The organism is Streptomyces sp. HSS9-12 (assembly GCF_054963655.1).
Window position 1 is genome coordinate 1 of the sequence record NZ_JBUEGC010000012.1, and the last position, 55,085, is coordinate 55,085.

62 protein-coding genes and 1 tRNA gene (1 of these 63 running past the window's edge) are annotated in these 55,085 nt (G+C 68.5%); 58 read left to right on the top strand and 5 right to left on the bottom strand.

What is annotated here, in order from left to right; translation table 11 throughout:
- The first annotated feature begins 22 nt into the window (after positions 1 to 22).
- Both ACY34J_RS08655 and ACY34J_RS08660 read left to right on the top strand, forming a co-directional pair.
- A complete protein-coding gene (locus ACY34J_RS08655; protein WP_462726069.1) occupies positions 23 to 1,078 on the top strand; it encodes a UDP-N-acetylmuramate dehydrogenase in 1,056 nt (351 codons plus the stop codon).
- Between the two features lie 100 nt (positions 1,079 to 1,178).
- A complete protein-coding gene (locus ACY34J_RS08660) occupies positions 1,179 to 1,346 on the top strand; it encodes a hypothetical protein (protein WP_462726064.1) in 168 nt (55 codons plus the stop codon).
- Here the strand turns inward: ACY34J_RS08660 and ACY34J_RS08665 are convergent.
- Together ACY34J_RS08665 and ACY34J_RS08670 are read right to left on the bottom strand one after the other, a co-directional pair.
- The gene (locus tag ACY34J_RS08665) at positions 1,343 to 2,374 is read right to left on the bottom strand and encodes an adenosine deaminase (protein WP_462726063.1); all 1,032 of its coding nucleotides are present in this window, start codon (positions 2,372 to 2,374) and stop codon (positions 1,343 to 1,345) included. The genes ACY34J_RS08660 and ACY34J_RS08665 overlap by 4 nt on opposite strands.
- Before the next feature lie 124 nt (positions 2,375 to 2,498).
- Positions 2,499 to 3,761: a pyridoxal phosphate-dependent aminotransferase gene (locus ACY34J_RS08670; RefSeq protein WP_462726062.1), complete on the bottom strand. Its 1,263-nt coding sequence runs from the start codon at positions 3,759 to 3,761 to the stop codon at positions 2,499 to 2,501.
- Between the two features lie 217 nt (positions 3,762 to 3,978).
- Here ACY34J_RS08670 and ACY34J_RS08675 point away from each other — a divergent pair.
- From ACY34J_RS08675 to truA, 45 genes are all read left to right on the top strand, one after another.
- Positions 3,979 to 4,051 (top strand) — tRNA-Trp (locus ACY34J_RS08675).
- A 108-nt stretch (positions 4,052 to 4,159) separates the two neighbouring features.
- Positions 4,160 to 4,450: a preprotein translocase subunit SecE gene (secE, locus tag ACY34J_RS08680; RefSeq protein ID WP_462726061.1), complete on the top strand. Its 291-nt coding sequence runs from the start codon at positions 4,160 to 4,162 to the stop codon at positions 4,448 to 4,450.
- A gap of 80 nt (positions 4,451 to 4,530) precedes the next feature.
- The gene (gene nusG / locus ACY34J_RS08685; RefSeq protein ID WP_462726060.1) at positions 4,531 to 5,388 is read left to right on the top strand and encodes a transcription termination/antitermination protein NusG; all 858 of its coding nucleotides are present in this window, start codon (positions 4,531 to 4,533) and stop codon (positions 5,386 to 5,388) included.
- Positions 5,389 to 5,548: 160 nt separating this feature from the next.
- Positions 5,549 to 5,986 (top strand): 50S ribosomal protein L11, encoded by a 438-nt coding sequence (gene rplK / locus ACY34J_RS08690; RefSeq protein WP_462726059.1) that lies wholly within the window; start codon positions 5,549 to 5,551, stop codon positions 5,984 to 5,986.
- Between the two features lie 77 nt (positions 5,987 to 6,063).
- Positions 6,064 to 6,789 carry a 50S ribosomal protein L1 gene (gene rplA, locus ACY34J_RS08695; RefSeq protein ID WP_462726058.1) on the top strand — a complete coding sequence of 242 codons (726 nt, stop codon included), beginning with the start codon at positions 6,064 to 6,066 and terminating at the stop codon, positions 6,787 to 6,789.
- Between the two features lie 408 nt (positions 6,790 to 7,197).
- A complete protein-coding gene (gene rplJ / locus ACY34J_RS08700; RefSeq protein ID WP_462726057.1) occupies positions 7,198 to 7,755 on the top strand; it encodes a 50S ribosomal protein L10 in 558 nt (185 codons plus the stop codon).
- 111 nt (positions 7,756 to 7,866) lie between these two features.
- Entirely contained in the window at positions 7,867 to 8,253 is a 387-nt protein-coding gene (rplL, locus tag ACY34J_RS08705; RefSeq protein ID WP_462726056.1) for a 50S ribosomal protein L7/L12, read from the top strand.
- 565 nt (positions 8,254 to 8,818) lie between these two features.
- Positions 8,819 to 12,301, top strand: coding sequence for a DNA-directed RNA polymerase subunit beta (rpoB, locus tag ACY34J_RS08710; RefSeq protein WP_462726055.1), 3,483 nt, complete (start codon positions 8,819 to 8,821; stop codon positions 12,299 to 12,301).
- A gap of 124 nt (positions 12,302 to 12,425) precedes the next feature.
- Positions 12,426 to 16,325 (top strand): DNA-directed RNA polymerase subunit beta', encoded by a 3,900-nt coding sequence (locus ACY34J_RS08715; RefSeq protein WP_462726054.1) that lies wholly within the window; start codon positions 12,426 to 12,428, stop codon positions 16,323 to 16,325.
- A gap of 509 nt (positions 16,326 to 16,834) precedes the next feature.
- Complete coding sequence (rpsL, locus tag ACY34J_RS08720) at positions 16,835 to 17,206, top strand: 30S ribosomal protein S12 (RefSeq protein WP_003948652.1); 372 nt, start codon at positions 16,835 to 16,837, stop codon at positions 17,204 to 17,206.
- 2 nt (positions 17,207 to 17,208) lie between these two features.
- Positions 17,209 to 17,679: a 30S ribosomal protein S7 gene (gene rpsG, locus ACY34J_RS08725; RefSeq protein ID WP_462726053.1), complete on the top strand. Its 471-nt coding sequence runs from the start codon at positions 17,209 to 17,211 to the stop codon at positions 17,677 to 17,679.
- 39 nt (positions 17,680 to 17,718) lie between these two features.
- Positions 17,719 to 19,839, top strand: coding sequence for an elongation factor G (fusA, locus tag ACY34J_RS08730; RefSeq protein ID WP_462726052.1), 2,121 nt, complete (start codon positions 17,719 to 17,721; stop codon positions 19,837 to 19,839).
- Between the two features lie 212 nt (positions 19,840 to 20,051).
- Positions 20,052 to 21,245 (top strand): elongation factor Tu, encoded by a 1,194-nt coding sequence (tuf, locus tag ACY34J_RS08735; protein WP_462726051.1) that lies wholly within the window; start codon positions 20,052 to 20,054, stop codon positions 21,243 to 21,245.
- Between the two features lie 637 nt (positions 21,246 to 21,882).
- Positions 21,883 to 22,191 carry a 30S ribosomal protein S10 gene (gene rpsJ / locus ACY34J_RS08740; RefSeq protein ID WP_003948644.1) on the top strand — a complete coding sequence of 103 codons (309 nt, stop codon included), beginning with the start codon at positions 21,883 to 21,885 and terminating at the stop codon, positions 22,189 to 22,191.
- A gap of 13 nt (positions 22,192 to 22,204) precedes the next feature.
- Positions 22,205 to 22,849, top strand: coding sequence for a 50S ribosomal protein L3 (rplC, locus tag ACY34J_RS08745; RefSeq protein ID WP_462726050.1), 645 nt, complete (start codon positions 22,205 to 22,207; stop codon positions 22,847 to 22,849).
- Between the two features lie 8 nt (positions 22,850 to 22,857).
- The gene (gene rplD / locus ACY34J_RS08750) at positions 22,858 to 23,541 is read left to right on the top strand and encodes a 50S ribosomal protein L4 (RefSeq protein WP_462726049.1); all 684 of its coding nucleotides are present in this window, start codon (positions 22,858 to 22,860) and stop codon (positions 23,539 to 23,541) included.
- On the top strand, positions 23,541 to 23,882 hold the full coding sequence (gene rplW, locus ACY34J_RS08755) for a 50S ribosomal protein L23 (protein ID WP_462726048.1): 342 nt from the start codon (positions 23,541 to 23,543) through the stop codon (positions 23,880 to 23,882). The genes rplD and rplW overlap by 1 nt, the downstream gene beginning before the upstream one ends.
- A gap of 40 nt (positions 23,883 to 23,922) precedes the next feature.
- Entirely contained in the window at positions 23,923 to 24,759 is an 837-nt protein-coding gene (gene rplB, locus ACY34J_RS08760; protein WP_462726047.1) for a 50S ribosomal protein L2, read from the top strand.
- Positions 24,760 to 24,770: 11 nt separating this feature from the next.
- Positions 24,771 to 25,052 carry a 30S ribosomal protein S19 gene (gene rpsS, locus ACY34J_RS08765; protein ID WP_462726046.1) on the top strand — a complete coding sequence of 94 codons (282 nt, stop codon included), beginning with the start codon at positions 24,771 to 24,773 and terminating at the stop codon, positions 25,050 to 25,052.
- Between the two features lie 46 nt (positions 25,053 to 25,098).
- The gene (gene rplV, locus ACY34J_RS08770) at positions 25,099 to 25,446 is read left to right on the top strand and encodes a 50S ribosomal protein L22 (RefSeq protein ID WP_184818458.1); all 348 of its coding nucleotides are present in this window, start codon (positions 25,099 to 25,101) and stop codon (positions 25,444 to 25,446) included.
- On the top strand, positions 25,446 to 26,264 hold the full coding sequence (gene rpsC, locus ACY34J_RS08775; RefSeq protein WP_462726045.1) for a 30S ribosomal protein S3: 819 nt from the start codon (positions 25,446 to 25,448) through the stop codon (positions 26,262 to 26,264). Before rplV ends, rpsC begins: the two co-directional genes overlap by 1 nt.
- A gap of 5 nt (positions 26,265 to 26,269) precedes the next feature.
- Positions 26,270 to 26,689: a 50S ribosomal protein L16 gene (gene rplP / locus ACY34J_RS08780; protein ID WP_462726044.1), complete on the top strand. Its 420-nt coding sequence runs from the start codon at positions 26,270 to 26,272 to the stop codon at positions 26,687 to 26,689.
- Positions 26,689 to 26,913, top strand: a complete 225-nt coding sequence (gene rpmC, locus ACY34J_RS08785; RefSeq protein WP_462726043.1) for a 50S ribosomal protein L29 — start codon at positions 26,689 to 26,691, stop codon at positions 26,911 to 26,913. Before rplP ends, rpmC begins: the two co-directional genes overlap by 1 nt.
- Entirely contained in the window at positions 26,913 to 27,197 is a 285-nt protein-coding gene (gene rpsQ, locus ACY34J_RS08790) for a 30S ribosomal protein S17 (protein ID WP_462726042.1), read from the top strand. The genes rpmC and rpsQ overlap by 1 nt, the downstream gene beginning before the upstream one ends.
- A 101-nt stretch (positions 27,198 to 27,298) precedes the next feature.
- Complete coding sequence (rplN, locus tag ACY34J_RS08795; protein WP_462726041.1) at positions 27,299 to 27,667, top strand: 50S ribosomal protein L14; 369 nt, start codon at positions 27,299 to 27,301, stop codon at positions 27,665 to 27,667.
- 3 nt (positions 27,668 to 27,670) lie between these two features.
- Positions 27,671 to 27,994 carry a 50S ribosomal protein L24 gene (gene rplX / locus ACY34J_RS08800; protein ID WP_462726040.1) on the top strand — a complete coding sequence of 108 codons (324 nt, stop codon included), beginning with the start codon at positions 27,671 to 27,673 and terminating at the stop codon, positions 27,992 to 27,994.
- A complete protein-coding gene (rplE, locus tag ACY34J_RS08805) occupies positions 27,994 to 28,551 on the top strand; it encodes a 50S ribosomal protein L5 (protein WP_462726039.1) in 558 nt (185 codons plus the stop codon). Before rplX ends, rplE begins: the two co-directional genes overlap by 1 nt.
- A 3-nt stretch (positions 28,552 to 28,554) precedes the next feature.
- Positions 28,555 to 28,740, top strand: a complete 186-nt coding sequence (locus tag ACY34J_RS08810; RefSeq protein ID WP_462726038.1) for a type Z 30S ribosomal protein S14 — start codon at positions 28,555 to 28,557, stop codon at positions 28,738 to 28,740.
- Positions 28,741 to 29,082: 342 nt separating this feature from the next.
- Positions 29,083 to 29,481, top strand: coding sequence for a 30S ribosomal protein S8 (gene rpsH / locus ACY34J_RS08815; protein WP_462726037.1), 399 nt, complete (start codon positions 29,083 to 29,085; stop codon positions 29,479 to 29,481).
- Positions 29,482 to 29,501: 20 nt separating this feature from the next.
- On the top strand, positions 29,502 to 30,041 hold the full coding sequence (gene rplF / locus ACY34J_RS08820; RefSeq protein WP_462726036.1) for a 50S ribosomal protein L6: 540 nt from the start codon (positions 29,502 to 29,504) through the stop codon (positions 30,039 to 30,041).
- A gap of 3 nt (positions 30,042 to 30,044) precedes the next feature.
- Complete coding sequence (gene rplR, locus ACY34J_RS08825) at positions 30,045 to 30,428, top strand: 50S ribosomal protein L18 (protein WP_462726035.1); 384 nt, start codon at positions 30,045 to 30,047, stop codon at positions 30,426 to 30,428.
- Positions 30,429 to 30,473: 45 nt separating this feature from the next.
- Positions 30,474 to 31,079 carry a 30S ribosomal protein S5 gene (gene rpsE, locus ACY34J_RS08830; RefSeq protein ID WP_462726034.1) on the top strand — a complete coding sequence of 202 codons (606 nt, stop codon included), beginning with the start codon at positions 30,474 to 30,476 and terminating at the stop codon, positions 31,077 to 31,079.
- Positions 31,079 to 31,261, top strand: a complete 183-nt coding sequence (gene rpmD, locus ACY34J_RS08835; protein ID WP_462726033.1) for a 50S ribosomal protein L30 — start codon at positions 31,079 to 31,081, stop codon at positions 31,259 to 31,261. The genes rpsE and rpmD overlap by 1 nt, the downstream gene beginning before the upstream one ends.
- Position 31,262: 1 nt before the next feature.
- Entirely contained in the window at positions 31,263 to 31,718 is a 456-nt protein-coding gene (gene rplO, locus ACY34J_RS08840; protein ID WP_462726032.1) for a 50S ribosomal protein L15, read from the top strand.
- Between the two features lie 206 nt (positions 31,719 to 31,924).
- Positions 31,925 to 33,241, top strand: coding sequence for a preprotein translocase subunit SecY (secY, locus tag ACY34J_RS08845; protein ID WP_462726031.1), 1,317 nt, complete (start codon positions 31,925 to 31,927; stop codon positions 33,239 to 33,241).
- A complete protein-coding gene (locus ACY34J_RS08850; protein ID WP_462726030.1) occupies positions 33,241 to 33,909 on the top strand; it encodes an adenylate kinase in 669 nt (222 codons plus the stop codon). Before secY ends, ACY34J_RS08850 begins: the two co-directional genes overlap by 1 nt.
- Positions 33,910 to 34,137: 228 nt before the next feature.
- On the top strand, positions 34,138 to 34,980 hold the full coding sequence (gene map / locus ACY34J_RS08855) for a type I methionyl aminopeptidase (protein ID WP_462726029.1): 843 nt from the start codon (positions 34,138 to 34,140) through the stop codon (positions 34,978 to 34,980).
- Positions 34,981 to 35,146: 166 nt separating this feature from the next.
- A complete protein-coding gene (gene infA, locus ACY34J_RS08860) occupies positions 35,147 to 35,368 on the top strand; it encodes a translation initiation factor IF-1 (protein ID WP_003956442.1) in 222 nt (73 codons plus the stop codon).
- 60 nt (positions 35,369 to 35,428) lie between these two features.
- Entirely contained in the window at positions 35,429 to 35,542 is a 114-nt protein-coding gene (gene rpmJ, locus ACY34J_RS08865; RefSeq protein WP_003956441.1) for a 50S ribosomal protein L36, read from the top strand.
- A gap of 195 nt (positions 35,543 to 35,737) precedes the next feature.
- Positions 35,738 to 36,118, top strand: a complete 381-nt coding sequence (gene rpsM / locus ACY34J_RS08870; RefSeq protein WP_462726028.1) for a 30S ribosomal protein S13 — start codon at positions 35,738 to 35,740, stop codon at positions 36,116 to 36,118.
- Positions 36,119 to 36,213: 95 nt separating this feature from the next.
- Positions 36,214 to 36,618, top strand: coding sequence for a 30S ribosomal protein S11 (gene rpsK / locus ACY34J_RS08875; protein ID WP_004571845.1), 405 nt, complete (start codon positions 36,214 to 36,216; stop codon positions 36,616 to 36,618).
- A gap of 26 nt (positions 36,619 to 36,644) precedes the next feature.
- Positions 36,645 to 37,271: a 30S ribosomal protein S4 gene (rpsD, locus tag ACY34J_RS08880; protein WP_462726027.1), complete on the top strand. Its 627-nt coding sequence runs from the start codon at positions 36,645 to 36,647 to the stop codon at positions 37,269 to 37,271.
- A 135-nt stretch (positions 37,272 to 37,406) separates the two neighbouring features.
- Positions 37,407 to 38,432 carry a DNA-directed RNA polymerase subunit alpha gene (locus ACY34J_RS08885; RefSeq protein ID WP_462726026.1) on the top strand — a complete coding sequence of 342 codons (1,026 nt, stop codon included), beginning with the start codon at positions 37,407 to 37,409 and terminating at the stop codon, positions 38,430 to 38,432.
- Between the two features lie 138 nt (positions 38,433 to 38,570).
- Entirely contained in the window at positions 38,571 to 39,068 is a 498-nt protein-coding gene (gene rplQ / locus ACY34J_RS08890; protein ID WP_462726025.1) for a 50S ribosomal protein L17, read from the top strand.
- Positions 39,069 to 39,155: 87 nt separating this feature from the next.
- A complete protein-coding gene (gene truA, locus ACY34J_RS08895; protein WP_462726024.1) occupies positions 39,156 to 40,022 on the top strand; it encodes a tRNA pseudouridine(38-40) synthase TruA in 867 nt (288 codons plus the stop codon).
- Between the two features lie 34 nt (positions 40,023 to 40,056).
- Here truA and ACY34J_RS08900 read toward each other — a convergent pair whose 3' ends face one another.
- Together ACY34J_RS08900 and ACY34J_RS08905 are read right to left on the bottom strand one after the other, a co-directional pair.
- Positions 40,057 to 41,127, bottom strand: a complete 1,071-nt coding sequence (locus tag ACY34J_RS08900; protein ID WP_462726023.1) for a hypothetical protein — start codon at positions 41,125 to 41,127, stop codon at positions 40,057 to 40,059.
- Positions 41,128 to 41,266: 139 nt separating this feature from the next.
- Positions 41,267 to 42,103 (bottom strand): hypothetical protein, encoded by an 837-nt coding sequence (locus ACY34J_RS08905; protein ID WP_462726022.1) that lies wholly within the window; start codon positions 42,101 to 42,103, stop codon positions 41,267 to 41,269.
- Between the two features lie 304 nt (positions 42,104 to 42,407).
- Between ACY34J_RS08905 and rplM the strand changes: the two genes are divergently transcribed.
- The 3 genes from rplM (at position 42,408) to glmM (ending at position 44,884) form a co-directional block, all read left to right on the top strand.
- Positions 42,408 to 42,851, top strand: coding sequence for a 50S ribosomal protein L13 (rplM, locus tag ACY34J_RS08910; protein ID WP_462726021.1), 444 nt, complete (start codon positions 42,408 to 42,410; stop codon positions 42,849 to 42,851).
- Between the two features lie 38 nt (positions 42,852 to 42,889).
- Positions 42,890 to 43,384, top strand: a complete 495-nt coding sequence (gene rpsI, locus ACY34J_RS08915) for a 30S ribosomal protein S9 (RefSeq protein ID WP_462726020.1) — start codon at positions 42,890 to 42,892, stop codon at positions 43,382 to 43,384.
- A gap of 141 nt (positions 43,385 to 43,525) precedes the next feature.
- Positions 43,526 to 44,884, top strand: coding sequence for a phosphoglucosamine mutase (gene glmM / locus ACY34J_RS08920; protein WP_462726019.1), 1,359 nt, complete (start codon positions 43,526 to 43,528; stop codon positions 44,882 to 44,884).
- Between the two features lie 210 nt (positions 44,885 to 45,094).
- Here glmM and coaA read toward each other — a convergent pair whose 3' ends face one another.
- Positions 45,095 to 46,108, bottom strand: coding sequence for a type I pantothenate kinase (coaA, locus tag ACY34J_RS08925; protein ID WP_462726018.1), 1,014 nt, complete (start codon positions 46,106 to 46,108; stop codon positions 45,095 to 45,097).
- 192 nt (positions 46,109 to 46,300) lie between these two features.
- Here coaA and ACY34J_RS08930 point away from each other — a divergent pair, with 192 nt between their 5' ends.
- The 8 genes from ACY34J_RS08930 to tsaE form a co-directional block, all read left to right on the top strand.
- Complete coding sequence (locus ACY34J_RS08930) at positions 46,301 to 46,561, top strand: hypothetical protein (RefSeq protein WP_462726017.1); 261 nt, start codon at positions 46,301 to 46,303, stop codon at positions 46,559 to 46,561.
- 59 nt (positions 46,562 to 46,620) lie between these two features.
- On the top strand, positions 46,621 to 48,468 hold the full coding sequence (gene glmS / locus ACY34J_RS08935; protein ID WP_462726016.1) for a glutamine--fructose-6-phosphate transaminase (isomerizing): 1,848 nt from the start codon (positions 46,621 to 46,623) through the stop codon (positions 48,466 to 48,468).
- 7 nt (positions 48,469 to 48,475) lie between these two features.
- Entirely contained in the window at positions 48,476 to 48,844 is a 369-nt protein-coding gene (locus ACY34J_RS08940; RefSeq protein WP_462726015.1) for a holo-ACP synthase, read from the top strand.
- Between the two features lie 507 nt (positions 48,845 to 49,351).
- On the top strand, positions 49,352 to 50,815 hold the full coding sequence (locus ACY34J_RS08945; protein ID WP_462726014.1) for an NAD(P)H-hydrate dehydratase: 1,464 nt from the start codon (positions 49,352 to 49,354) through the stop codon (positions 50,813 to 50,815).
- A 284-nt stretch (positions 50,816 to 51,099) separates the two neighbouring features.
- Entirely contained in the window at positions 51,100 to 52,080 is a 981-nt protein-coding gene (locus ACY34J_RS08950; protein ID WP_462726013.1) for a L,D-transpeptidase, read from the top strand.
- Between the two features lie 61 nt (positions 52,081 to 52,141).
- Positions 52,142 to 53,326 carry an alanine racemase gene (gene alr / locus ACY34J_RS08955; RefSeq protein WP_462726012.1) on the top strand — a complete coding sequence of 395 codons (1,185 nt, stop codon included), beginning with the start codon at positions 52,142 to 52,144 and terminating at the stop codon, positions 53,324 to 53,326.
- 81 nt (positions 53,327 to 53,407) lie between these two features.
- Entirely contained in the window at positions 53,408 to 54,580 is a 1,173-nt protein-coding gene (locus ACY34J_RS08960; RefSeq protein WP_462726011.1) for an alpha/beta fold hydrolase, read from the top strand.
- 71 nt (positions 54,581 to 54,651) lie between these two features.
- A protein-coding gene (gene tsaE, locus ACY34J_RS08965; RefSeq protein ID WP_462726010.1) for a tRNA (adenosine(37)-N6)-threonylcarbamoyltransferase complex ATPase subunit type 1 TsaE crosses the window boundary here: on the top strand, positions 54,652 to 55,085 show its 5' portion. 82 nt of this gene lie beyond the right edge of the window; only the first 434 of its 516 coding nucleotides appear in the window; its start codon is at positions 54,652 to 54,654; the stop codon falls past the right edge of the window.

The following is a 55,085-nucleotide window of genomic DNA, read 5'->3' on the forward strand; positions in this document are numbered from 1 at the left end:
CCGCTCTCGTAGTCTTGAGCGCGTGCAGGAACTCCATGACGCCCCGCTGGCCCCGCTGACGACCTTCCGTCTCGGTGGCCCCGCCACCCGCCTTATCACCGCAACCACCGACGACGAGGTGGTCGCCGTGGTCCGTGAGGCGGACGCCACCGGCACCCCGCTGCTGATCATCGGCGGCGGCAGCAATCTGGTCATCGGCGACAAGGGCTTCGAGGGCACCGCCCTGCGCATCGCGACCCAGGGCTTCGACCTGGACAGTACGCAGCTGGAGCTCGCCGCGGGCGAGGTGTGGACCGACGCCGTCGCCCGCACCGTCGAAGCCGGCCTGGCCGGGATCGAATGCCTTTCCGGGATCCCCGGCTCCGCCGGTGCAACCCCGATCCAGAACGTCGGCGCGTACGGCCAGGAGGTCTCCTCGACGATCACCGAGGTCGTCGCGTACGACCGGCGCGCGGACGAGACCGTCACCATCCCGAACGCCGACTGCGAGTTTTCCTACCGCCACAGCCGGTTCAAGGCCGACCCGTCCCGCCACGTCGTCCTGCGGGTGCGCTTCGCGCTGGAGGACGCGGGCGGCCTGTCGGCCCCCGTGCGATACGCGGAGGTGGCCCGCGCCCTCGGCGTCGAGACCGGAGACCGCGTTCCCGCGGCGCTGGCCCGGGAGACCGTCCTCAAGCTGCGCGCGGGCAAGGGCATGGTGCTCGATCCGGACGACCACGACACCTGGTCCGCGGGCTCCTTCTTCACCAACCCGGTCCTCAGTGCCGCCGAGCACGCCGCCTTTCTCGACCGTGTCCGGGACCGCCTCGGCCCTGATGTGACGCCTCCCGGCTATCCGGCGGGCGACGGGCACATCAAGACCTCCGCGGCCTGGCTGATCGACAAGGCGGGCTTCACCAAGGGGTACGGCAGCGGCCCGGCCCGGATCTCGACCAAGCACACCCTCGCGCTCACCAACCGCGGCCAGGCCACGACCGAGGACCTGCTCGCGCTCGCCCGCGAGGTCCGGGACGGCGTCCACGCGGCGTTCGGCGTCGCCCTGGTCAACGAGCCGGTGACGGTCGGCGTCAGCCTGTAGCAGTTCGTTCCGCCAGGCTCTCAGTTCCGCCAGGCTCTCAGTAGGCCACTCCGACGACCCGCTTCACGGTCGCCGGATCGTCCAGCAGCATGAGCAGCGCATGCGCCGGGTCGGCGCGCGCGATCGTGAGGCCGCCCGGCACCTTCCCGCCCAGCGCGTGCCGGTACGGCGGGCCTTCCTCGCCCAGTTCTCCGGCGAGGCGGCGGCTGAGCCGGTGGACGACTTCGCGGCAGCCGTCGCCCGCGCGGTCATGGCCGTTATCGGCTAGGCCCTGTCCGCCTCGCCGTCGGCCAGCCAGGCGTCGATTCCGGCCAGCATCCGGTTCCGGACGTCCTGCGGCGTGCGGGATCCTCGCACGGACTGCCGGGCCAGCTCGGCCAGCTCCCCGTCTGTGAAGGCGTGGTGCTTGCGCGCGATCTCGTACTGGGCCGCCAGCCGCGAGCCGAACAGCAGCGGGTCGTCCGCGCCCAGGGCCATCGGCACCCCGGCCTCGTACAGCGTGCGCAGCGGTACGTCCTCCGGCTTGTCGTATACGCCCAGCGCCACGTTCGAGGCCGGGCACACCTCGCAGGTCACCCCGCGTTCGGCGAGCTTCCGTAGCAGCCGCGGGTCCTCGGCCGCGCGTACGCCGTGCCCGATCCGCCCGGCGTCCAGGTCGTCCAGGCAGTCCCGGACGCTGCTGGGCCCCGCCAGCTCGCCGCCGTGCGGGGCCGCCAGCAGCCCCGCGTCCCGCGCGATCGCGAACGCCCGGTCGAAGTCCCTTGCCAGCCCGCGCCGCTCGTCGTTCGACAGCCCGAACCCCACCACACCCCGGTCGGCGTACCGCACGGCCAGGCGCGCCAGCGTGCGCGCGTCCAGCGGGTGCCGCGTACGGTTCGCGGCGATCAGCACCCGCATCCCGAGCCCGGTGTCCCGGGACGCGGCCTCCACCGCGTCGAGGATGATCTCCAGGGCCGGAATCAGCCCGCCGAGCCGGGGCGCGTACGAGGTGGGGTCGACCTGGATCTCCAGCCACTGCGAGCCGTCCCGGACGTCCTCCTCGGCGGCCTCCCGCACCAGCCGCTGGATGTCCTCGGGGGAGCGCAGACAGGAGCGCGCGATGTCGTACAGCCGCTGGAAGCGGAACCATCCGCGCTCGTCGGTCGCCCGCAGCTTGGGGGGCTCGCCGCCCATCAGGGCCTCGGGCAGATGGACGCCGTACTTGTCAGCGAGCTCCAGCAGTGTGCTGGGCCGCATCGACCCGGTGAAGTGCAGATGCAGATGGGCTTTCGGCAGCAGACGGACGTTACGCAGCATTGCAAGATCCTGCCGTACGATCCGCTGCGGCCGGTAGGCCTTTCCGCTGAACGAGGGCTTGCCCGAAAACACATACGGGCCCCCGGCCGAAGCCGGAGGCCCGTATCAGGCGGAGAACGCCAGGTCAGGCCTGGGCCTCACCGAGCAGCTTCTGCAGCCGCGAGACACCCTCGACCAGGTCCTCGTCGCCGAGCGCGTAGGACAGCCTGAGGTAGCCCGGCGTGCCGAAGGCCTCGCCCGGGACGACCGCGACCTCGGCCTCCTCCAGGATGACCTCCGCCAGCTCCACGCTGGTCTGCGGGCGCTTGCCGCGGATCTCCTTGCCGAGCAGGCCCTTGACCGACGGATAGGCGTAGAACGCGCCCTCCGGCTCCGGGCACACCACGCCGTCGATCTCGTTGAGCATCCGCACGATGGTGCGCCGGCGCCGGTCGAAGGCGACCTTCATCTCCTCGACGGCCGTCAGGTCACCGGAGACGGCGGCGATCGCGGCGGCCTGCGCCACGTTCGAGACGTTGGAGGTGGCGTGCGACTGGAGGTTGGTCGCGGCCTTGACCACATCCTTCGGGCCGATGATCCATCCCACGCGCCAGCCGGTCATCGCGTAGGTCTTGGCCACGCCGTTGACGACGATGCACTTGTCCCGCAGCTCCGGCACGAGTACCGGCAGCGAGGAGCTCTGTCCTTCGGCGCCGGCGCGCGCGGCGGCGTCGCCGTAGACCAGGTGTTCGTAGATCTCGTCGGTCAGCACCCACAGGCCGTGCTCGGCGGCCCAGCGGCCGATCGCCTCGACCTGCTCGCGCGAGTACACCGCACCTGTCGGGTTGGACGGGGAGACGAACAGCACGACCTTGGTCCGGTCCGTACGAGCGGCCTCCAGCTGCTCGACGCTGACCCGGTAGCCGGTCGTCTCGTCGGCGACGACCTCCACCGGCACGCCGCCGGCGAGGCGGATCGACTCGGGGTAGGTGGTCCAGTACGGGGCGGGGACGATGACCTCGTCGCCCGGGTCGAGGATCGCGGCGAAGGCTTCGTAGATCGCCTGCTTCCCGCCGTTGGTGACCAGGATCTGCGCGGGGTCGACCTCGTAGCCGGAGTCGCGCAGCGTCTTGGCGGCGATGGCGGCCTTGAGCTCGGGCAGACCGCCGGCGGGGGTGTAGCGGTGGTACTTGGGGTTGCGGCAGGCCTCGACCGCAGCCTCGACGATGTAGTCGGGCGTGGGGAAGTCGGGCTCACCGGCGCCGAAGCCGATCACAGGGCGGCCGGCCGCCTTGAGGGCCTTGGCCTTGGCATCGACGGCGAGGGTCGCGGACTCGGAGATCGCGCCGATACGGGCCGACACCCGTCGGTCGCGTGTGGACTGTGCGGGAGGAGTTGCAGCGGTCATACCTGCATCGTCCCAGACCGGAATCCGAAGTCGCATATGAGTTCCGCGGGCGGGCGGATCGCTCCCCGGATGAGGTGAGCCAAGAGGCCCGACCCCGTTCCTGTTCGACGCTGGGCCGCAGAACACGTACACTCATGCGTCGTTGGCCCTGAGGGGCCGCATCACCCCCGCACACACCGTGCACCCGGGCGGATGCGGTACGTTGGGGGAAACACAAAGGGTCGTAGCTCAATTGGTAGAGCACTGGTCTCCAAAACCAGCGGTTGGGGGTTCAAGTCCCTCCGGCCCTGCTACACGCATCTTCGCCAGGATGTGTGCGCAAAAGTACGTACTGCAATGCATCGCCGTGCGGCCGGGCCGGGCGCGCACGGCCACGACCCGGATTCAGGTGAGGACGAGTGACGGAAGCCCTTGGCTCCACCGCGACGCCTGAGAGCGGTCGTCCCGAGGACGAGGTGGCGGCCAAGAAGGGCCGTCGCGGAGGCAAGCGAGGCAAGAAGGGCCCGCTGGCCCGGCTCGCGCTCTTCTACCGCCAGATCGTCGCCGAGCTGCGGAAGGTCGTCTGGCCGACGCGCAGCCAGCTCACGACGTACACCACCGTGGTGATTGTCTTCGTTGTCATCATGATCGGCCTTGTGACCGTGATTGACTGGGGATTCTCCGAGGCCGTCAAGTACGTCTTCGGATAGTCCTACGGTCCCGCGGAGGGCGCCCCGTGCGGCGCCCCTTCGCCAGTTCCACCCCTTGAAGCCAGGAAGAAGCAGCCACCGTGTCTGACCCGAACCTGAACGACGCCATCGAGCCCGTCGAGGGCGAAGAGGCTGCGGCGACGGCCGACTCGGCCGAGGCTGCACCGGAGACGGTCGACGACGACACCGCGCTCGACATCGTCGAGGCGGCCGACGAGGTCGACCGGACCGAGGCCGCCGACGCCGAAGCGGGCGTACCGGCCGAGGAAGCCGCGCTGCGTGTCGAGGATGAGGCTGCGGCCGAGGCGGAGGAGACTCCGGTCGACCCGGTCGAGGCCCTTCGCGAGGAGCTGCGCAGCCTCCCCGGCGAGTGGTACGTGATCCACACCTACGCGGGCTACGAGAACCGCGTGAAGACCAACCTCGAGCAGCGTGCCGTCTCGCTGAACGTGGAGGACTACATCTTCCAGGCCGAGGTGCCGCAGGAAGAGGTCGTCCAGATCAAGAACGGCGACCGCCGTACCGTCCGCCAGAACAAGCTCCCCGGCTATGTGCTGGTGCGCATGGACCTGACGAACGAGTCCTGGGGCGTCGTGCGCAACACGCCCGGCGTCACCGGCTTCGTCGGCAACGCCTACGACCCGTACCCGCTGACCCTGGACGAGATCGTCAAGATGCTCGCTCCGGAGGCCGAGGCCAAGGCTGCCAAGGCCGCCGCCGAAGAGGCCGGCCTGCCGGCGCCCAGCCGCAAGGTCGAGGTCCAGGTGCTGGACTTCGAGGTCGGCGACTCGGTCACGGTCACCGACGGCCCGTTCGCGACCCTGCAGGCGACGATCAACGAGATCAACGCCGACTCGAAGAAGGTCAAGGGCCTCGTCGAGATCTTCGGTCGCGAGACCCCGGTCGAGCTGAGCTTCGACCAGATCCAGAAGAACTGATCGACTCCATACGTCCGGGCAGGTCAGGCCTCTCACGCTGGGGGACTGACCTGCCCGGTTTTCGGCCGCACAGCCCTAACCGCTATCGTTGTGCGGTATGCCTCCGTCCGGAGCAACGGACCGGAGCGCGAAACAACTCTCATTAGGACCCGGAGAGAGCATGCCTCCCAAGAAGAAGAAGAAGGTCACGGGGCTGATCAAGCTCCAGATCCAGGCCGGCGCCGCGAACCCGGCTCCGCCGGTCGGCCCCGCGCTGGGCCAGCACGGCGTCAACATCATGGAGTTCTGCAAGGCCTACAACGCCGCGACCGAGTCGCAGCGAGGCATGGTCGTGCCGGTGGAGATCACGGTCTACGAGGACCGATCCTTCACCTTCATCACCAAGACTCCGCCGGCCGCGAAGCTGATCCTCAAGGCCGCGGGCGTGGAGAAGGGCTCCGGCGAGCCGCACAAGACCAAGGTCGCCAAGATCACCCGCGACCAGGTCCGCGAGATCGCCACCACCAAGATGCCCGACCTGAACGCCAACGACCTGGACGCCGCCGAGAAGATCATCGCCGGCACCGCCCGCTCCATGGGCGTCACGGTCGAGGGCTGATTCCACCCCCCGTAGCACCAGCTGTGGAAGGGCCTGCTCGGCCCGCACCACAACTCCGACACAACGCAGGAGTAGCAGTGAGCAAGCGCAGCAAGACTCTCCGCGCTGCGGACGCCAAGGTCGACCGGGAGCGTGCGTACGCCCCGCTCGAGGCCGTCCGTCTGGCGAAGGAGACCTCCACCACCAAGTTCGACGCGACCGTCGAGGTTGCCTTCCGCCTGGGTGTCGACCCGCGCAAGGCCGACCAGATGGTCCGTGGCACCGTGAACCTTCCGCACGGCACCGGTAAGACCGCCCGGGTCCTGGTCTTCGCGACCGGTGACCGTGCCGAGGCCGCGCGTGCCGCGGGCGCCGACATCGTCGGCGCCGACGAGCTGATCGACGAGGTCTCCAAGGGCCGTCTGGACTTCGACGCCGTCGTCGCCACCCCGGACCTCATGGGCAAGGTCGGCCGCCTGGGCCGCGTGCTCGGTCCCCGTGGCCTGATGCCGAACCCGAAGACCGGCACGGTCACCCCGGATGTCGCCAAGGCCGTCAGCGACATCAAGGGCGGCAAGATCGAGTTCCGTGTCGACAAGCACGCGAACCTGCACTTCATCATCGGCAAGGTCTCCTTCGACGAGACCAAGCTGGTGGAGAACTACGGCGCGGCGCTGGAGGAGGTCCTCCGCCTGAAGCCGTCCGCCGCGAAGGGCCGCTACATCAAGAAGGCCACCATCACCACCACGATGGGCCCCGGCATCCCGGTGGACGCCAACCGCACGCGCAACCTCCTCGTCGAGGAGGACGCTGTCGCCGTCTGATCCGGACAGCGATAGCGCTCGCAGGCGCTGGGCCCCGTACCTCCTCGAGAGGTGCGGGGCCCTTCCTGTCTGGGGGCAGGCCGCGCCGCTGATCGATTTGCATGCGCGCAAGGGGTGGCCGTACTCTCTTGCGGTAGCCAAAGACCGCTGGTCGTTGCTGTGTGCCTGATCGGTACGCGGTGGCCGAAGGATCCGCGACGCGGACGGCCGGTGCAGGCGAATGAGGATGAATCTCCCGCAGGGGCCCTGGTGGGTCCATGCGGTCGAGTCACGCCCCGTGCGCCTGCATCGGGGCGTTTCGTTTTGGGACGAGTCTCCTTCTTTGCGTGCCCGATCCGGGCGGTTAGGCGACGCGAGGCTGATCGGAAGGTCAGTCGAGGATCATCACCCGGAAGGAGGCCGAGGCTCATGGCGAGGCCCGACAAGGTCGCAGCCGTCGAGGAGATCACGGACAAGTTCCGTAACTCCAACGCCGCTGTCGTGACCGCGTACACCGGTCTTACCGTCGCACAGCTCAAGCAGCTGCGCCGTTCGCTCGGTGAGAACGCTCAGTACCGTGTGGTGAAGAACACGCTGACCAAGATCGCGGCCAAGGAGGCCGGGATCGCTGTGCTCGACGAACACCTCGTGGGTTCGTCGGCCGTCGCCTTTGTGACCGGTGACCCGGTCGAGGCGGCGAAGGGTCTCCGTGACTTCGCCAAGGAGAACCCTGCGCTCGTCATCAAGGGCGGCGTCTTCGAAGGCAAGGCGCTGTCCGCTGACGACATCAAGAAGCTCGCGGACCTCGAGTCCCGCGAGGTGCTGCTCGCCAAGCTGGCGGGTGCCATGAAGGCCAAGCAGTCCCAGGCTGCCGCGGTCTTCCAGGCCCTGCCCTCGAAGCTCGTCCGCACCGTGGACGCGCTGCGTGCCAAGCAGGCCGAGCAGGGCGGTGCCGGCGAGCCGGCTCCCGCCGAGAGCGCGGAGTAATCACTCCCGCTCTCCAGCGGGCCGACTACGAAGTAACGCCGCAAGGCGCACGCCCGCCCAACAGAACGCAGTACATCCGGCACCAGCCGAATTAGTGGAAGGACCGCCATCATGGCGAAGCTCAGCCAGGAAGACCTGCTTGCGCAGTTCGAGGAGATGACCCTCATCGAGCTCTCCGAGTTCGTGAAGGCCTTCGAGGAGAAGTTCGACGTCACCGCCGCCGCTCCGGTCGCCGTTGCCGCCGCCGGTGCCCCGGGCGCCCCGGCCGAGGCCGCTGCCGAGGAGAAGGACGAGTTCGACGTCGTCCTCACCGGTGCGGGCGACAAGAAGATCCAGGTCATCAAGGTCGTGCGGGAGCTGACCTCGCTGGGCCTGAAGGAGGCCAAGGACCTGGTCGACGGCACCCCGAAGCCGGTCCTGGAGAAGGTCAACAAGGAGCAGGCCGACAAGGCCGCCGAGGCCCTCAAGGGTGCCGGCGCCTCTGTCGAGGTCAAGTGACCCTTTCGAGTCATCTGACTCGGTTGTGCCGAGGGCGATCACCCGTACGGGTGATCGCCCTCGGGCGTTCCCGCACCGGGTGCTGGGCCCGCGGCGCAGTGGCGGGTATGGTGATCTTCGTTGCCTGGCCTGCGGGCCCCTGGGAAGCCACACATGCCAGGCGCAGATTCGCAGGGTCCGAGGGTAGAGGCCTTGACGAACGGCAAGCAGCGCGCAATTCTCAGGACGCGTCGTCACACCGATCCAAGATCCGAGGCATGGATCGCAGACGAAGAGGGAATCCTTGCGGCAGGCGTCGACAACGTGGAACAACAACGAGGGGCACACCCCTCCCGGAGGGATCGTGCCACTCGGCCGGTCTCCGGAATTCTGCTCTGGACATCAGTGGGCCATGTGGCTACACTGACCCTTTGCGCTGCCTGTTAGCTGCTCCCTGCCCGTCACCAGGGGCATGCCCATGTTCGAACATTACTGAACGAACTTCCCTGACCAGGGATTTCTACCCGTGTGTTCGGCTGGGACCGGTACGCGCGTAGTGAGTCCGAGCCCTCGGAAGGACCCCCTCTTGGCCGCCTCGCGCAACGCCTCGACTGCCAATACGAACAACGGTGCCAGCACAGCCCCGCTGCGCATCTCCTTTGCGAAGATCAAGGAGCCCCTCGAGGTTCCGAACCTCCTTGCGCTGCAAACCGAGAGCTTTGACTGGCTGCTCGGCAACGCTGCCTGGAAGGCTCGCGTCGAGGCGGCCCTGGAGCGTGGAGAGGACGTCCCCACCAAGTCCGGTCTGGAAGAGATCTTCGAAGAGATCTCCCCGATCGAGGACTTCTCCGGGTCGATGTCGCTCACGTTCCGCGACCACCGCTTCGAGCCTCCGAAGAACTCCATTGACGAGTGCAAGGAGCGCGATTTCACCTACGCGGCTCCGCTGTTCGTCACCGCGGAATTCACCAACAACGAGACCGGTGAGATCAAGTCTCAGACGGTCTTCATGGGTGACTTCCCGCTCATGACCAACAAGGGCACCTTCGTCATCAACGGCACCGAGCGTGTCGTGGTGTCCCAGCTGGTCCGCTCGCCCGGCGTCTACTTCGACAGCTCCATCGACAAGACGTCCGACAAGGACATCTTCTCCGCCAAGATCATTCCGTCTCGCGGTGCCTGGCTGGAGATGGAGATCGACAAGCGCGACATGGTCGGTGTCCGTATCGACCGCAAGCGCAAGCAGTCCGTGACCGTCCTCCTCAAGGCGCTCGGCTGGACCAACGAGCAGATCCTGGAGGAGTTCGGCGAGTACGAGTCCATGCGCGCCACCCTGGAGAAGGACCACACCCAGGGCCAGGACGATGCGCTGCTGGACATCTACCGCAAGCTGCGTCCGGGCGAGCCGCCGACCCGTGAGGCCGCCCAGACCCTGCTGGAGAACCTCTACTTCAACCCCAAGCGCTACGACCTCGCCAAGGTCGGCCGCTACAAGCTGAACAAGAAGCTCGGCGGGGACCAGCCGCTCGACGCCGGTGTGCTCACCGTCGACGACGTGATCGCCACCATCAAGTACCTGGTCAAGCTGCACGCCGGCGAGACCGAGGCGGTCGGCGCCAGCGGCCAGTCGATCGTGGTCGAGACCGATGACATCGACCACTTCGGCAACCGCCGGCTGCGCAACGTCGGCGAGCTCATCCAGAACCAGGTCCGTACCGGCCTGGCCCGGATGGAGCGCGTCGTCCGTGAGCGGATGACCACCCAGGACGTCGAGGCGATCACGCCGCAGACCCTGATCAACATCCGGCCGGTCGTCGCCTCCATCAAGGAGTTCTTCGGCACCAGCCAGCTGTCCCAGTTCATGGACCAGACCAACCCGCTGTCGGGTCTGACCCACAAGCGCCGTCTGTCTGCGCTGGGTCCGGGCGGTCTGTCCCGTGAGCGGGCGGGCTTCGAGGTCCGTGACGTGCACCCGTCGCACTACGGCCGCATGTGCCCGATCGAGACGCCTGAGGGCCCGAACATCGGTCTGATCGGCTCGCTCGCGACGTACGGCCGGGTCAACGCGTTCGGCTTCGTCGAGACCCCGTACCGCAAGGTCGAGAACGGCCTGGTCACCGAAGAGGTGCACTTCCTCACCGCGGACGAGGAAGACCGCTTCGTCATCGCCCAGGCCAACGCGCCGCTGACGGACGACAACCACTTCGCCGAGGACCGCGTCCTGGTCCGCCGCCGTGGCGGTGAGGTCGACTACGTCGCCGGCGACGAGGTGGACTACATGGACGTCTCGCCGCGCCAGATGGTGTCGGTCGCGACCGCCATGATCCCCTTCCTCGAGCACGACGACGCCAACCGCGCGCTCATGGGCTCGAACATGATGCGCCAGGCCGTGCCGCTCATCCAGGCCGAGTCGCCGCTGGTCGGCACCGGCATGGAGTACCGCTCCGCGGTGGACGCCGGCGATGTCATCCGGGCCGAGAAGGCCGGTGTGGTCCAGGAGGTCTCCGCGGACTACATCACCGTCGCCAACGACGACGCCACGTACACCACCTACCGGGTGGCGAAGTTCAGCCGCTCCAACCAGGGCACCTCCTTCAACCAGAAGGTGATCGTGGACGAGGGCGCGCGGGTCGTCGAGGGCCAGGTCCTCGCCGACGGTCCGTCCACCCAGAACGGTGAGATGGCGCTGGGCAAGAACCTGCTCGTGGCGTTCATGCCGTGGGAGGGCCACAACTACGAGGACGCGATCATCCTCAGCCAGCGCCTGGTGCAGGACGACGTCCTCTCCTCGATCCACATCGAGGAGCACGAGGTCGACGCCCGTGACACCAAGCTCGGCCCCGAGGAGATCACCCGGGACATCCCGAACGTCTCCGAGGAGGTCCTCGCCGACCTCGACGAGCGCGGCATCATCCGCATCGGTGCCGAGGTCGTCGCGGGCGACATCCTCGTCGGCAAGGTCACCCCGAAGGGTGAGACCGAGCTGACCCCCGAGGAGCGCCTGCTCCGCGCGATCTTCGGTGAGAAGGCCCGTGAGGTCCGTGACACCTCGCTGAAGGTGCCGCACGGCGAGACCGGCAAGGTCATCGGCGTCCGCGTCTTCGACCGCGAGGAGGGCGACGAGCTGCCGCCGGGCGTGAACCAGCTGGTCCGCGTCTACGTGGCGCAGAAGCGCAAGATCACCGACGGTGACAAGCTCGCCGGCCGCCACGGCAACAAGGGCGTCATCTCCAAGATCCTGCCGGTCGAGGACATGCCGTTCCTGGAGGACGGCACCCCGGTCGACATCATCCTCAACCCGCTCGGTGTCCCGTCCCGGATGAACCCGGGACAGGTCCTCGAGATCCACCTGGGCTGGCTCGCCTCCCAGGGCTGGAAGGTCGAGGGTGATGCAGACTGGATGAAGCGCCTCCAGGCGATCGGCGCCGACGAGGTCGCCCCGGGCACCAACGTCGCCACCCCGGTGTTCGACGGCGCCCGCGAGGACGAGATCGCCGGCCTCTTCGAGGCGACGGTCCCCAACCGCGACGGCGACCGGCTGGTGCTGCCGTCCGGTAAGGCGCGGCTGTTCGACGGCCGCTCCGGTGAGCCGTTCCCGGACCCGATCTCGGTCGGCTACATGTACATCCTCAAGCTGCACCACCTGGTGGACGACAAGCTGCACGCCCGCTCCACCGGTCCGTACTCGATGATCACCCAGCAGCCGCTGGGCGGTAAGGCTCAGTTCGGTGGCCAGCGCTTCGGCGAGATGGAGGTGTGGGCGCTGGAGGCTTACGGCGCCGCGTACGCCCTCCAGGAGCTGCTGACCATCAAGTCCGACGACGTCACCGGCCGTGTGAAGGTCTACGAGGCGATCGTCAAGGGCGAGAACATCCCCGAGCCCGGCATCCCCGAGTCCTTCAAGGTGCTCATCAAGGAGATGCAGTCCCTGTGCCTCAACGTGGAGGTGCTGTCCAGTGACGGCATGTCCATCGAGATGCGTGACACCGACGAGGACGTCTTCCGCGCCGCGGAAGAGCTCGGTATCGACCTGTCCCGGCGTGAGCCGAGCAGCGTTGAAGAGGTCTGACGGGTCTGGCCGGGGCCGTGTGAACCACGGCCCCGGCTAACCCCGGACCCCGACAGACCTGATAAAGCGCCCCTCATCTCGCTGACGCGAGGGGCACGACCCCCGAAAGAGGGATTGACGACAAGTGCTCGACGTCAACTTCTTCGACGAGCTGCGGATCGGTCTCGCCACTGCTGACGACATCCGTCAGTGGTCCCACGGCGAGGTCAAGAAGCCGGAGACCATCAACTACCGCACCCTCAAGCCCGAAAAGGACGGCCTCTTCTGCGAGAAGATCTTCGGCCCGACCCGGGACTGGGAGTGCTACTGCGGCAAGTACAAGCGCGTCCGCTTCAAGGGCATCATCTGTGAGCGCTGCGGTGTCGAGGTCACCCGCGCCAAGGTGCGCCGTGAGCGGATGGGACACATCGAGCTGGCCGCACCCGTGACCCACATCTGGTACTTCAAGGGCGTTCCGTCGCGGCTGGGCTACCTGCTCGACCTCGCCCCGAAGGACCTGGAGAAGGTCATCTACTTCGCCGCCTACATGATCACGTGGGTGGACGAGGAGCGCCGTACGCACGACCTGCCGTCGCTGGAGGCCCATGTCTCCGTCGAGCGCCAGCAGATCGAGCAGCGCCGCGACGCCGACCTGGAGGCCCGCGCCAAGAAGCTCGAGGCCGACCTGGCCGAGCTCGAGGCCGAGGGCGCCAAGGCCGACGCGCGCCGCAAGGTGCGTGAGGGTGCCGAGCGGGAGATGAAGCAGCTGCGTGACCGTGCGCAGCGCGAGCTCGACCGGCTCGACGAGGTGTGGAACCGGTTCAAGAACCTCAAGGTCCAGGACCTGGAGGGCGACGAGCTGCTCTACCGCGAGCTGCGCGACCGCTTCGGCACCTACTTCGACGGTTCGATGGGTGCGGCTGCTCTGCAGAAGCGCCTGGAGACCTTCAACCTCGAGGAAGAGGCCGAGAAGCTCCGCGAGATCATCCGCACCGGCAAGGGCCAGAAGAAGACCCGTGCCCTGAAGCGGCTCAAGGTCGTCTCCGCGTTCCTGCAGACGTCCAACAGCCCCAAGGGCATGGTGCTGGACTGCGTCCCGGTGATCCCGCCGGACCTGCGTCCGATGGTGCAGCTGGACGGTGGCCGCTTCGCGACCTCCGACCTGAACGACCTGTACCGCCGCGTCATCAACCGCAACAACCGCCTCAAGCGTCTCCTTGACCTCGGTGCGCCCGAGATCATCGTGAACAACGAGAAGCGGATGCTGCAGGAGGCCGTCGACGCGCTGTTCGACAACGGCCGCCGCGGCCGCCCGGTCACAGGCCCCGGCAACCGCCCGCTGAAGTCCCTCAGCGACATGCTGAAGGGTAAGCAGGGCCGGTTCCGTCAGAACCTGCTCGGTAAGCGTGTCGACTACTCGGCCCGTTCCGTCATCGTCGTCGGCCCGCAGCTCAAGCTGCACCAGTGCGGCCTGCCGAAGGCCATGGCGCTGGAGCTCTTCAAGCCGTTCGTGATGAAGCGCCTGGTGGACCTCAACCACGCGCAGAACATCAAGTCGGCCAAGCGCATGGTCGAGCGCGGCCGTACGGTCGTGTACGACGTGCTGGAAGAGGTCATCGCCGAACACCCGGTGCTGCTGAACCGTGCACCGACGCTGCACCGTCTGGGCATCCAGGCCTTCGAGCCGCAGCTGGTCGAGGGCAAGGCCATTCAGATTCACCCGCTCGTCTGCACCGCGTTCAACGCGGACTTCGACGGTGACCAGATGGCCGTGCACCTGCCGCTGTCCGCGGAGGCCCAGGCCGAGGCTCGCATCCTGATGCTGTCCTCGAACAACATCCTCAAGCCGGCCGACGGCCGTCCGGTGACCATGCCGACCCAGGACATGGTGCTGGGCCTGTTCTTCCTGACCACCGACGAGGAGGAGCGGGACATCAAGGGTGAGGGCCGGTCCTTCTCCTCGGTCGCCGAGGCGATCATGGCGTTCGACGCCCGCGAGCTCTCGCTCCAGGCGAAGGTCGACATCCGCTTCCCGATCGGCACCGTCCCGCCGCGCGGCTGGACCCCGCCGGCGCCGGAGGAGGGCGAGCCCGAGTGGCAGCCCGGTGACAGCTTCACGCTGCGCACCACGCTGGGCCGTGCGCTGTTCAACGAGCTGCTGCCCGAGGACTACCCGTTCGTCGACTACTCGGTGGGCAAGAAGCAGCTCTCCGAGATCGTCAACGACCTCGCGGAGCGCTACCCGAAGGTCATCGTGGCGGCGACGCTCGACAACCTGAAGGCGGCCGGCTTCTACTGGGCCACCCGCTCCGGCGTCACCGTCGCGATCTCCGATGTCGTCGTGCCCGAGGCGAAGAAGGAGATCATCGCCGGCTACGAGGCGCAGGACGAGAAGGTCCAGAAGCAGTACGAGCGCGGTCTGATCACCAAGGACGAGCGCACGCAGGAGCTCATCGCGATCTGGACCAAGGCGACCAACGAGGTCGCCGAGGCGATGACCGTGAACTTCCCGAAGACCAACCCGATCTTCATGATGGTCAACTCGGGTGCTCGCGGAAACATGATGCAGATGCGTCAGATCGCGGGTATGCGAGGGCTTGTGTCCAACGCGAAGAACGAGACCATCCCGCGGCCCATTAAGGCGTCGTTCCGTGAGGGTCTGACCGTGCTGGAGTACTTCATCTCCACCCACGGTGCCCGTAAGGGTCTCGCCGACACCGCCCTGCGTACCGCCGACTCCGGTTACCTGACCCGTCGTCTGGTGGACGTCTCTCAGGACGTGATCATCCGCGAGGAGGACTGTGGCACCGACCGCGGTCTGAAGCTGGAGATCGCGGCCAGGGGCGCCGACGGCGTGCTGCGCAAGGCCGAGAACGTCGAGACCAGCGTGTACGCGCGCTGCCTCGCCGAGGACATCGTCGTCGACGGCAAGGTGTTGGCCCCGGCCGGTACCGACCTGGGCGACGTGCTCATCGACGAGCTCGTGCGGCACGGGGTCGAGACGGTCAAGACCCGCTCGGTCCTCACCTGTGAGTCGGCGGTGGGCACCTGCGCCATGTGCTACGGCCGTTCGCTGGCCACCGGCAAGCTGGTGGACATCGGTGAGGCCGTCGGCATCATCGCCGCCCAGTCCATCGGTGAGCCCGGTACCCAGCTGACGATGCGTACCTTCCACACCGGTGGTGTGGCCGGTGAGGACATCACGCAGGGTCTGCCGCGTGTCGTCGAGCTCTTCGAGGCCCGTACCCCGAAGGGTGTGGCCCCGATCAGCGAGGCGTCCGGCCGGGTCCGCATCGAGGAGACGGAGAAGACCAAGAAGGTCATCGTCACCCCCGACGACGGCTCCGACGAGACCTCGTACGCGGTCTCCAAGCGAGCCCGTCTGCTGGTGGGCGAGGGCGACCACGTCGAGGTCGGCCAGCCGCTGACCGTGGGTGCCGTCAACCCGCACGACGTGCTGCGCATCCTCGGCCAGCGGGCTGTCCAGGTCCACCTGGTCGGCGAGGTCCAGAAGGTCTACAACTCGCAGGGTGTGTCGATCCACGACAAGCACATCGAGATCATCATCCGGCAGATGCTGCGCCGGGTGACGATCATCGAGTCCGGCGACGCCGAGCTGCTGCCGGGCGAGCTCGTGGAGCGCTCGCGCTTCGAGGCCGAGAACCGTCGTGTGGTTCAGGAAGGCGGCCACCCGGCCTCCGGCCGTCCGCAGCTGATGGGTATCACCAAGGCCTCGCTGGCGACCGAGTCCTGGCTGTCGGCGGCGTCCTTCCAGGAGACGACCCGGGTGCTCACCGACGCGGCGATCAACGCCAAGTCGGACTCCCTGATCGGCCTCAAGGAGAACGTGATCATCGGTAAACTCATCCCGGCCGGTACGGGCCTGTCCCGCTACCGCAACATCCGGGTCGAGCCGACCGAGGAGGCGAAGGCCGCGATGTACTCGGCCGTCGGTTACGACGACATCGACTACTCGCCCTTCGGCACGGGCTCCGGCCAGGCGGTTCCGCTGGAGGACTACGACTACGGCCCGTACAACCAGTAAGGCGTACGTCTGACGAGGGCGGTCACCCCGCGAGGGGTGGCCGCCCTTCGGCGTGACCGGGGCTCAGCGCTGCGACCGGGGGCAGGGCTGGAGGTGTCCGCCGATGTGCGTGCAGATCGCCGAGTTCGGTGGCGGCCGCCATGCAGCCCCCGCTCCTCGACACGGCGGTCCATGTCCGGAGAACGCGGTTCGCACAGCCCCGGGACGGCTGAATCGCCGCCCCCCCCCGGTATCGCGTGACGGGGGTGTGATGACCGGCGTGTCGAGATGCACGGCATTTGTTTTGACCGGACTCGATGAGGTAGGTACGCTCAGACCTTGTGCCTGGGGTGTGCCCGGGTTCTCGTGCGTGCAGTTGTCCGCACGGGATACCGAGGCCGAATCGCCGACCACATACACACATTCCGCCTTGCGGGGACGTATGGGGTTTGCGACACACCCGACCGCGTGGGTCGGAGCAAGCCCCAGGTTAGCTTTACCGAGACTGGCACACAGAAACCGGAGATACGGTGCCTACGATCCAGCAGCTGGTCCGCAAGGGCCGGCAGGACAAGGTCGAGAAGAACAAGACGCCCGCACTCGAGGGTTCCCCTCAGCGCCGCGGCGTCTGCACGCGCGTGTTCACGACCACCCCGAAGAAGCCGAACTCGGCCCTGCGTAAGGTCGCGCGTGTGCGTCTGACCAGCGGGATCGAGGTCACCGCGTACATTCCGGGTGAGGGACACAACCTGCAGGAGCACTCCATCGTGCTCGTGCGCGGTGGCCGTGTGAAGGACCTGCCGGGTGTTCGCTACAAGATCATCCGTGGCTCGCTCGACACCCAGGGTGTCAAGAACCGCAAGCAGGCCCGCAGCCGTTACGGCGCCAAGAAGGAGAAGTAAGCATGCCTCGTAAGGGCCCCGCCCCGAAGCGCCCGGTCATCGTCGACCCGGTCTACGGCTCTCCTCTGGTCACCTCGCTCATCAACAAGGTGCTGCTGAACGGCAAGCGCTCCACCGCCGAGCGCATCGTCTACGGCGCCATGGAGGGCCTGCGCGAGAAGACCGGCAACGACCCGGTCATCACGCTCAAGCGCGCCCTGGAGAACGTGAAGCCGACCCTCGAGGTCCGCTCCCGTCGTGTTGGTGGCGCCACCTACCAGGTGCCGGTCGAGGTCCGCCCCGGCCGCTCCTCCACCCTCGCGCTGCGCTGGCTCGTGGGCTACTCCCGCGCCCGTCGCGAGAAGACCATGACCGAGCGCCTGATGAACGAGCTGCTGGACGCCAGCAACGGTCTGGGCGCCTCCGTCAAGCGCCGCGAGGACACCCACAAGATGGCCGAGTCCAACAAGGCCTTCGCGCACTACCGCTGGTAGTCGCTACCCCCATCGAGATCCGAGAGAAGACTGAGCCACATGGCCACCACTTCACTTGACCTGGCCAGGGTCCGCAACATCGGGATCATGGCCCACATCGACGCGGGCAAGACGACCACCACCGAGCGGATCCTGTACTACACCGGCGTCTCCTACAAGATCGGTGAGGTCCACGACGGCGCCGCCACGATGGACTGGATGGAGCAGGAGCAGGAGCGCGGCATCACGATCACGTCGGCCGCGACGACCTGTCACTGGCCGCTCGAAAACGTCGATCACACCATCAACATCATCGACACCCCCGGCCACGTGGACTTCACCGTCGAGGTGGAGCGCAACCTCCGTGTCCTCGACGGAGCCATCACCGTCTTCGATGGTGTGGCCGGTGTCGAGCCGCAGTCCGAGACGGTGTGGCGCCAGGCCAACCGCTATGGCGTGCCCCGCATCTGCTTCGTCAACAAGCTCGACCGCACCGGTGCCGAGTTCCACCGCTGCGTCGACATGATCGACAGCCGCCTCGGTGCCGTGCCGCTGGTCATGCAGCTGCCGATCGGTGCCGAGGCAGACTTCAAGGGCGTCGTGGACCTGGTCCGCATGAAGGCGCTCGTGTGGTCTGCCGACACCGCGCTCGGTGAGGCGTACGACGTCGTCGACATCCCCGACACGCACGTCGAGGCGGCCGACGAGTGGCGCGGCAAGCTCCTCGAGACCGTCGCCGAGAACGACGACGAGATGATGGAGCTGTACCTCGAGGGCCAGGAGCCCAGCGAGGAGCAGCTCTATGCGGCGATCCGCCGTATCACCCTCGCCTCGACCGGCAGGACCGGCACGACGGTCACGCCGGTGTTCTGCGGTACGGCGTTCAAGAACAAGGGCGTTCAGCCCCTGCTCGACGCGGTCGTGCGCTACCTGCCGTCGCCGATCGACATCGATGCGATCGAGGGTCAGGCCGTCAACGACCCCGACGAGACCATCAAGCGCAGGCCGTCGGAGGACGAGCCGCTGGCAGCGCTGGCATTCAAGATCGCGAGCGACCCGCACCTGGGCAAGCTCACCTTCATCCGTGTCTACTCCGGCCGCCTGAGCTCCGGCGACCAGGTGCAGAACTCGGTGAAGGGCCGCAAGGAGCGCATCGGCAAGATCTACCGGATGCACGCGAACAAGCGTACGGAGATCGACTCGGTGGGTGCCGGTGACATCGTCGCCGTCATGGGTCTGAAGCAGACCACCACGGGTGAGACCCTCTGCGACCCGGCGAACCCGGTGATCCTGGAGTCGATGGAATTCCCGGCCCCGGTCATCGAGGTCGCCATCGAGCCGAAGTCGAAGGGCGACCAGGAGAAGCTGGGCACTGCCATCCAGCGCCTCGCCGAGGAGGACCCGTCCTTCCGGGTCAAGACAGACGAGGAGACCGGCCAGACCATCATCGCCGGCATGGGCGAGCTCCACCTGGACATCCTGGTGGACCGCATGCGCCGCGAGTTCAAGGTCGAGGCCAACGTCGGCAAGCCGCAGGTCGCGTACCGCGAGACCCTGCGCAAGCCGGTCGAGAAGCACGAGTACACGCACAAGAAGCAGACCGGTGGTTCCGGTCAGTTCGGTCGCGTCATCATCGCGCTCGAGCCGCTCGAGGGCGACGGATACGAGTTCGTCAACGAGGTCACCGGTGGCCGTATCCCGAAGGAATACATTCCTTCCGTGGACGCGGGCTGCCAGGAGGCCATGGAGTTCGGTGTGCTGGCCGGCTACCCGCTGACCGGCGTCCGGGTCCGGCTTCTCGACGGTGCGTACCACGAGGTCGACTCCTCCGAGATGGCCTTCAAGATCGCCGGTTCGATGGCCTTCAAGGAGGCCGCCCGCAAGGCCAGCCCGGCCCTGCTCGAGCCGATGATGAAGGTCGAGGTCACCACGCCCGAGGACTACATGGGCGATGTGATCGGCGACATCAACTCCCGCCGTGGACAGATCCAGTCCATGGAGGACAGGTCCGGCGCCAAGCTGGTCACCGGCCTGGTTCCGCTGTCGGAGATGTTCGGCTACGTCGGCGACCTGCGCAGCAAGACGTCCGGCCGTGCCAGCTACTCCATGCAGTTCGACTCCTACGCCGAGGTTCCGAAGAACGTCGCCGAGGAGATCATCGCGAAGGCCAAGGGCGAGTAACACCTCGTTGCCCACCCATTAGGCTGGAGCAAAGGCATTGGGGCATTCCGTCGCAGACCGCTCACCGGTTCTGCGGCGGGCCCCACGGCCGGCCCGTAAGCGAATACGGCCAAGGGCGTCCCCCTCGGGGTCCTGGTCGTTTCGAAAAGACCACCTGAAGCCATCCGCAAAGCGCGGGTGGTGTACAGCACCAGTCCACAGGAGGACCCCCAGTGGCGAAGGCGAAGTTCGAGCGGACTAAGCCGCACGTCAACATCGGCACCATCGGTCACATTGACCACGGTAAGACCACTCTTACCGCGGCGATCACCCGAGTGCTGCACGAGGCGTACCCGGACCTGAACGAGGCCTCGGCCTTCGACCAGATCGACAAGGCTCCTGAGGAGCGCCAGCGCGGTATCACCATCTCCATCGCGCATGTCGAGTACCAGACCGAGTCGCGTCACTACGCCCACGTTGACTGCCCCGGTCACGCGGACTACATCAAGAACATGATCACCGGTGCGGCGCAGATGGACGGCGCCATCCTCGTGGTCGCCGCCACCGACGGCCCGATGCCGCAGACCAAGGAGCACGTGCTCCTGGCCCGCCAGGTCGGCGTTCCGTACATCGTTGTCGCCCTGAACAAGGCCGACATGGTGGACGACGAGGAGATCCTGGAGCTCGTCGAGCTCGAGGTCCGTGAGCTCCTGACCGAGTACGAGTTCCCGGGCGACGACGTTCCGGTCGTCCGCGTCTCCGCGCTCAAGGCCCTTGAGGGCGACAAGGAGTGGAGCGAGAAGCTCCTCGAGCTGATGAAGGCCGTCGACGAGAACATTCCGACCCCGGAGCGTGACGTCGACAAGCCGTTCCTCATGCCGATCGAGGACGTCTTCACCATCACCGGTCGCGGTACGGTCGTCACCGGCCGTATCGAGCGCGGTCTCCTCAAGGTCAACGAGGAGGTCGAGATCATCGGCATCAAGGAGCAGAAGACCAAGACCACGGTCACCGGCATCGAGATGTTCCGGAAGCTCCTCGACGAGGGCCAGGCCGGTGAGAACGTCGGTCTGCTCCTCCGTGGCATCAAGCGCGAGGATGTCGAGCGCGGCCAGGTCATCATCAAGCCGGGCACCGTCACCCCGCACACCGAGTTCGAGGCCCAGGCCTACATCCTGTCGAAGGACGAGGGTGGCCGCCACACCCCGTTCTTCAACAACTACCGCCCGCAGTTCTACTTCCGTACGACTGACGTGACCGGTGTCGTGACCCTCCCCGAGGGCACCGAGATGGTCATGCCGGGCGACAACACCACCATGTCCGTCCAGCTGATCCAGCCGGTCGCCATGGAGGAGGGCCTGAAGTTCGCCATCCGTGAGGGTGGCCGGACCGTTGGCGCCGGCCAGGTCACCAAGATCGTCAAGTAATTGACGACCGGCTGACCCGGTAGCTCGACAGAGCGGCTGAGAGGAGCCCCGCCCCACCGTCAGGTGGGCGGGGCTCCCGCCTCATTCAGGCTCGGTTCGCCTCCGGGCTCCCCCTGGGGGTACCCCCAGCTACCGCTGGGGGTACCCCCACCCGGGCCGTCAGGCCCAGGGGGACTACCGCTGGGAGGTGCCCCGCTCCCATTCGACAGCCGCGCACCGTTTGGCTCGCTCGCCCCATCAGCCGGGGTGGCCCGCTTGACAGTTGGGGCCCGATTGGCCTTCGCCGTCCATCGTGTGGCACACTGTCCAGGTTGCTCGGTTGAGTGCCGATGCTGCGCGCCTCCCGCCGGGAGGACCGGAAGCGAGTCCCACAGTACTCGTCGCCTCTTATCAGAGGCGGAAGTACGGGAATCTTCCGGGAAGCGTCAGCGGGGCGCCGGCCAGGCACCCGGCGGGTTTCTCCCCCGCTCCAGCGGTCTTATGCCGCGCCCCCCGGCAGGGAATCTCTCTTTGGGAAACCTCTTGGTGGGGTTGCGACACGCCCGACCGCGTGGGTCGGAGGAGGCGCTGCTTTCACCACGAGGGCACGGCCTTCCGGGTCCCAGAGCGTTACGAGAGACAGGACTACGAAGTAGCCATGGCGGGACAGAAGATCCGCATCCGGCTCAAGGCCTACGACCACGAGGTCATCGACTCCTCGGCGAAGAAGATCGTCGAGACGGTGACGCGTACTGGTGCGTCGGTCGCGGGCCCGGTGCCGCTGCCCACTGAGAAGAACGTGTACTGCGTCATCAAGTCGCCGCACAAGTACAAGGACTCGCGCGAGCACTTCGAGATGCGTACCCACAAGCGCCTCATCGACATCCTCGACCCCACGCCGAAGACCGTCGACTCGCTGATGCGTCTCGACCTGCCGGCCGGCGTCGACATCGAGATCAAGCTCTGAGGTGACGCGCGAGATGGCTAAGCAGATCAAGGGCATCCTGGGCGAGAAGCTCGGCATGACTCAGGTCTGGGACGAGAACAACCGCGTCGTCCCGGTCACCGTCGTCAAGGCCGGCCCGAACGTCGTCACCCAGGTCCGCACCGCTGACAGCGACGGCTACGACGCCGTCCAGATCGCCTTCGGCGAGATCGACCCGCGCAAGGTGAACAAGCCCCTCAAGGGCCACTTCGCCAAGGCCGACGTCACCCCGCGCCGCCACCTGGTGGAGCTGCGTACCGCCGACGCCGGCGAGTACACGCTCGGCCAGGAGATCACCGCCGAGGTGTTCGAGGCCGGCGTCAAGGTCGACGTGACCGGCAAGAGCAAGGGCAAGGGCACCGCCGGTGTCATGAAGCGCCACGGCTTTGGTGGCCTCGGCGCCGGTCACGGCACGCAGCGCAAGCACCGCTCGCCCGGCTCCATCGGTGGCTGCGCCACCCCGGGCCGCGTGTTCAAGGGCCTGCGCATGGCCGGCCGCATGGGCAACGAGCGGGTCACCACCCAGAACCTGACCGTCCACGCCGTTGACGCGGAGAAGGGCCTGCTGCTCATCAAGGGCGCAGTTCCTGGTCCGAACGGCGGCCTCGTCCTGGTCCGTACCGCGGCCAAGGGGGCCTGAGGTAACCGATGAGCACCATTGACATCCTTTCGCCGGCGGGCGACAAGGCCGGGACCGTCGAGCTCCCCGCGGAGATCTTCGACGTGCAGGTCAGCATTCCGCTGATCCACCAGGTCGTTGTCGCGCAGCTGGCCGCTGCCCGCCAGGGCACGCACAAGACGAAGACCCGCGGCGAGGTCCGCGGCGGTGGCAAGAAGCCGTACCGCCAGAAGGGCACCGGTCGCGCCCGCCAGGGTTCGACCCGCGCGCCGCAGTTCGCCGGCGGTGGCACCGTGCACGGTCCCGTGCCGCGTGACTACTCGCAGCGCACCCCCAAGAAGATGAAGGCCGCCGCCCTGCGCGGTGCCCTCTCCGACCGGGCGCGCCACAACCGCATCCATGTCGTGACCGGCGTGGTCGAGGGCGAGATCTCCACCAAGGCCGCCAAGACCCTGTTCGGCAAGATCAGCGAGCGCAAGAACCTGCTGCTGGTCGCCGACCGGTCCGACGAGGCCGCGTGGCTCTCCGCCCGCAACCTGCCCCAGGTGCACATCCTGGAGCCGGGCCAGCTGAACACGTACGACGTGCTCGTCTCCGACGACGTGGTCTTCACCAAGGCCGCCTTCGAGAGCTTCGTGGCCGGTCGGGCCAAGGCTGCTGCGAAGTCTGCGGACGTCGCCTCCGAGGCCGAGCTCGAAGGGAGCAACGCCTGATGAGCGAGGGACCCGCCATCAACGCGACCGCGGTCACCAGCAAGACCTTCACGGACCCCCGTGACGTTCTGCTCAAGCCGGTGGTCTCGGAGAAGAGCTACGCGCTGCTGGACGAGAACAAGTACACGTTCATCGTCGACCCGCGCGCCAACAAGACCCAGATCAAGCAGGCCGTCGAGGCGGTCTTCTCGGTCAAGGTCACCGGGGTCAACACGATCAACCGGCAGGGCAAGCGCAAGCGCACCCGCACCGGTTACGGCAAGCGCGCCAACACCAAGCGCGCCATCGTGACCCTCGCCGAGGGCGACCGTATCGACATCTTCGGCGGCCCGGTCTCCTAACGGAGACAGGAGCCGTCCGATATCGGACGAGGACTGAGAAATGGGTATCCGCAAGTACAAGCCGACGACTCCGGGCCGTCGTGGCGCCAGCGTCGCCGACTTCGTCGAGATCACGCGGTCCGAGCCGGAGAAGTCGCTGGTCCGCCCGCTGCACAGCAAGGGCGGCCGTAACAACGCCGGTCGTGTGACCGTCCGCCACCAGGGTGGCGGCCACAAGCGCGCGTACCGCGTGATCGACTTCCGCCGTCACGACAAGGACGGCGTGCCGGCCAAGGTCGCGCACATCGAGTACGACCCGAACCGCACCGCGCGTATCGCCCTGCTGCACTACGCGGACGGCGAGAAGCGCTACATCCTGGCCCCGGCCAAGCTGAACCAGGGTGACCGGATTGAGAACGGCCCCGGGGCCGACATCAAGCCGGGCAACAACCTCCCGCTGCGCAACATCCCGGTGGGTACGACCCTGCACGCCATCGAGCTGCGGCCCGGCGGCGGTGCGAAGATCGCCCGCTCCGCCGGTTCCTCCGTGCAGCTGATGGCGAAGGAAGGCGCCTACGCCCACCTGCGTATGCCGTCCGGTGAGGTCCGGCTGGTCGACGTCCGCTGCCGCGCCACTGTTGGCGAGGTCGGCAACGCCGAGCAGTCGAACATCAACTGGGGCAAGGCCGGCCGTATGCGCTGGAAGGGCGTCCGCCCGACCGTCCGCGGTGTCGCCATGAACCCGGTTGACCACCCGCACGGTGGTGGTGAGGGCAAGACCTCCGGTGGTCGCCACCCGGTCTCCCCGTGGGGTCAGAAGGAAGGGCGTACGCGTCGGCCGAAGAAGGCCAGCAACAAGCTCATCGTCCGCCGCCGCAAGGCCGGCAAGAAGCGCTAGGAGCAGGTCAGATGCCGCGCAGTCTCAAGAAGGGGCCTTTCGTCGACGACCACCTCATCAAGAAGGTGGAAACACAGAACGACGCAGGCACCAAGAACGTCATCAAGACCTGGTCCCGCCGCTCGATGATCGTCCCGGCCATGCTCGGCCACACGATCGCGGTGCACGACGGCCGCAAGCACATCCCGGTGTTCGTCACCGAGTCGATGGTCGGCCACAAGCTCGGCGAGTTCGCGCCGACCCGCACCTTCCGCGGCCACGAGAAGGACGACCGCAAGTCGCGTCGTCGCTGATCTGCGGAACAAGCGAAGACTGATGACAGACACCGAAGGGACAACCATGGAAGCCAGGGCCCAGGCGCGGTACATCCGCGTCACGCCCATGAAGGCCCGCCGCGTGGTGGACCTCATCCGTGGCATGAATGCCACGGAGGCTCAGGCGGTCCTGCGATTCGCTCCGCAGGCCGCGAGCGTGCCGGTCGGCAAGGTGCTGGACAGCGCCATCGCCAACGCCGCGCACAACTACGACCACACCGACGTCGACAGCCTCTACATCTCCGAGGCCTACGTGGACGAGGGCCCGACCCTGAAGCGGTTCCGTCCGCGCGCCCAGGGCCGCGCCTACCGGATCCGCAAGCGGACCAGCCACATCACCGTGGTCGTCAGCAGCAAGGAAGGAACCCGGTAATGGGCCAGAAGGTTAACCCGCACGGGTTCCGGCTCGGCATCACCACGGACTTCAAGTCCCGCTGGTACGCCGACAAGCTCTACAAGGACTACGTCAAGGAAGACGTCGCCATCCGCCGGATGATGACGAAGGGCATGGAGCGTGCCGGTATCTCCAAGGTGGAGATCGAGCGCACCCGCGACCGTGTCCGCGTCGACATCCACACCGCCCGGCCGGGCATCGTCATCGGCCGTCGCGGCGCGGAGGCCGACCGCATCCGCGGCGAGCTGGAGAAGCTCACCGGCAAGCAGGTCCAGCTGAACATCCTCGAGGTCAAGAACCCCGAGACGGACGCTCAGCTGGTCGCGCAGGCCGTCGCCGAGCAGCTGTCCTCCCGCGTCTCCTTCCGTCGTGCCATGCGCAAGAGCATGCAGTCGACGATGAAGGCCGGCGCCAAGGGCATCAAGATCCAGTGTGGTGGCCGTCTCGGCGGCGCCGAGATGTCCCGCTCGGAGTTCTACCGCGAGGGCCGCGTGCCCCTGCACACGCTCCGCGCGAACGTCGACTACGGCTTCTTCGAGGCCAAGACGACCTTCGGCCGTATCGGCGTGAAGGTCTGGATCTACAAGGGCGACGTCAAGAACATCGCCGAGGTCCGCGCCGAGAACGCGGCCGCCCGTGCCGGCCAGCGGCCGGCCCGTGGTGGCAACGAGCGCCCGCGCCGCGGTGGCGAGCGCGGCGGCCGCGGCCGCAAGCCGCAGCAGCAGTCGGGTGCCGAGGCCCCCAAGGCCGAGGCCACCGCTGCCGCTCCGGCTGAGACCACCGGAACGGAGGCCTGACCGTCATGCTGATCCCCCGTAGGGTCAAGCACCGCAAGCAGCACCACCCCAAGCGCAAGGGCATGGCCAAGGGTGGCACCGAGCTTGCGTTCGGCGAGTACGGCATCCAGGCGGTGACCCCGGCGTATGTGACGAACCGCCAGATCGAGTCGGCACGTATCGCCATGACCCGCCACATCAAGCGTGGTGGCAAGGTCTGGATCAACATCTACCCGGACCGCCCGCTTACGAAGAAGCCGGCCGAAACCCGTATGGGTTCCGGTAAGGGTTCTCCGGAGTGGTGGGTCGCGAACGTCAAGCCCGGTCGGGTGATGTTCGAGCTGTCCTACCCGAACGAGAAGATTGCTCGCGAGGCGCTGACGCGCGCCGCGCACAAGCTTCCGATGAAGTGCCGGATCGTTCGGCGCGAGGCAGGTGAGTCGTGATGGCGGCCGGTACCAAGGCGACCGAGCTGCGCCAGCTGAACAACGAGGACCTCGTTGCCAAGCTGCGTGAGGCCAAGGAGGAGCTGTTCAACCTCCGCTTCCAGGCGGCGACCGGACAGCTCGAGAACCACGGCCGGCTGAAGGCCGTCCGCAAGGACATCGCCCGGATCTACACCCTGATGCGGGAGCGCGAGCTCGGCATCGAGACGGTGGAGAGCGCCTGATGAGCGAGAAGAATGTGACCGAGAACAAGCAGGAGCGCGGCTTCCGTAAGACCCGTGAGGGTCTGGTCGTCAGCGACAAGATGGACAAGACCGTCGTCGTCGCCGTCGAGGACCGCGTCAAGCACGCGCTGTACGGCAAGGTCATCCGCCGTACCAACAAGCTCAAGGCGCACGACGAGCAGAACGCCGCGGGTGTCGGCGACCGCGTCCTCCTCATGGAGACCCGGCCGCTGTCCGCGACCAAGCGCTGGCGCGTCGTCGAGATCCTCGAGAAGGCCAAGTAATTCCTTGAGGCCTCGCCTCAAGGACTAGTTCCGCCAGGCTCGGTGGGGAGCCGCAAGCAGCGGCTCCCCACCGGGAACCAGCAGACGATCAGGAGATAGACGTGATCCAGCAGGAGTCGCGACTGCGCGTCGCCGACAACACGGGCGCGAAGGAGATCCTTTGCATCCGTGTTCTCGGTGGCTCGGGTCGCCGCTACGCGGGCATCGGTGACGTCATCGTCGCCACCGTCAAGGACGCGATCCCCGGTGGCAACGTGAAGAAGGGCGACGTCGTCAAGGCGGTCGTCGTGCGCACCGTCAAGGAGCGCCGCCGCCCGGACGGCTCGTACATCCGCTTCGACGAGAACGCGGCCGTCATCCTCAAGGGCGATGGCGACCCCCGCGGCACCCGTATCTTCGGCCCTGTGGGCCGGGAGCTGCGCGAGAAGAAGTTCATGAAGATCATCTCCCTCGCGCCGGAGGTGCTGTAACCGATGAAGATCAAGAAGGGCGACCTGGTTCAGGTCATCACCGGCAAGGACAAGGGCAAGCAGGGCAAGGTCATTCAGGCCTTCCCCCGCGAGGAGCGTGTCCTGGTCGAGGGTGTCAACCGGGTCAAGAAGCACACCAAGGCCGGCCAGACCGCGCGCGGTTCGAAGACCGGCGGCATCGTGACCACCGAGGCCCCCATCCACGTCAGCAACGTTCAGCTGGTTGTGGAGAAGGAAGGCAAGAAGGTGGTCACCCGCGTCGGATACCGCTTTGACGAGGACGGCAACAAGATCCGCGTTGCCAAGCGGACCGGTGAGGACATCTGATGACTGCCACCACTGCGCCGCGTCTGAAGACGCGCTACCGCGAGGAAATCGCCGGCAAGCTGCGTGACGAGTTCAAGTACGAGAACGTCATGCAGATCCCGGGTCTGACCAAGATCGTGGTCAACATGGGTGTGGGCGACGCCGCCCGCGACTCCAAGCTGATCGAGGGCGCCATCCGCGACCTCGCCACGATCACCGGTCAGAAGCCGGCCGTCACCAAGGCCCGTAAGTCCATCGCGCAGTTCAAGCTGCGCGAGGGGCAGCCGATCGGTGCCCACGTCACCCTGCGCGGTGACCGGATGTGGGAGTTTCTGGACCGCCTGCTGTCGCTCGCGCTGCCGCGCATCCGCGACTTCCGTGGTCTGTCCCCCAAGCAGTTCGACGGCCGGGGTAACTACACCTTCGGTCTCACGGAGCAGGTCATGTTCCACGAGATCGACCAGGACAAGATCGACCGCGTCCGGGGTATGGACATCACCGTGGTGACCACGGCGACCAACGACGACGAGGGCCGGGCCCTGCTTCGTCACCTCGGCTTCCCGTTCAAGGAGGCGTGAGCCGTGGCGAAGAAGGCTCTGATTGCCAAGGCCGGCCGCAAGCCGAAGTTCGGTGTGCGCTCGTACACCCGCTGCCAGCGCTGCGGCCGACCGCACTCCGTCTACCGCAAGTTCGGCCTGTGCCGTGTGTGCCTTCGTGAGATGGCTCACCGCGGCGAGCTGCCGGGCGTGACCAAGAGCTCCTGGTAAGCCCACCCGTCTCCCACCACCGCCCTCAACGGGCGCCCTGGCGGGCGACGGAGTTGAACCTCGGGCTTTACCGGGCGCTCGGTGAGCAAATGGACGGCGGGCATCCCACCCGCCGCCCGCCACCGCCCTCAACGGGCGCCCTGGCGGGCGGCGGAGCCCTCTCCCTGATCTCTCCCGTAGAGTGGAGGGGTTGGGCGCCCGCCGCCCATGGCCGCCCGCGGGCCCAGCCCGCTGGAAGAAAACGACTACGCCGTAGGTCCCCGCGCCGCACCCGTCCCGACTCGATTCGGGGAGAGGGATGGCGCAGATAGGAAACCCCGGCGAGAGAGGCCAAAGGCCATCATGACCATGACCGATCCGATCGCAGACATGCTGACTCGTCTGCGAAACGCGAACTCGGCGTACCACGACACCGTCGTGATGCCGCACAGCAAGATCAAGTCGCATATCGCGGAGATCCTCCAGCAGGAGGGCTTCATCTCGGGCTACCGCTCTGAGGACGCCGAGGTCGGCAAGAACCTCGTCATCGACCTCAAGTTCGGTCCGAACCGTGAGCGCTCGATCGCCGGCATCAAGCGGATTTCGAAGCCGGGTCTGCGGGTCTACGCAAAGTCCACCAACCTGCCGAAGGTGCTCGGCGGCCTGGGCGTGGCGATCATCTCCACCTCCCACGGGCTCCTCACCGACAAGCAGGCCGCCAAGAAGGGTGTGGGCGGGGAAGTCCTCGCCTACGTCTGGTAATCGGGAACGGAGGAAAAGCAATGTCGCGTATCGGCAAGCTCCCCATCCCGGTTCCCGCCGGCGTGGACGTCACCATCGATGGCCGTACGGTCCAGGTGAAGGGCCCCAAGGGCGCCCTCTCCCACACCGTTGCCGCGCCCATCGAGATCGCGAAGGACGAGGACGGCACTCTCCGGGTGACCCGCCCGAACGATGAGAGCCGCAACAAGGCTCTGCACGGCCTGTCCCGGACGTTGGTGGCGAACATGATCACCGGCGTGACCCAGGGATACATCAAGAAGCTTGAGATCAGCGGTGTCGGCTACCGCGTCGCGGCGAAGGGCTCCAACCTGGAGTTCTCGCTCGGCTACAGCCACCCGATCCTGGTCGAGGCGCCAGAGGGCATCACCTTCAAGGTCGAGTCTCCGACCAAGTTCAGCGTCGAGGGCATCGACAAGCAGAAGGTCGGCGAGGTCGCCGCGAACATCCGCAAGCTGCGGAAGCCCGACCCGTACAAGGCCAAGGGCGTCAAGTACGAGGGCGAAGTCATCCGCCGCAAGGTCGGAAAGGCTGGTAAGTAAGCCATGGCATACGGTGTGAAGATCGCCAAGGGCAAGGCCTACAAGGGTGCTGCCCTCAAGCGTCGCCACATCCGCGTCCGCAAGCGGATCAACGGCACCCCGGAGCGTCCGCGTCTGGTCGTGACCCGGTCCAACCGGGGTATCACGGCGCAGGTCATCGACGACGTGGCGGGCCACACGCTGGCCTCGGCGTCCCACCTGGACGCCGGCATCCGCGGCGGCGAGGGTGACAAGACCGCGCAGGCCCAGCAGGTCGGCGCCCTGGTCGCCGAGCGTGCCAAGGCCGCCGGTGTCGAGGCTGTTGTGTTCGACCGTGGTGGCAACCAGTACGCCGGGCGCATCGCCGCCCTGGCCGACGCCGCCCGCGAGGCCGGGCTCAAGTTCTGAGCCGGTTCCGTAGCTAGCGGACGTAATCGAGGAGAGGTAATTCCAATGGCTGGACCCCAGCGCCGCGGTGGCGGCGCCGGTGGCGGCGAGCGGCGGGACCGGAAGGACCGGCGGGAGGGCGGCGCTGCCGCCGAGAAGACCGCCTACGTCGAGCGTGTCGTCGCGATCAACCGCGTCGCCAAGGTTGTGAAGGGTGGTCGTCGCTTCAGCTTCACCGCGCTGGTCGTGGTGGGTGACGGTGACGGCACCGTGGGTGTCGGATACGGCAAGGCCAAGGAGGTGCCGGCCGCCATCGCCAAGGGCGTTGAGGAGGCCAAGAAGCACTTCTTCAAGGTCCCCCGGATCCAGGGCACCATCCCGCACCCGATCCAGGGCGAGAAGGCTGCGGGCGTCGTCCTGCTCAAGCCGGCTTCCCCCGGTACCGGTGTGATCGCCGGTGGCCCGGTGCGCGCCGTCCTGGAGTGCGCGGGCATTCACGACGTGCTGAGCAAGTCGCTCGGCTCGTCGAACCCGATCAACATCGTGCACGCCACGGTGGAGGCTCTTCGCGGGCTGCAGCGCCCGGAGGAGATCGCCGCCCGTCGTGGCCTGCCGCTGGAGGACGTCGCCCCCGCCGCTCTGCTGCGGGCGCGTGCCGGGGTGGGTGCGTAATGGCTCGCCTCAAGATCACGCAGGTCAAGTCCTACATCGGCAGCAAGCAGAACCACCGCGACACCCTTCGTTCGCTCGGCCTGAAGCGCATGAACGACGTGGTCGTCAAGGAGGACCGTCCGGAGATCCGCGGCATGGCCCAGACCGTGCGGCACCTCGTGACGGTCGAGGAGGTCGACTGACATGGCGGAGCAGAACCCGCTGAAGGTCCACAACCTCCGGCCCGCCCCTGGTGCCAAGACCGCCAAGACCCGTGTCGGTCGTGGTGAGGCGTCCAAGGGTAAGACCGCTGGTCGTGGTACCAAGGGCACCAAGGCCCGCTACCAGGTTCCGGAGCGCTTCGAGGGTGGGCAGATGCCCCTCCACATGCGGCTCCCGAAGCTGAAGGGCTTCAAGAACCCGTTCAAGACCGAGTACCAGGTCGTGAACCTGGACAAGCTGGCCGCGCTCTACCCACAGGGTGGCGAGGTCACGGTCGCCGACCTGGTCGCCAAGGGCGCGGTGCGTAAGAACCACCTCGTCAAGGTGCTCGGCCAGGGTGAGATCTCGGTGCCGCTGCAGGTGACGGTCGACGCCGTCTCCGGCTCGGCCAAGGAGAAGATCACCGCCGCCGGCGGCACCGTCACCGAACTCGTCTGAGCGGTGTGACCTGACCAACCGGGGATGCCCGCAAATGGGGCATCCCCGGTTGGTCGTTCCAAGGCAGGCACCCTCGCCGGTAAGGTGGCGTGCACTGTTCACTTGTCCGCGTGGTCTGATCCTGCGCGGCTTCTGACCGATCTGTACTTGCCGATTCTCAAGACCGTCACCTCTCGCGCCGATACGCGGGGGTCGCAGGAGGCACCGTGCTCACCGCGTTCGCCCGGGCGTTCAAGACGCCCGACCTGCGCAAGAAGCTGCTGTTCACGTTGGGAATCATCGTGCTCTTCCGGCTCGGGGCGCACATTCCGCTCCCCGGGGTGAGCTACCCGAACGTGAACCAATGCATGGACCAGGTGAAGAACCAAGCAGGCAGCCTCTTCGGGCTCGTCAACCTGTTCAGCGGTGGTGCGCTGCTGCAGTTGACGATCTTCGCGCTCGGAATCATGCCGTACATCACGGCGAGCATCATCCTGCAGCTGCTCACGGTGGTGATCCCGCGGCTGGAGGCGCTGAAGAAGGAGGGGCAGTCCGGCCAGACCAAGATCACGCAGTACACCCGCTACCTGACGGTGGCGCTTGCCATCCTGCAGGGCACCGGCCTGGTGGCCACGGCCCGCAGCGGCGCGCTCTTCCCGACCTGTGATGTGGCCGGCCAGATCATCCCGGACACCTCGATCTTCACCACGGTCACCATGGTCATCTGCATGACCGCGGGCACCGCGTTGATCATGTGGCTGGGTGAGCTGATCACCGACCGCGGCATCGGCAACGGCATGTCGCTGCTGATGTTCATCTCGATCGCCGCCGGCTTCCCGGGCGCCCTGTGGGCCATCAAGACCTCCGGAAAGATCGCGAACGGCTGGGTCAACTTCGGTGCGGTCATCCTGCTCGGCCTGGCGATGGTGGCCCTGGTGGTCTTCGTCGAGCAGGCGCAGCGGCGCATTCCGGTGCAGTACGCGAAGCGGATGATCGGGCGGCGCTCCTACGGCGGTACGTCCACGTACATCCCGTTGAAGGTGAACCAGGCGGGTGTGATTCCTGTCATCTTCGCGTCGTCGCTGCTCTACATTCCCGCCTTGATCGTTCAGTTCAGCGGCTCGAAGTCGGGCTGGGCGATGTGGATCCAACAGCACTTCGTCAAGGGTGACCACCCTTATTACATCGTCACGTACTTCGTGCTGATCGTGTTCTTCGCCTTCTTCTACGTCGCGATCTCGTTCAACCCCGAGGAAGTCGCCGACAACATGAAGAAGTATGGTGGCTTCATCCCGGGTATCCGGGCTGGTCGTCCCACGGCTGAGTACCTGAGCTACGTGCTCAACAGGATCACGTGGCCGGGGTCGCTGTACCTGGGTCTGATCGCTCTGGTGCCAACGGTGGCGCTGGTTGCTTTCAACGCGAACCAGAACTTCCCGTTCGGCGGGACGAGCATCCTGATCATCGTGGGTGTGGGACTGGAGACCGTTAAGCAGATCGAGAGCCAGCTTCAGCAGCGTAACTACGAAGGGTTCCTCCGCTGATGCGAATCGTCCTCGTCGGGCCGCCTGGCGCTGGCAAGGGAACGCAAGCCCAGTTCCTCGCCAAGAAGTTGTCGATCCCGCACATCTCCACAGGCGATCTCTTCCGCGCGAACATCAGTCAGGGCACGCCGCTCGGGAAGAAGGCGCAGGAGTACATGAAGGCCGGCCAGCTGGTGCCGGACGAGGTGACGATCGCGATGGCCAAGGAGCGGCTGGAGCAGCCGGACACGGCCAATGGCTTCCTGCTGGACGGCTTCCCGCGCAACCTGCACCAGGCCGAGGTGCTCGACGAGATCCTCGAGGCCAAGGGCGAGAAGATCGACGCGGTGCTCGACCTCGAGGTTCCCGAGGAAGAGGTGGTCAAGCGGATCGCCGGCCGCCGGACCTGCCGTACGGACAGCAGCCACACGTACCACGTCGTCTACAACCCTCCGAAGAAGGAGGGTGTGTGCGACATCTGCGGCGGCGAGCTGTACCAGCGCGAGGACGACAGCGAGGAGACCGTCCGCAAGCGCCTCGAGGTCTACCACCGTGAGACCGAGCCGATAATCGACTACTACAAGGCCCAGGGTCTGGTCGTGACGATCCCGGCACTCGGCAAGGTCTCCGAGGTGACCCAGCGCGCGATGGAAGCCCTGTCTTCGAAGACTCAGGCTCAGCAGGCCTAGGCCTGAAGCAGAGATACGTGATGTCGGCCGCGGTGCCCCTCAGGGCGCCGCGGCTGCCGTTTGCGGCTCATCAGCAGCTTTCGCGGAGGCTGCCGACCGTGGGCGCTGCTCCATCGACGGTTGCTGCCTACGGCGCTCCCGGCCATGCCGCAGACATCGGGCCGTATCGTGGACATGCTGGCGCGCGTGACGCCAGCCGATCGTCAATCTGAGGAAGGCGCCAGCCCCATGGTGGAGATCAAGACCCCGGAGCAGATCGCGAAGATGCGCGAGGCCGGTCTGGTCGTCGCGCGGATTCACGAGGCCTGCCGGGAGGCGGCCGTGCCGGGTGCCACCACCAAGGATCTGGACGACATCGCCCGGAAGGTCATCGCCGAGCACGGTGCGAAGTCGAACTTCCTCGGCTACGGCGGCTTCCCCGCCACCATCTGCACCTCGGTGAACGACGTCGTCGTCCACGGCATCCCGGACACCGACACCGTCCTCAAGGACGGCGACATCATCTCCATCGACGCCGGCGCCATCATCGACGGCTGGCACGCCGACGCGGCCATCACCGCCTTCGTGGGCAGCGGCCATGCCCCGGAGCTGCATGAGCTCAGCCGGGTCACCGAGGAATCCATGTGGGCCGGCATCTCCGCGGTCAAGCAGGGCAACCGCCTGGTGGACATCTCCCGGGCGATCGAGAGTTACATCCGCCGCCAGCCCCGCCCGGCCACCGGCAAGTACGGGATCATCGAGGACTACGGCGGCCACGGCATCGGATCGCAGATGCATATGGACCCGCACCTGCTGAACTACGTCGACCGCCGGCGCGGCCGCGGTCCCAAGCTGGTGCCCGGCTTCTGCATCGCGATCGAGCCGATGGTGAGCCTGGGCACCCCGCGCACCCACGTCCTGTCCGACGAGTGGACGGTCAAGACGAACGACGGCAGCTGGTCCAGCCACTGGGAGCACTCCGTCGCCCTGACCGAGGAGGGCCCGCTGGTGATCACCGCCTTCGACGGTGGCAAGGCCAAGCTGGCGGAGCTGGGCATCACCGCCGCGCCGGATCCTTCCCCTGGGCGCTGAGCGCCCGGGGAGGCCCCTATGGCGTGATGATCTCCGCTGGTGGGTAGTCTGCTCGATTCGTGTTTGAGACAAGACTGCCGTAGACTCATACGTCGGTCCCCGTGCGCCTTCGTGTGCTCGCGGGGCCGCCCAGGTAGCCGATTCCGGAAGGCGAAGCGCTCAGGACATGGCCAAAAAACAAGGGGCCATCGAGATCGAGGGCACCGTTATCGAGTCTCTGCCGAACGCGATGTTCAAGGTGGAGCTCCAGAACGGGCACAAGGTCCTCGCGCACATCAGCGGCAAGATGCGGATGCACTACATCCGTATCCTTCCCGACGACCGGGTCGTGGTGGAGCTCTCTCCGTACGACCTGACGCGCGGACGGATCGTCTACCGCTACAAGTAGATCTTGCCGTCGCCCCGCTCCCGTGGGGTGCCGGCACTGACCCGGAGAACCTCACATCCCATGAAGGTCAAGCCGAGCGTCAAGAAGATCTGCGACAAGTGCAAGGTGATCCGCCGCCACGGGCGGGTCATGGTCATCTGCGACAACCTGCGCCACAAGCAGCGCCAGGGCTGACGCACGACCCGCACCTCGCAGTTTCTTCGCGCGACGCGAGCAATACGTACATACGCAGAGCCCGCCTGGCCCCAGCGGCCGGCGATACCTCCGGCGGGGGCCGGAGACCCGGAATCGTGCCTACCTACCCCGTAGGGACAGGCAGTCCGGGAGCGGTTCTGCGGCAGACCCCCGAGCATCAACAGGAGCCATTCAGTGGCACGCGTTTCAGGTGTTGACATCCCGCGCGACAAGCGCGTGGAGGTCGCCCTCACCTACGTCTTCGGCATCGGCCGCACGCTGGCGCAGCAGACCCTCGATGCGGCTGGTGTCAACCCGGACACCCGAGTTCGCGACCTGTCCGAAGAGGACCTGGTCAAGATCCGCGAGTACGTGGACGCCAACATCAAGACCGAGGGTGACCTCCGTCGCGAGATCCAGGCCGACATCCGCCGCAAGGTCGAGATCGGCTGCTACCAGGGCCTGCGCCACCGTCGTGGCCTGCCCGTCCACGGTCAGCGCACTCACACCAACGCCCGCACCCGCAAGGGCCCGCGTCGCGCCATCGCCGGCAAGAAGAAGCCGGGCAAGAAGTAGTCCTCATCCGGACGCGCTGCGGACGCCCCTCGGGTGTCCGCAGAAGTCAGCGGTCCGAGTTGTAGGACCGACCACCTCCACGGGAGATATCAAGAATGCCTCCGAAGGGCCGTACGGCCGGCGCCAAGAAGGTGCGCCGCAAGGAGAAGAAGAACGTCGCCCACGGGCACGCTCACATCAAGAGCACGTTCAACAACACCATCGTTTCGATCACCGACCCGACCGGCAACGTGATCTCTTGGGCCTCGGCCGGCCACGTCGGCTTCAAGGGCTCGCGCAAGTCGACCCCGTTCGCCGCGCAGATGGCCGCCGAGTCGGCCGCCCGCCGCGCGCAGGAGCACGGCATGCGCAAGGTGGACGTCTTCGTCAAGGGTCCCGGCTCCGGCCGTGAGACCGCGATCCGCTCTCTGCAGGCCACCGGCCTCGAGGTCGGCTCGATCCAGGACGTCACCCCCACCCCGCACAACGGATGCCGCCCGCCCAAGCGCCGCCGCGTCTGACCAGCTGAAGTAGGAGAACTTAGACAATGGCGCGTTACACCGGGGCCGACTGCAAGCGTTGCCGTCGGGAGAAGCAGAAGCTCTTCCTCAAGGGGAGCAAGTGCGAGAGCGCGAAGTGCCCGATCGAGATCCGTCCTTACCCCCCGGGTGAGCACGGTCGCGGGCGCACCAAGGACAGCGAGTACCTGCTGCAGAAGCGCGAGAAGCAGAAGTGCGCTCGCATCTACGGCGTCCTTGAGAAGCAGTTCCGCGGGTACTACGAGGAGGCGAACCGCCGCTCGGGTAAGACGGGTGAGAACCTGCTGCGTATCCTCGAGTCCCGTCTGGACAACGTGGTGTACCGGGCCGGCTTCGCCAAGTCCCGCGACCACGCCCGTCAGCTGGTTCGGCACGGTCACATCACCGTGAACGGCCGCAAGACCGACATCCCGTCGGCCCGCGTGTCTCCGAACGACATCATCGAGGTCCGCGAGTCCTCCCGTAACCTGGTCCCCTTCCAGGTGGCTCAGGCGGAGGCCGGCGACAAGACCGTGCCGGCGTGGCTCGAGGCCATTCCGTCGCGGATGCGGATCCTCGTGCACTCGCTGCCCGAGCGCCAGGTGATCGACACCCAGGTGCAGGAGCAGCTGATCGTCGAGCTCTACTCCAAGTAAGTAGGGCACCGGCTCCGCCCGGCTCCGGCCGGATCGGACCGCAACGGGCGGTACGACCTCCATCGGGGTCGTACCGCCCGTACCCTTGAAGCCTCGGCGTCAAATAGCGGGCGCCGAAGACTGGAGGCAATACCCATGCTCATCGCTCAGCGTCCCTCGCTGACCGAAGAGGTCGTCGACGAGTACCGCTCCCGGTTCGTGATCGAGCCGCTGGAGCCGGGCTTCGGCTACACCCTCGGCAACTCCCTGCGTCGTACGCTCCTCTCCTCGATCCCCGGTGCGGCCGTCACCAGCATCCGGATCGACGGGGTCCTGCACGAGTTCACCACCGTGCCGGGCGTCAAGGAGGACGTCACCGACCTCATCCTCAACATCAAGCAGCTGGTCGTCTCCTCCGAGCACGACGAGCCGGTCGTGATGTACCTGCGCAAGCAGGGCCCCGGCCTGGTCACCGCTGCTGACATCGCCCCGCCGGCCGGCGTCGAGGTGCACAACCCGGACCTCGTCCTCGCCGCGCTGAACGGCAAGGGCAAGCTCGAGATGGAGCTGACCGTTGAGCGCGGCCGCGGCTACGTCTCGGCCGTCCAGAACAAGCAGGTGGGTCAGGAGATCGGCCGGATCCCGGTCGACTCGATCTACTCGCCGGTGCTCAAGGTCACCTACAAGGTCGAGGCGACCCGTGTCGAGCAGCGCACCGACTTCGACAAGCTGATCGTCGACGTCGAGACCAAGCAGGCCATGCGTCCGCGTGACGCCATGGCGTCGGCCGGTAAGACCCTGGTCGAGCTGTTCGGTCTGGCCCGCGAGCTCAACATCGACGCCGAGGGCATCGACATGGGCCCGTCCCCGACGGACGCCGCCCTGGCCGCTGACCTCGCGCTGCCGATCGAGGAGCTCGAGCTCACCGTCCGCTCGTACAACTGCCTCAAGCGCGAGGGCATCCACTCCGTGGGCGAGCTGGTGGCCCGCTCCGAGGCGGACCTGCTCGACATCCGCAACTTCGGTGCGAAGTCGATCGACGAGGTCAAGGCGAAGCTGGCCGGCATGGGCCTGGCACTCAAGGACAGCCCGCCCGGATTCGACCCGACCGCTGCCGCCGACGCCTTCGGCGCGGAGGAGGACGCGGGCGTGACCGGCTTCGAGGAGACCGAGCAGTACTGAGCCGCCTACGGCGCTCAACCGCCGGACGGGCTGGACTGTCCAGCCCGTCCGACGCTGAAAACTTCCGGCGGGCAACAGCTCGTCGGTAACTGACACCGGTACCTGACACGGCCGGTGCAGACACCAAGGAGAAACACCATGCCGAAGCCCGCCAAGGGTGCCCGTCTGGGCGGCAGCGCTGCGCACGAGCGGCTGATGCTGGCGAACCTCGCCACTGCGCTGTTCGAGCACGGCCGTATCACCACCACCGAGGCCAAGGCCCGCCGCCTGCGTCCGGTGGCCGAGCGTCTGATCACCAAGGCGAAGAAGGGCGACCTTCACAACCGCCGTCTGGTGCTGCAGACCATCCGTGACAAGAGTGTCGTGCACACCCTGTTCACGGAGATCGGCCCGCGTTACGAGAACCGGCCGGGTGGCTACACCCGCATCACCAAGATCGGTAACCGCCGTGGCGACAACGCGCCGATGGCTGTCATCGAGCTGGTGGAGGCGCTGACCGTGGCCCAGCAGGCCACCGGTGAGGCCGAGGCCGCGACCAAGCGCGCGGTCAAGGAGGCCGAGGCCAAGGCCGAGCCGGCCAAGGCCGAGGAGACGGAGGCCGCCGAGGCTCCGGCCGAGGAGTCGAAGGACGCCTGAGTCCTTGAGACACAGCAGCACGGACGGGCCCGCCCCCAGTTTCTGGGAGCGGGCCCGTTCCGCAGATCTAGGATCTTGGATCTTCACGTGACAGACGATGTGCAGCCCGGTTTCACCAGGGTCCGGCTGGACCTTGCGTACGACGGGAAGGACTTCTCCGGCTGGGCACGCCAGCGGGAGCGGCGCACGGTCCAGGGCGAGCTGGAGAACGCCCTGCAGACCGTGATGCGGCTGCCGTACCCGGTCGAGCTGACCGTGGCCGGGCGTACGGACGCCGGTGTGCACGCGCGCGGACAGGTCGCGCACATGGACCTGCCCGAGGACGTGTGGACCACGCATCAGGACAAGCTGTTGCGCCGCCTGGCCGGGCGGCTCCCGCAGGACATCCGGGTCTGGAGGCTCAGCGAGGCCCCACCCGGTTTCGACGCCCGCTTCTCCGCGATCTGGCGCCGCTACGCCTATCGCGTCAGCGACCACCGTGCCGGGGCCGACCCGCTGCGGCGCGGCCATGTGCTCTGGCACGACTGGCCGCTCGACATCAACCTCATGAACGAGGCCGCGGCGCAGCTGCTGGGCGAGCACGACTTCGCCGCCTACTGCAAGAAGCGCGACGGCGCGACGACGATCCGCAGGCTGCTGGAGCTGCACTGGGAGCGGACGGAGGACGGGCTGGCGGTCGCGACCGTACGGGCGGACGCGTTCTGTCACAACATGGTGCGTGCGCTGGTGGGCGCCCTGCTGCTGGTCGGCGACGGGCACCGGCCGGTCGGCTTTCCGGGCGAGGTGCTGGCGGGCCGGGTCCGCCACTCGGCGGTGAACGTCGTGCGGCCGCACGGGCTGACCCTGGAGGAGGTCGGCTACCCGCCGGACGACCAGCTCGCGGCCCGTAACAAGGAGGCCCGCAACAAGCGGACGCTGCCGGGTACGGCCACGGGAGCCGGGGGCTGCTGCTGAGGGGTGCGGGCCCCGCGCGTACGCCCCCGTCCGCTCAGGTTCCGTGCGAGCCGTGCGGGGGGATGCCGGCCGCTTCGGCCAGGGAGAGGTCCAGGCTTTCGCGGCGGATGCGCAGGTCCACATACAGCAGGGTCGTGACGATGTGGGTGAACGGCGTGGTGAGCGCCGCGCCGAGCAGGGCCCCGAGCATGCTGAAGCCCACGAAGGCGGCGACCGCGGCGACGCTCGGCTCGTCCGTGCCCACGCTGGACAGCGACATGGAGAACGCGCCGATCATGTTGAACGGCACCTGCACGAACTGGGCGGCCACCGAGCCGATCAGGCCCGCGAGCAGTGTGATGCCGAGTATCCGCCACCAGGAACCGGCGACGAGCCGCCAGGAGCGGCGCAGCGCCGCCAGCGGGGACTGCTTCTCCAGCGCCGCCGCCGCGGGCGCGAGGGACAGCCGTATCTGCAGAAACATCATGACGGGGATGGCGAGGAGGAAGGACAGGAGCATGCCGACGAGCACCCAGCCCGGTGACCTCGTCGTGGTGCCGATGACGATCGCGGGGCCGCCCACGAGCAGAACCACCGGGGCCACGATGAGGCCGGTCAGCAGCTGTGTGCCGAGTACGGACATCATGCGTGCCCGCGCCTGCCGCCAGGTCTCGCGGACCGTGATGGGCCGGCCGAGCACCGCTCGGGACACGATGGCCGGGTAGGCGGCCTGGAGTGCGGCCATCGCCAGCACTCCGGTCACGACCAGGACGGCCAGGACGGAGCCGAACGCCGTGAACAGCTCGATGAGCTCGGAGCGGCTCGGGCGGGCCGGGGAGCCCACGGTGTCCAACGCCCTGGTCAGCGGCCCGCGGGCGATGCCGTACGCCGTCGCACCGGCGGCCGCGATCACCAGGGCGAAAACGCCGAGGACGGCGAAGGTGAAGCCGAAGACCTGGCGCCAGTAGCGGCCGATGGTGCTGAAGGCGCCGTTGAGAATGTCGCCCAGGCTCAGCGGCCGGAGCGGGATGATCCCGGGCTTCGGGGCGGGCGGCGGGCCACCCCATACGCCCGGCCCCGGCCCGTATATCGGTCCGGGTGCGCCCCACCCCGCGTCGTTCGCCATCGCTACCCCTCGCACCCGTATTCGAACAGTGGCGGGGACTGTATCGGAGCCCTGCCGCTGTGTCCCCATGGGGACGAACCGGCCGGTGAAAAGGTTGTACGGCCGTACCGGGCGTGGGAGGGAGATCAGGCCCGCGGGCTCAGCCGCCGCTCTGGGCCGTGGCCGCCGCCGAGGCCTGGAGCTGGCCGCGCCGGATGATGCTGCGGAAGGCGAAGTCGGAGGCGTCCTTGCCGGCCTGCAGGGCCTTGGTGTCCGAGGGCTGCACCGCCTTGCCGGAGGTGTAGCCGGCGACGGTGAAGTAGGCGTAGCGGCCGATGGAGTTGGTGGTGAGCCGACAGGCGGTCGCCCGGCAGAAGGTGGGCACGCCGCCGCCCGCCAGGGACTGGATGTTGCCGGACGCCTGCTCCTTCACCTTCGTCGCCTGGGCCTCGGTGTCGAAGACGGCGACACCGATGGTGACCGCCACGCCGTCCTTGGAGTATGTGGCGCGGATCACCTGGGTGCAGTCGTTGCTGGTGAGCACGCCGGCCAGCTTGCTGGAGGCGGCCCCGGCGCAGTTCTTGGCGGTGGCGGTGGCGCCCTTGGCGTACGAGCGGTCGCCCAGCACCATCGTCTGCCCCGGGAAGAGCGTGCCCGCGTTGAGCGGGGCGGTGTCCTTCTTGGAGCTGGCGATGAAGTCGCGAGGGTTCGGCGGGGGCGGCACGGAGACGTCGGAGAACGTCGGCTCCGGCTGCTTGGGCCCGCTGGGCAGGTTCTGGGGGCCGGGCAGGCCCCCGGCCTTGTCTTTCGAGTCGCCGCTGGAGACCACCGCCATGGCCACGATCCCGCCGACCGCCAGCGTGGCGAGCGCGCCGCCGCCGATCATCAGCAACCTGCGGCGCCGGTTGCGCGACGCCGTATCATCCGCCAGGGCCGCCCAGTCCGGAGTCGACGGCGAGCCCCCCGGGCCGAAAGGCCCCTCTTGCCCAAAGCTCATGGCGCGCATCCTACGGAAAACCAAGGGGTCCGGGGAAAGCCGCCGGTGTCCCGCGGGGGCGGGGCGTACGGCGTGATCGCGCCGGAGGCGCGTTTTGACCCGTACGGGTCCAGGCCGGTATTCTGCCAGTTCGTTATGCGTATTGGCTTGCTCGTTCTCACGTGAGAGGCCGTTACGCCGGTCCACCGGGCCGATGACCAGCGGCAGGCACTCGGTTTGCGTCACCGATGTGCGGCCAGGGCTGTCGTGATCGTCCGGGTGGCCTTGTCAGGACCAACTCACTGAAGAAGCGAAGGCTACGACCGTGCGTACGTACAGCCCCAAGCCCGGCGACGTCCAGCGTCAGTGGTACGTCATCGACGCCACCGACGTCGTCCTGGGCCGTCTGGCCTCCCAGGCCGCCACCCTTCTCCGGGGCAAGCACAAGCCGGTGTACGCGCCGCACGTTGACGCTGGTGACTTCGTCATCATCATCAACGCCGACAAGGTGCACCTCTCCGGCAACAAGCGGACCCAGAAGATGGCCTACCGCCACTCCGGCTACCCGGGTGGTCTGCGGTCCGTCCGCTACGACGAGCTGCTGGACAAGAACCCCGAGAAGGCCGTCGAGAAGGCCATCAAGGGCATGCTCCCGAAGAACACCCTGGGCCGCCAGATGCTCTCGAAGCTGAAGGTGTACGCGGGCGCCCAGCACCCGCACGCCGCTCAGCAGCCGGTCCCGTTCGAGATCACCCAGGTCGCGCAGTAGTCCGGCCACCCTAAGACGAGAAGAATCTGAGGAGAATCGTGGCCGAGACCACCGCTGAGACCACCCTCGACGTCGAGGAGTACACCTCCGAGACCCCGGTCGAGGAGTACACCACCGAGTCGCTCGCGGCCCGCTTCGGCGAGCCGCAGCTGGCCGCCGGCACCGGGCGCCGCAAGAACGCCGTCGCTCGCGTCCGCATCGTTCCGGGCAGCGGCCAGTGGAAGATCAACGGTCGCACCCTGGAGGAGTACTTCCCCAACAAGGTGCACCAGCAGGAAGTCAACGAGCCCTTCAAGGTGCTCGAGCTGGAGAACCGTTACGACGTCATCGCCCGTATCTCGGGTGGCGGCGTCTCCGGTCAGGCCGGTGCCCTGCGCCTGGGCATCGCCCGTGCGCTGAACGAGGCGGACGTGGAGAACAACCGCGGGCCGCTGAAGAAGGCCGGCTTCCTGACCCGTGACGACCGTGCCACCGAGCGTAAGAAGGCGGGTCTGAAGAAGGCCCGTAAGGCGCCGCAGTACAGCAAGCGCTAACGGCTCGCTTCGTACGACCGTACGGACCGCCCCGGCGGCACTCTTTGTGCTGGCCGGGGCGTTCGTCTATGAGCCGCCTCGCGTATACAGGGAAGGCGCCTGAAGAGGCGGTATTTCTCAGCGAAACCTCGGAGGACACCAGTGGGACGACTCTTCGGCACGGACGGTGTGCGCGGCGTCGCGAATGCGGACCTGACGGCGGAGCTCGCGCTCGGCCTGTCGGTCGCGGCGGCGCATGTGCTGGCCGAGGCGGGCACGTTCGAAGGCCATCGGCCGACGGCGGTGGTCGGGCGTGATCCGCGTGCGTCCGGAGAGTTCCTGGAGGCCGCCGTCGTGGCGGGGCTCGCGAGCGCGGGCGTGGACGTCCTGCGCGTCGGTGTGCTGCCCACCCCGGCGGTGGCGTATCTCACCGGCGCGCTGGGCGCCGACCTCGGCGTGATGCTCTCCGCGAGCCACAACCCGATGCCCGACAACGGGATCAAGTTCTTCGCGCGGGGCGGGCACAAGCTCGCGGACGAGCTGGAGGACCGGATCGAGGCGATCTACGAGGAGCACAAGTCGGGCGAGCCGTGGGACCGGCCCACCGGCGCCGGCGTGGGGCGCGTACGCACTTACGACGAGGGCTTCGACAACTACGTCGCGCACCTCATCGGCGTGCTGCCGAACCGCCTCGACGGACTGACGGTCGTCCTGGACGAGGCGCACGGCGCGGCCGCCCGGGTCTCCCCGGAGGCCTTCGCCCGCGCCGGGGCCGAGGTCATCACCATCGGCGCGGAGCCCGACGGCCTCAACATCAACGACGGCTGCGGCTCCACCCACCTCGACCTGCTCAAGGCTGCCGTCGTCGAGCACGGCGCCGACCTGGGCATCGCGCACGACGGGGACGCGGACCGCTGTTTGGCGGTGGACGCGGCGGGCAACGAGGTGGACGGCGACCAGATCCTGGCCGTCCTCGCCCTGGGGCTGCGCGAGGCCGACGGCCTGCGGAAGAACACCGTGGTCGGCACGGTCATGTCGAACCTCGGCTTCAAGCTGGCCATGGAGCGCGAGGGCATCGAGCTGGTCCAGACGGCGGTCGGCGACCGGTACGTGCTGGAGGCGATGAAGGAGCACGGCTACGCGCTGGGCGGCGAGCAGTCCGGGCACGTGATCATCCTCGATCACGCGACGACGGGCGACGGCACGCTCACCGGGCTGATGCTGGCGGCGCGGGTGGCGGCGACGGGCCGCAGCCTGGCGGAGCTGGCGAGCGTGATGACACGGTTGCCGCAGGTGCTGATCAATGTGCCGGACGTGGACAAGTCACGGGTGACCACCTCCAGCGACCTCGCGACGGCCGTGGCCGACGCGGAGTGCGAGCTTGGGAGCACCGGCCGGGTGCTGCTGCGGCCGTCCGGCACGGAACCGCTGGTGCGGGTGATGGTCGAGGCTGCCGACATCGATCAGGCGCGGTCGGTCGCGGGGCGGCTGGCCGACGCGGTGAAGTCCGCGCTGGGTTAGTGCCGCGTCAGCCAGGGTTTGCCCCGCTCGCCGCCCTGGCGCGGTCATCCGCTGCGTTGCCCGATCGACCGGGTAGGCCCACTACGAGGCCGATCCGGCGCCTTGCAGCTGACCGCACCGGGTCACCTCGCTACCGGGCAAACCTGGCTGACGCGGCACTAGGCCCTGGTTCCCGGATCCGCCCGCCTCGCCCGAGGGGCGGGTGGATCCTCAGAGCTTCCGGAGCGACAGACGCTGGACCTTGTGGTCCGGGCCCTTACGGAGCACGAGAGTCGCCCGGCTGCGGGTCGGGGCCACGTTCTGTTCCAGGTTTGGGCGGTTGACGGTCCGCCAGATCATGCGCGCGTAGTCCAGCGCCTCTTCCTCCGACACCTGCGTGTACTTGCGGAAGTAGGAGTACGGATTCTGAAAGGCCGTCTCCCGGAGCTGTCGGAAGCGCCCGAGGTACCACGTCTCGATGTCCTCGGTGCGGGCGTCCACGTACACGCTGAAGTCGAAGAAGTCGGCGAGGCCGAGCCGGGTCCGGCCGTCCTTGCCGGGCAGCGCCGGCTGCAGAACGTTGAGGCCCTCGACGATGAGGATGTCGGGCCGACGCACCGTCAGCCGCTCGCCGGGCACGATGTCGTAGATCAGATGCGAGTAGACCGGCGCTGTCACTTCCTCCTTGCCGGACTTCACATCGGCGACAAAGCGGGTCAGGGCGCGGCGGTCGTAGGACTCGGGGAAGCCCTTACGGGACATCAGACCGCGGCGGTGCAGCTCCGCGTTGGGCAGCAGAAAGCCGTCGGTGGTGACCAGCTCCACGCGCGGATGCTCGGGCCAGCGGGCCAGCAGCGCCTGGAGAAGGCGGGCGGTCGTCGACTTGCCGACGGCGACGCTGCCCGCGACACCGATGACGAACGGGGTGCCGGGCTGTGAGCCCTGGCCGTTGCTGCCGGCGTCGCCGAGGAAGGTGTTCAGCGCCCCGCGCAGACTGCTGGACGCACCGACGTAGAGGTTGAGCAGGCGCGACAGCGGAAGGTAGACGTCGCGCACCTCGTCCAGGTCGATGACGTCGCCCAGGCCGCGCAGCCGCTCCACCTCCTCGGCGGTGAGGGGCAGCGGGGTCTTCTCCCGCAGCGCGCTCCACTCGGCGCGGGTGAGGTCCACATACGGGCCGGGTCCCGGCCGGGGATTCGACGTGGCCCGCTGCTGCCGGGGGCTGCGCACTGGAGAGATGATCACGGGCTCATTGTCGGGGCTCGGGGGATGGCGTGGGACGTGGTCTCGCTCACGCCCCCTGTATGCACCCGTGCGCCGCGACACACGCCCGTCCACGCGTCCAGGTTGCGCCGAATGTCTATGCCTGAGGGTCGTTGACCGCTACGGTCACCACCATCGGGGCGACAGCCACTGACACGTTCATAGGGGTGCGTCATGTCCGCAAGCCTTCGCGATCTCGTCAGACGCAGAGCGGAGCGAGCGAGCGCGGCTCGGCGTGCCCACCGGGAATTCGCCGGGCGCATCTGGAGCGACCTGAGCGACGACCTGCCGGACGAGGACCTGTGGGATCCGGGGGAGGACCTCGACGACGGCGGTCTGGAGCTGTACGTGCCGGGCAGTAAGCCACGCTGCGAGGAAGTGGAGTATCTGGAGCTGGTCCAGGAGGCCGTGCACCGCATGGCACAGGGCCGCTGAGTATCCGGATGGCGGAGCCGCTGGTCGAGGCGTCGGGGCCGGGGGCTTAGGCTTCCCGCATGTGCGGAATCGTTGGTTATGTGGGAGGGCAGTCCGCCCTCGATGTCGTCATCGCCGGTCTGAAGCGGCTGGAGTACCGGGGCTACGACTCGGCCGGCGTGGCCGTGCTCGCCGACGGCGGGCTCGCCGCGGCCAAGAAGGCGGGCAAGCTGGCCAACCTGGAGAAGGAGCTGGCCGACCGCCCGCTGCCCACCGGCGGCACCGGCATCGGCCATACCCGGTGGGCCACGCACGGCGCCCCCACCGACGCCAACGCCCACCCGCACCTGGACAACGCCGGTCGCGTCGCCGTCGTGCACAACGGCATCATCGAGAACTTCGCCACACTGCGGGCCGAGCTGACCGACCGCGGTCATGAACTGGCCTCCGAGACCGACACCGAGGTCGTCGCCCACCTGCTCGCCGAGTCGTTCTCCTCCTGCGGCGACCTGGCCGAGGCCATGCGCCAGGTGTGCCGGCAGCTGGAGGGCGCCTTCACGCTCGTCGCCGTACATGCCGACGAGCCGGACGTGGTGGTCGGCGCGCGCCGCAACTCGCCGCTGGTCATCGGCATCGGAGACGGCGAGTCCTTCCTCGCCTCGGACGTGGCCGCGTTCATCGCGCACACCCGTGAGGCGGTAGAGCTCGGCCAGGACCAGGTCGTCGAGCTGCGCCGGGACGGCGTGACGGTGACCGACTTCGAGGGCGCGCCCGCCGATGTGCGCACCTACCACGTCGACTGGGACGCGTCGGCCGCCGAGAAGGGCGGCTACGACTACTTCATGCTCAAGGAGATCGCCGAGCAGCCGAAGGCGGTCGCCGACACCCTCCTCGGCCGGATCGACGCCTCCGGAAGCCTGCACCTGGACGAGATCCGCATCCCCGACTCCGTACTGCGCGAGATCGACAAGGTGGTGATCGTCGCCTGCGGGACCGCCTACCACGCCGGGATGATCGCCAAGTACGCGATCGAGCACTGGACCCGGGTCCCCTGCGAGACGGAGCTGGCGAGCGAGTTCCGCTACCGCGACCCGATCCTCGACTCGCGCACCCTCGTCGTGGCCATCAGCCAGTCCGGCGAGACGATGGACACGCTGATGGCGCTGCGGCACGCCCGTGAGCAGGGCGCGAAGGTCCTCGCCATCTGCAACACCAACGGCTCGACGATCCCGCGTGAGTCGGACGCCGTCCTCTACACGCACGCCGGGCCGGAGGTCGCGGTCGCCTCGACCAAGGCGTTCCTGACCCAGCTTGTGGCCTGCTACCTGGTGGCGCTGTACCTGGGCCAGGTCCGCGGCACCAAGTGGGGCGACGAGATCACGTCCGTGATCCGCGAGCTGTCGGAGATCTCCACCCAGGTCGAGCAGGTGCTCGGCACCATGGAGCCCGTACGGGAGCTGGCCCGGGCCCTGGCCGACAAGAACACGGTGCTCTTCCTCGGCCGGCACGTGGGCTTCCCCGTCGCCCTCGAAGGCGCGCTCAAGCTCAAGGAGCTCGCTTACATGCATGCCGAGGGCTTCGCGGCCGGCGAGCTCAAGCACGGTCCGATCGCCCTGATCGAGGAGGATCTGCCGGTCGTCGTGGTCGTACCGTCACCGCGCGGGCGGTCCGTCCTGCACGACAAGATCGTCTCCAACATCCAGGAGATCCGGGCCAGGGGAGCCCGCACGATCGTGATCGCGGAGGAGGGCGACGAGACCGTCGTCCCGTACGCCGACCACCTCATCCGGATCCCCGCCACGCCGACACTGCTCCAGCCGCTGGTCGCGACCGTGCCGCTGCAGGTCTTCGCCTGTGAGCTGGCGACCGCGCGCGGCAACGAGGTCGACCAGCCGCGGAACCTCGCGAAGTCCGTGACGGTCGAGTGAGGCGGGTGTGATCATCGGGGTGGGGATCGACGTCGCCGAGATCGACCGGTTCGCGGCGGCGCTGGAGCGTACGCCGAGCCTCGCCGACCGGATCTTCGTGGTCGGCGAGCTGTGGCTGCGCAGCGGCGAGCGGCGCGGTGTGGCCTCCCTGGCGGTGCGGTTCGCCGCCAAGGAGGCCCTGGCGAAGGCGCTCGGCGCGCCCGGTGGGCTGCACTGGACGGACGCGGAGATCTGGACGGAGGACAGCGGCCGGCCGCGCCTGCGAGTCACCGGCACGGTCGCGGCCCGGGCGGAGGAGCTGGGCGTACGGCACTGGCATGTCTCGCTCAGCCACGATGCGGGGGTCGCGTCCGCTGTGGTGATCGCGGAGGGCTAGCCGGTGCCGCCCCCTCGCCGGGCGGGCCGCTCCGCGACGGGGTGCGCCCGCGCGCCTGGGCGCGCGTTGGCTGCCTGCCGGCGCGGTGGCGGGTGCCCGGGGCCGGGGCCTCCGGGTGCTGCCGGGGTGGGGGTCCTGGACTGCGCGCCCGTCGGGCCTGGCGGCCCTGGACACGCTTTTCCAGGACCCCCACCCACCCCTACGATCCCGACCCCCTCGCGTCCACCCGCGTGGGGTGCCACACGCAGGCCGGTGCACGGCACGCGGGTCCTGGCCCTGCCGGCACGGTCGCTCGCCGGACTTGCCGCCACCGGGCGGCGCTTCGTGCCGGGGCACGGCGGCGGGTTGGCGTTGGCGGGCGCGGTGCCGGGGTGGCGATGCGCGGGCGCAGGCCGCCACCGGGCGGCGCTTCGTGCCGGGGCACGGCGGCGGGTTGGGCGTTGGCGGGCGCGGTGCCGGGGTGGCGATGCGCGGGCGCAGGCCGCCACGCTTCGGGAGACTGATCGCATGAGGACTGCGTACAGCGTCGAAACCGTACGGGCCGCAGAGCGGCAGCTGATGGCCCGGCTCCCCGAAGGCACCCTGATGCAGCGCGCCGCCGCCGGCCTCGCGGCCGCCTGCGCCAATCTGCTCGGACGGGCGTACGGCGCCCACGTCGCGCTGCTCATCGGCAGCGGGGACAACGGCGGCGACGCCCTCTACGCCGGCGCCCGGCTCGCCCGGCGCGGGGCGAGTGTCACCGCCGTGCTGCTCTCCCCGGACCGTACGCACCCCGGCGGGCTGGCCGCGCTCAAGGCCGCCGGGGGCCGGGCGGTCGCCGCAGAGGCTGGGGAGCGGGCCATCGGCCGCGCTGATCTCGTGCTCGACGGGATTGTCGGCATCGGCGGGCGGGGCGGACTGCGGCCGCCGGCGGATGCGCTGGCATCGGTCGTCCGGGACGCACGCGCGCGTGGCACCGCCGTCGTGGCCGTCGACCTCCCCAGCGGCATCGACGCCGACAGCGGCGAGGTCCCCGGCGCGGTGATCGAGGCCGACGCGACGGTGACCTTCGGTGCGTACAAGCCGGGCCTGCTCATCGACCCGGCGGCTTCGGTCGTGGGCGCGCTGCGGCTGATCGACATCGGGCTCGCGCCCTATCTGCCTGCCGTACCGGACGCCGAGGCGCTGCAACACCCGGATGTGGCGCGGTTGTTGCCGATGCCGACGGCGCAGACCGACAAGTACCGGCGGGGAGTGGTCGGCGTCGTTGCGGGCTCGGCGCGCTACCCGGGCGCGGCGGTGCTCGCCGTGGCGGGTGCGCTGCGGGGCGGCGCCGGCGCCGTACGGTACGTCGGCCCGGCCGCCGGCGCGGTGATCGCCCGCTTCCCCGAGTCGCTGGTGCACGCCGGGCCGCCCGCGAAGGCGGGACGTGTGCAGGCGTGGGTGGTCGGCCCGGGGCTGGGCGACGGGGCGGACGCCCGGCACGCGCTCGACGACGTACTCGCCTCCGACGTGCCGATCCTGGTGGACGCGGACGGGCTGCGGCTGCTGGACCGCGAGCGGGTCCGCACGCGCCCGGCGGAGACGCTGCTCACACCGCATGCGGGGGAGGCGGCGGCACTGCTGGGGCTGGCTCGCGGGGAGGTGGAGTCGCGCCGGCTGGCGGCGGTGCGGCGGCTGGCCGCCGAGTACGGGGCGACGGCGCTGCTCAAGGGATCCACAACGCTGATCGCCGGTGCGCACGGCACTCCCGTGCGGGTCAACCCCACGGGGACGGGATGGCTGGCCACGGCGGGCAGCGGGGATGTGCTGTCCGGGCTGACCGGCTCCCTGCTGGCGACCGGGCTGGCGGCCAGGGACGCGGCGGCCGTGGGCGCGTATCTGCACGGGCTGGCGGCCCGCCGTGCGGCGGGCCCTGTCGGGGCTCCGATCGGTGCGACGGACGTGGCGGCGTCCCTGCCCGACGCCTGGCGCGACACCCGGGCCCACTGACGGCCCCACGCCCCGCTGCGCGCCCGGCCTGGCACGCCCCGCGCGGAGCGCCGGGCACGGCAGGGCCGGCCGGCAAGCCGAGGCGCTGCCCGGTCGGTCCGGTCTGCCAACCGCACCAACGCGGTTGGCAGACCGCGTTACGCCTGGCGGGCGGAACGCGCGTGGCAACGGGGTGGCGTACGGGTGTGGAGGGTGCACCTCCAAGGGCGCGGCGGCATCGGTAATTCCGTTCGGATCGTTCTGCGGGCCGCACCCTGCGGTCCGCAGCCGTGGAGAGGGACGGAATGCATCCAGCGGTGAAGAAGACACGGCGGCCCCTCGCGGCCGCGGTCGCCACGGCGGCGCTGCTGCCGCTGATGATCGGCGGCGCCCAGGCGTCGGCCGCCGACCCCGTACCGCCGGCGGAGGCCGCGGCGGGCAGCTCGGCGGCGGTGCCGCTCGAGGGCCTGGTGCCCGGTATCCCGCCGGCACCCGACGAGCGCCACATCGACACCCCGGACCAGGCTCTGCCCCCCGTGCTGCCCCCCAGCCGCCGCCCGCTGCCCGCCCCTGGTGTGCGGCATCCCAGCGAGCGTCAGGCGCCGACCAGGCCGCCGTCCGCTGCCAGGCGGGACATGGTGGTCGAGTACGTACCGCCCTATCTGGCCCTCCCCTCCCGCAGCGCCAAGCCCCGTAAGGACTGCACCGCCCCAACCGGCCCGTACCAGCGCCAGGTCGAGCGCTACCTCGGGCTCAAGGTGGACGGAAGGCAGTCCAAGGCCGACTGCATCGCCATCCGCAAGTGGCAGATCAAGGAGCACATCGAACCCGCCGTCGGCTTCGCCGGGCCGAGCAGCTGGGGCCGGATCCGGCTGGACCTGGCCTGGGACGACCCCAACGCCGCGGGCCGCTGTCCCGTCGTCGACGACCGCGTGGCCTGCGTTGACCTGCCGCGGCAGCTGATGTGGGTGCAGGACGGCGACGAGGTCGTCTACGGCCCGGTGCCCATCCGCAGCGGCAAGGCCGGTTACCCGACCCGCACCGGCTGGAACCGGATCTACTGGCGGAACAAGGACCACGTCTCGACGATCTACCACTCGCCGATGCCGTTCTCTCAGTTCTTCAACGGCGGCCAGGCGCTCCACGGCGTCTACGGAAACATCTACGACCCCGACGGGGGCAGTTACGGCTGCGTCAACCTCCGCTACGACGAAGCCGAGGAGCTGTGGGACGTGCTGTACCTGAACGACCGCGTCTATTCCTGGGGACGCCGCCCCGGAACGTGATCCTCCGCCAGCGGTGGCAGCCCCGGCCTCCTTTCGCCACGCCGGTGAGAGACTGTCCCCGATGACTGCACAGACCGGCGGAGAGCCGACGAGGCCGCCCGCCCTGCCGAAGCGCGCCCGCGCCGTGGTCGACCTGGCCGCCGTACGGGCCAACGTCCGTGCGCTGCGCGCCCGCGCGCCCGGCGCCGAGCTGATGGCCGTGGTGAAATCCGATGCGTACGGCCACGGCGCGCTGCCATGTGCGCGCGCCGCCCGTCAGGCGGGCGCGACCTGGCTTGGGACCGCCACCCCGCAGGAGGCGCTGGCGCTGCGCGCCGCGGGGGACACCGGCCGGGTGCTGTGCTGGCTGTGGACGCCCGGCGGCCCCTGGCTCGAGGCGATCGAGGCCGGCATCGACGTCTCGGTGAGCGGCATGTGGGCCCTGCGCGAGGTCGTCGAAGCGGCCCGGCGGGCCCGTACGAACGGCCACACCGCCCGTGTGCAGCTCAAGATCGACACCGGCCTGGGCCGCAACGGCTGCCAGCCCGCCGACTGGCCCGAGCTGGTCGCCGCCGCCCGTGCCGCCGAAGTCGAGGGCGTGCTGAAGGTGACGGGCATCTGGTCGCACTTCGCCTGTGCCGACGAACCGGGGCACGCGTCCATCGGCGCCCAACTGGCCGTCTACCACGAGGCGCTGCACACCGCGGAGGCCGCCGGGCTGGACCCGGAGGTCCGCCATATGGCCAACTCCCCGGCGCTGCTGACTCTCCCGGATGCGCACTTCAACCTGGTACGGCCTGGTATCGCCATCTATGGCATCTCCCCGAGCACGGAGGTCGGATTGCCCGCCGACTTCGGGCTGCGGCCCGCGATGACGCTCTCGGCGGACCTGGCATCGGTCAAGCGGGTCCCGGCCGAGCACGGGGTGAGCTACGGCCACCACTACGTCACCCCCGGCGAGACGACGCTCGCCCTGGTACCGGTCGGCTACGCGGATGGCATCCCGCGCCACGCCTCGGGTAGCGGACCCGTGCTGATCGGTGGTAAGTGGCGTACGGTCGCGGGCCGCGTCGCCATGGATCAGTTCGTGGTCGATCTCGGCGGAGACACCGCCGCGGTGGGCGACGAGGCCGTACTCTTCGGGCCGGGGGACCGTGGGGAGCCAACCGCCGAGGACTGGGCGCGGGCCGCCGGCACCATCGGGTACGAGATCGTGACCCGGATCGGAACCCGGGTGCCACGCGTCTACGTGGGCGAGCAGGACTGACCGGAGCGGCGAGCACCGACAGCGGCGACTGGTATCGATGGGGTGGGCATGCCCATGTCGAAGACCAGGGGAGGTACGACCATGGGTGAGAGCACCGCGGGCGCCGGCTGGCGCCGCGCCGGAGTGGCAGGCGCCGCGATTGGCGTGGTCGCGGCGGGTGCGGCGGCCGGTGTCGCGATCGAGCGGCTGACCGTGGGCCGTGGCATGCGGCGTAAAGCCCGGCTCGCTCTGGACACGGCGGGCCCTTACGGCAACCTGCGCGGCACTCCCGGCCGGGCTGTGGCCGACGACGGCACCGAGCTCTACTACGAGGTCGACGAGGTCGATCCGGAGAGCGAGACGCCGCGCAGGCGCCGCCTCTTCGGCCGCCGCCGGCCGGCCGCCGTCACCCTCGTCTTCTGCCACGGCTTCTGCCTCAACCAGGACGCCTGGCACTTCCAGCGGGCGGCGCTGCGCGGAGCGGTCCGCACCGTCCACTGGGACCAGCGCAGCCACGGCCGCTCCGCCCGCGGCACAGCCCAGGCCGACGGCATTCCCGTCACCATCGACCAGCTCGGGCGCGATCTGAAGGCGGTGCTGGACGCGGCGGTGCCCGAGGGGCCGGTCGTGCTCGTCGGGCACTCGATGGGCGGCATGACGGTGATGGCGCTGGCCGCGCACTACCCCGAGTACGTACGCGAGCGGGTGGTCGGCGTCACGCTGGTCGGCACCTCCGCCGGGCGGCTCGGCGAGGTGAACTACGGGCTGCCGGTGGCCGGGGTGAACGCGGTACGGCGCTTCCTCCCCGGTGTGCTGAAGGCGCTGGGTTCCCAGGCGGAGCTGGTCGAGCGGGGGCGGCGGGCGACCGCGGACCTGTTCGCGGGGCTGATCAAGCGGTACTCGTTCAGCTCCCGGGACGTGGACCCGGCGGTGGTGCGGTTCGCCGAGCGGATGATCGAGTCCACGCCGATCGATGTGGTCGCGGAGTTCTACCCGGCCTTCCAGGAGCACGACAAGGCGGAGGCGCTGGCGGCCTTCCGGGATCTGCCCGCGCTGGTGCTCGCCGGCGACCAGGATCTGGTCACGCCGAGCTCCCACAGCGAGGCCATCGCGGAGCTGCTGCCCGGCGCCGAGCTGGTCCTGGTCCCGGATGGCGGCCATCTGGTGATGCTCGAGCACCCGGAGACGGTGACCGACCGGCTGGCGGACCTGCTGGCGCGCACCGGGGTGCCCGCGGCGGTGACCGGTGAGATGCCGCGCTCCGCACGCGGCTGAGCCGTCGCGGCGTACCAGCGGCGTACGAGCCGTGTCACGGGGGGTGCCCGAGCCACGTACCATCGGCCGGTATGGACGCCCCGTACGACATCATGGCGAACACCGCTGTGAAGCTCACCGTCAACAGCCCTGAGCAGATGCGGGAGCTGGGCCGGCGGCTGGCCAAGCTGCTCCGCCCAGGCGACCTGGTGCTGCTGACCGGGCGGCTCGGCGCAGGCAAGACGACGCTGGCGCGCGGGCTGGGCGAGGCCCTTGGCGTCCGCGGCGCGGTGACCTCCCCGACCTTTGTCATCGCGCGTGTGCACCCGTCACTGAGCGGCGGTCCGGCCCTGGTGCATGTGGACGCCTACCGGCTGGGCGGGCTCGACGAGATGGAGGACCTCGACCTCGATGTGTCGCTGCCGGAGTCGGTGGTGATCGTGGAGTGGGGCGAGGGCAAGGTCGAGGGGCTGTCCGAGGACCGGGTGCACGTCCTGATCGGGCGGGCCGAGGGGGACGAGACCGT

What these genes read in the sequence shown, in the direction of transcription:
- rpsE (WP_462726034.1), top strand. Translation starts at nt 30,474, where the DNA reads ATGGCTGGACCCCAGCGCCGCGGTGGCGGCGCCGGTGGCGGCGAGCGG.
- rplO (WP_462726032.1), top strand. Translation starts at nt 31,263, where the DNA reads ATGGCGGAGCAGAACCCGCTGAAGGTCCACAACCTCCGGCCCGCCCCT.
- ACY34J_RS08665 (WP_462726063.1), bottom strand. Translation starts at nt 2,374, where the DNA reads ATGCTGCGTAACGTCCGTCTGCTGCCGAAAGCCCATCTGCATCTGCAC.
- rplL (WP_462726056.1), top strand. Translation starts at nt 7,867, where the DNA reads ATGGCGAAGCTCAGCCAGGAAGACCTGCTTGCGCAGTTCGAGGAGATG.
- infA (WP_003956442.1), top strand. Translation starts at nt 35,147, where the DNA reads ATGGCCAAAAAACAAGGGGCCATCGAGATCGAGGGCACCGTTATCGAG.
- rplB (WP_462726047.1), top strand. Translation starts at nt 23,923, where the DNA reads ATGGGTATCCGCAAGTACAAGCCGACGACTCCGGGCCGTCGTGGCGCC.
- fusA (WP_462726052.1), top strand. Translation starts at nt 17,719, where the DNA reads ATGGCCACCACTTCACTTGACCTGGCCAGGGTCCGCAACATCGGGATC.
- rplJ (WP_462726057.1), top strand. Translation starts at nt 7,198, where the DNA reads ATGGCGAGGCCCGACAAGGTCGCAGCCGTCGAGGAGATCACGGACAAG.
- rpsH (WP_462726037.1), top strand. Translation starts at nt 29,083, where the DNA reads ATGACCATGACCGATCCGATCGCAGACATGCTGACTCGTCTGCGAAAC.
- rplR (WP_462726035.1), top strand. Translation starts at nt 30,045, where the DNA reads ATGGCATACGGTGTGAAGATCGCCAAGGGCAAGGCCTACAAGGGTGCT.
- ACY34J_RS08960 (WP_462726011.1), top strand. Translation starts at nt 53,408, where the DNA reads ATGGGTGAGAGCACCGCGGGCGCCGGCTGGCGCCGCGCCGGAGTGGCA.
- rplD (WP_462726049.1), top strand. Translation starts at nt 22,858, where the DNA reads ATGAGCACCATTGACATCCTTTCGCCGGCGGGCGACAAGGCCGGGACC.
- rplE (WP_462726039.1), top strand. Translation starts at nt 27,994, where the DNA reads ATGACTGCCACCACTGCGCCGCGTCTGAAGACGCGCTACCGCGAGGAA.
- rpsG (WP_462726053.1), top strand. Translation starts at nt 17,209, where the DNA reads ATGCCTCGTAAGGGCCCCGCCCCGAAGCGCCCGGTCATCGTCGACCCG.
- ACY34J_RS08945 (WP_462726014.1), top strand. Translation starts at nt 49,352, where the DNA reads ATGAGGACTGCGTACAGCGTCGAAACCGTACGGGCCGCAGAGCGGCAG.
- ACY34J_RS08670 (WP_462726062.1), bottom strand. Translation starts at nt 3,761, where the DNA reads ATGACCGCTGCAACTCCTCCCGCACAGTCCACACGCGACCGACGGGTG.
- rpsQ (WP_462726042.1), top strand. Translation starts at nt 26,913, where the DNA reads ATGAGCGAGAAGAATGTGACCGAGAACAAGCAGGAGCGCGGCTTCCGT.
- ACY34J_RS08850 (WP_462726030.1), top strand. Translation starts at nt 33,241, where the DNA reads ATGCGAATCGTCCTCGTCGGGCCGCCTGGCGCTGGCAAGGGAACGCAA.
- ACY34J_RS08950 (WP_462726013.1), top strand. Translation starts at nt 51,100, where the DNA reads ATGCATCCAGCGGTGAAGAAGACACGGCGGCCCCTCGCGGCCGCGGTC.
- map (WP_462726029.1), top strand. Translation starts at nt 34,138, where the DNA reads ATGGTGGAGATCAAGACCCCGGAGCAGATCGCGAAGATGCGCGAGGCC.
- rpsJ (WP_003948644.1), top strand. Translation starts at nt 21,883, where the DNA reads ATGGCGGGACAGAAGATCCGCATCCGGCTCAAGGCCTACGACCACGAG.
- rplP (WP_462726044.1), top strand. Translation starts at nt 26,270, where the DNA reads ATGCTGATCCCCCGTAGGGTCAAGCACCGCAAGCAGCACCACCCCAAG.
- ACY34J_RS08900 (WP_462726023.1), bottom strand. Translation starts at nt 41,127, where the DNA reads ATGGCGAACGACGCGGGGTGGGGCGCACCCGGACCGATATACGGGCCG.
- rpmJ (WP_003956441.1), top strand. Translation starts at nt 35,429, where the DNA reads ATGAAGGTCAAGCCGAGCGTCAAGAAGATCTGCGACAAGTGCAAGGTG.
- glmS (WP_462726016.1), top strand. Translation starts at nt 46,621, where the DNA reads ATGTGCGGAATCGTTGGTTATGTGGGAGGGCAGTCCGCCCTCGATGTC.
- rplX (WP_462726040.1), top strand. Translation starts at nt 27,671, where the DNA reads ATGAAGATCAAGAAGGGCGACCTGGTTCAGGTCATCACCGGCAAGGAC.
- rpmC (WP_462726043.1), top strand. Translation starts at nt 26,689, where the DNA reads ATGGCGGCCGGTACCAAGGCGACCGAGCTGCGCCAGCTGAACAACGAG.
- rplK (WP_462726059.1), top strand. Translation starts at nt 5,549, where the DNA reads ATGCCTCCCAAGAAGAAGAAGAAGGTCACGGGGCTGATCAAGCTCCAG.
- rplC (WP_462726050.1), top strand. Translation starts at nt 22,205, where the DNA reads ATGGCTAAGCAGATCAAGGGCATCCTGGGCGAGAAGCTCGGCATGACT.
- ACY34J_RS08885 (WP_462726026.1), top strand. Translation starts at nt 37,407, where the DNA reads ATGCTCATCGCTCAGCGTCCCTCGCTGACCGAAGAGGTCGTCGACGAG.
- rplW (WP_462726048.1), top strand. Translation starts at nt 23,541, where the DNA reads ATGAGCGAGGGACCCGCCATCAACGCGACCGCGGTCACCAGCAAGACC.
- ACY34J_RS08930 (WP_462726017.1), top strand. Translation starts at nt 46,301, where the DNA reads ATGTCCGCAAGCCTTCGCGATCTCGTCAGACGCAGAGCGGAGCGAGCG.
- ACY34J_RS08905 (WP_462726022.1), bottom strand. Translation starts at nt 42,103, where the DNA reads ATGAGCTTTGGGCAAGAGGGGCCTTTCGGCCCGGGGGGCTCGCCGTCG.
- rplV (WP_184818458.1), top strand. Translation starts at nt 25,099, where the DNA reads ATGGAAGCCAGGGCCCAGGCGCGGTACATCCGCGTCACGCCCATGAAG.
- rplQ (WP_462726025.1), top strand. Translation starts at nt 38,571, where the DNA reads ATGCCGAAGCCCGCCAAGGGTGCCCGTCTGGGCGGCAGCGCTGCGCAC.
- rpsS (WP_462726046.1), top strand. Translation starts at nt 24,771, where the DNA reads ATGCCGCGCAGTCTCAAGAAGGGGCCTTTCGTCGACGACCACCTCATC.
- rpsD (WP_462726027.1), top strand. Translation starts at nt 36,645, where the DNA reads ATGGCGCGTTACACCGGGGCCGACTGCAAGCGTTGCCGTCGGGAGAAG.
- rplF (WP_462726036.1), top strand. Translation starts at nt 29,502, where the DNA reads ATGTCGCGTATCGGCAAGCTCCCCATCCCGGTTCCCGCCGGCGTGGAC.
- alr (WP_462726012.1), top strand. Translation starts at nt 52,142, where the DNA reads ATGACTGCACAGACCGGCGGAGAGCCGACGAGGCCGCCCGCCCTGCCG.
- ACY34J_RS08660 (WP_462726064.1), top strand. Translation starts at nt 1,179, where the DNA reads ATGCGCCGGGTCGGCGCGCGCGATCGTGAGGCCGCCCGGCACCTTCCC.
- rpsK (WP_004571845.1), top strand. Translation starts at nt 36,214, where the DNA reads ATGCCTCCGAAGGGCCGTACGGCCGGCGCCAAGAAGGTGCGCCGCAAG.
- rpmD (WP_462726033.1), top strand. Translation starts at nt 31,079, where the DNA reads ATGGCTCGCCTCAAGATCACGCAGGTCAAGTCCTACATCGGCAGCAAG.
- rpsC (WP_462726045.1), top strand. Translation starts at nt 25,446, where the DNA reads ATGGGCCAGAAGGTTAACCCGCACGGGTTCCGGCTCGGCATCACCACG.